Origin of the sequence: Burkholderia sp. WTPI3, assembly GCF_021483755.1 — a bacterium.
Lineage (GTDB): Bacteria > Pseudomonadota > Gammaproteobacteria > Burkholderiales > Burkholderiaceae > Burkholderia.
On sequence record NZ_JAGIXF010000017.1, the window covers coordinates 1 to 57,671 of the forward strand.

Genomic DNA, 57,671 nt, shown 5'->3' on the forward strand with positions numbered 1-57,671 from the left:
CGGCGGAAGCAGCTAGTCGAAATGCGCGAGCCCGGCAAGCAGCACCTCGTGCGTCGGCGTCGCCTCGAAGTCGACGCGCAGCAGTTGCTGCTGGCGTGCGAGCACGCGCAGCTTGATCGTCGTCGGCAGCGCGGCATCGCGTTCGAGATGGGGCGTCACGCCGCTACTGGCGAGCAGTTCGACGATCCGCTCCCCGGGCTCGTCGCAGCCCACGACGCACAGCAGCCCGGCCTGGGCTCCAAGCGTGACGGCGTTGCGCGCGACGTTGGCCGCACCGCCGAGCCGCTCCTCCTGACGCTGCACGTGCACGACCGGCACCGGCGCTTCCGGGGAAATACGGTCGACGTTGCCGAACCAGTAGCGGTCGAGCATCACGTCGCCCACGACGAGCACACGCGAACGCGCAAGTTGCTCGCGCGGTACCGGCACCACTTCGCGAAGAATAGTCATCGTGCGGTCATCCACGGGAGAGGGGCTGGGGATCGACATGCGGGCGTCCGATCGCGTAGTAATCGATGCCGAGTTCGGCCATCGCATCCGGCTCGTACAGGTTGCGCCCGTCGAAGATCACCGGTGCCTTCAATTCCGTCTTCAGGCGCGTGAAATCCGGGCTCCTGAATTCCTTCCACTCGGTGACGATCACGAGCGCGTCCGCTGCCGTCACGGCCGCATCTTGCGTATCGACGAAATGCAGGCGGGCGAGCGCATCGGACTTTTCGCCGAGATCGAGCGCGAACACACGGCGCGCCTCGTCGATCGCGACCGGGTCGTACGCACGGACGGTCGCGCCACGCCCGAGCAATGCGGCGATCAGGCGGCGGCTCGGCGCCTCGCGCATATCGTCCGTATTCGGCTTGAACGCAAGGCCCCAGACCGCGAATTCGCGGCCGGTCAGATCCGCGCCGAAGCGCTGCTCGATCTTGCCGATCAGCACGTCCTTCTGCGCGGAGTTGGCCGCTTCGACAGCCTCCAGGATGCGCAGCGGCTGGCCGTTCTCGCCGGCGGTGCGGATCAGCGCCTGCACGTCCTTCGGGAAGCACGAGCCGCCGTAACCGACGCCCGCGTACAGGAAGTGATAGCCGATACGCGGATCGGAACCGATCCCGCGGCGCACGGCTTCGATGTCGGCACCGACCTTGTCGGCAAGATTCGACATCTCGTTCATGAACGAGATACGCGTTGCCAGCATTGCGTTCGCCGCATATTTCGCAAATTCCGCCGAACGCACGTCCATATAGATCGTGCGCTCGTGATTGCGGTTGAACGGCGCGTAGAGCTTCTTCATCTTCTCGCGCGCGATCGTGCCCGTCTCGTCGTCGTCGACGCCGATGACGATCCGGTCCGGACGCATGAAGTCCTCGACTGCCGCGCCTTCCTTCAGGAACTCCGGATTCGACACGACCGAGAAGCGATGCGCGACGCTGCCAGCGAGCCCGCGTGCGCCGAGTGCCTCATCGACCACGGCGCGTACGCGTTGCGCGGTGCCGACCGGCACCGTCGACTTGTCGACGATCACCTTGAAGCCCGTCATGTGACGGCCGATGTTGCGCGCGGCCTCGAGCACATATTGCAGGTCGGCCGAGCCGTCCTCGTCGGGCGGCGTGCCGACCGCGATGAACTGGATCTCGCCGTGCGCGACGCTCGCTTCGATGTCGGTCGAGAACTGCAGGCGCCCCGCCGCGCGGTTGCGCGCGATGATGTCCTGCAGACCGGGTTCGTGAATCGGCATCCCGCCGTTGTTCAGGATGTCGATCTTGCGCGGATCGACGTCCAGACAGAAGACGTCGTGACCGATCTCGGCGAGACAGGAACCCGTGACGAGACCGACATAGCCGGTGCCGATGATGGTGATTTTCATAGATGTTCCGGTACTTCCCGGTAATTGACTAACTTGGCCGCCGGACCGAGCCCGGCGGCAACCGCTGCGCGTCGGCGCAGTACGCCGGAATCAGCCCGGCATCGCGGGTTCGACGCGGCGCGGCGCATAGGTTTCCCAACCGCTGCATCCCGGGCACTGCCAGTAGAAGAGCCGGGCACGGAACCCGCAATTCTGGCACGTATAGCGTGGCAGATTTTTGGTGCGCTGCCGGATCAGCGTGCGCATCATTTCGAGTTCCTTGCGGCGCGGCTCGTCGGCCGCCGCGATCTGCGCATCGAGCAGATGCAGCATGCCCGACAGGTTCGGCGCCTTTTCCATCTGCGCGCGCGCGAGCATATGCGCCGCTTCCTGGCCGCGCAGCCCTGCGATGTGCTGGTACGCAATATCAAGCAGGTCGTTCGACGGATAACGATCGACGTAGTCCATCAGCAGCTCGGCGCCCTCGACCGTCTTGCCGAGTGCGACGTAGGCCTTCATCAGTTTGTCGGTGACGAGCGGCAGATAAGCCGGATTCTGCTTTTCCACGCGCTTCCAGTGCTCGATCGCCGCCGCAGGGTCGCCCGCCGCTTCGGCCGCATCGCCCGACAGGATCGTCGCGCGGACGTTCTGGGAGTTCGCGACGAGCGCGAGCTTCAACTGCTCGGCCGCGGCCGCCGCGTTCTTGCGCTGCAGCGCGTCCTGCGCAAGCTCGCAATGGAACTGCGCGATTTCAGTGCCGAGCGACTTCTCGCTCATCGACTCGATGCGCTTCGCGGTATCGATCGACTTGTTCCAGTCCTTCTCGATCTCGTAGATCGTCAGCAGCGCCCGCTGCGCGCCCAGCGCGTAGTCGCCATCGGCGAGCCGATGGAACGCCTCCTCGGCGCGATCGAGCAGCCCTGCCTTCAGAAAATCCTGGCCGAGTTCGTACAGCGCGTGATCGCGCTCGTTGACCGGCAGATCGGTGCGGCTCAGCAGGTTCTGGTGCACGCGGATCGCGCGGTCCGTTTCACCGCGGCGGCGAAACAGGTTGCCGAGCGCGAAGTGCAGTTCGACCGTCTCGGGGTCGAGCTTCGCGACCTCGATGAACGCGTCGATCGCCTTGTCGGGTTGCTCGTTCAACAGAAAATTCAGGCCGCGAAAATACGATCGCGGCAGGTTGGCGCTCTCCGACAGGAGATTCTTCAGGTCATAGCGGGACGCCGCCCAGCCGAGCGCAAACGCCACCGGAATCGCGAGCAACCACCAGAAATCCAGATCCATGCGAAATATCGAAGCAGAGACGAAAACCGCGCGAGGCTCGCGCGGCGTCCGTGTTAAATGACGGGCGGCATCGGCGGCTGGTCGACGACGGTCGGGGTTTCGCGCGCCGCGCGCAGATCGCGCTTCAGGCGTCCGTTCTCGAGACGCAGACGGAAGATCGCGGGCAGCGCGGACAGCAGGCCAGCCAGCAGCCCGACGGCGAAGAACGCGAGACCGATCAGGATCAGCGGCGCCTGCCATGTGTAGCCGGCAAGGAAATTCAGCGTCGCGGTTTGCGTATTGGCCAGCGCGAGCACCAGCAGCAACACGAACACCAATACCCGGATCAGCCAGACGATAAACTTCATGTAGCCCTCTCTTTGTTGAGGTTTGCCGCGGCGCGCGACTCCCCTTCGCGGCGCCGAATCGCCCCGTATTGTAAAGGAAGCGTTTCCGCGTCACCGCACATCCTGCGCGCAGGCGCCTCCACGCGGTCGCCGGAAATGAAAAAAGCGCCCGCAGGGGGCGCTTTTTTCTTCAGCCTTCGCCGGATGGGTTCCGGGCACACCGAACGACGCTCAACGGTCGTCGTCCGGGTCATCAGCTTTCAGCGGCTCGCCGGCGCGGCCGTCGACGCGTTCACGCAATTCCTTGCCGGGCTTGAAGTGCGGCACGAACTTCTCGGGCACCTGCACTTTTTCCCCCGATTTCGGGTTGCGTCCGACGCGCGCCGGGCGACGGTTGAGGCCGAAGCTGCCGAAACCCCGAATTTCAATGCGATGCCCTTTCGCCAGGGCGTCGGACATCGCATCGAGCATCGTTTTCACTGCGAAATCCGCATCCTTGAGGACAAGTTGCGGAAATCGCAATGCCAGCTGCGCGACCAACTCGGATTTGGTCATACTTCAGCAGACCTCGTAAGGCTTACTGGTTCTGGCCGTCGAGCTTCGCCTTCAGCAGCGCGCCGAGGTTGGTCGTACCGGTCGCAGCCGAGCTGGTGTCCGACTGCAGGCCGCGGATCGCTTCCTGTTGTTCAGCCGAATCCTTCGCCTTGATCGACAGGTTGATGCCACGCGACTTGCGATCGATGTTGATCACCATCGCGTTGACCTTGTCGCCTTCCTTCAGCACGTTGCGTGCGTCTTCGACGCGATCCTGCGAGATTTCGGATGCACGCAGGTAGCCTTCGATGTCGCCCGTCAGCGTGATAACCGCGCCCTTCGCATCGACCGACTTCACAACGCCGTCGACGATCGAGCCCTTGTCGTTCATTGCAACGTAGTTGCTGAACGGGTCGCCTTCGAGTTGCTTGATGCCGAGCGAAATGCGCTCCTTCTCGACGTCGATACCGAGCACGATTGCTTCGACTTCGTCGCCCTTCTTGTACTTGCGAACAGCTTCTTCGCCGGCTTCGCTCCACGACAGGTCCGACAGGTGGACCAGGCCGTCGATGCCGCCCGGCAGACCGATGAACACGCCGAAGTCGGTGATCGACTTGATTGCGCCCGTGATCTTGTCGCCCTTCTTGAAGTTGCGGCTGAAGTCATCCCACGGATTCGGCTTGCATTGCTTCATGCCGAGGCTGATACGACGACGGTCTTCGTCGATCTCGAGGACCATGACTTCGACTTCGTCGCCCAGCTGGACAACCTTCGACGGAGCAACGTTCTTGTTGGTCCAGTCCATTTCCGACACGTGGACCAAGCCTTCGATGCCCGATTCCACTTCGACGAATGCGCCGTAGTCGGTAATGTTCGTGACCTTGCCGAACAGGCGCGTGCCCGACGGGTAACGGCGCGAGATGCCTTCCCACGGATCGTCGCCCAGTTGCTTGATGCCCAGCGAGACGCGGTTCTTCTCCTGGTCGAACTTGAGGATCTTCGCGGTGACTTCCTGGCCAACCGACAGGACTTCGCTCGGGTGACGCACACGACGCCATGCGATATCGGTGATGTGCAGCAGGCCGTCGATGCCGCCGAGGTCGACGAACGCGCCGTAGTCGGTGATGTTCTTGACCACGCCGTTGACGATCGCGCCTTCCTTCAGCGTTTCGAGCAGCTTCGCGCGCTCTTCGCCTTGCGTTGCTTCGATCACTGCACGACGCGACAGCACGACGTTGTTACGCTTGCGATCGAGCTTGATCACGCGGAACTCGAGCGTCTTGCCTTCGTACGGGGTCGTGTCCTTGACCGGACGCGTGTCGACCAGCGAACCCGGCAGGAACGCGCGGATGCCGTTGACCATCACGGTCATGCCGCCCTTCACCTTGCCGGTGATCGTGCCGGTGACGAGTTCGTTGTTGTCGAGGGCCTTTTCCAGCGACAGCCACGATGCAAGGCGCTTCGCCTTGTCGCGCGACAGGATCGTGTCGCCGTAGCCGTTTTCGAGCGCGTCGATTGCGACGGACACGAAATCGCCCGACTGCACCTCAACCTCGCCCTGATCGTTCAGGAATTCCTCGATCGGAATGTAAGCCTCGGACTTCAGGCCTGCATTGACGACCACGAAGTTGTGGTCGACGCGCACGACTTCGGCGGAAATCACTTCGCCGGCGCGCATGTCTTGACGGGTCAGCGACTCTTCGAACAGAGCCGCAAAGGATTCGGTATTCGGGGTGGAGGTTTGCAGGTCGGACATAAAAATCTGATTGTGCATGGATCGCTGTGCCACGCCGGCCGGAATGGCAGGCTGAAAGGGCCAGATCGAGGCCATACGGGGTTAAGGGTTTGAAACACGCTCCACGCTTGCGGCGCGGAGCACCTACCGCTGCCTGCCTTCTCAGGCCGGCTGACCGAGCGCCCGGTACCACTGCAGCACATGGTCGACGGCTTCATCGACCGACAGCGCTGACGTATCGAGCAGCTTGGCATCTGCCGCGGGCTTCAGCGGCGCGGCCGCGCGATTGCTATCGCGCGCGTCACGTTCACGCAGATCCCGGAGCAAGTTATCTATATTAGCAGAAAAACCTTTTTGCATCAATTGCTTATGCCGTCTGGCCGCGCGTGCCTCGGCGCTGGCCGTCAGGAACACCTTCAGCACCGCATCCGGGAAGATCACGGTGCCCATGTCGCGCCCGTCGGCAACGAGGCCCGGCGTCTTGCGGAACGCGCGCTGGCGCGCGACGAGCGCGGTACGCACCGGCCCGTGCACGGCAATGGCGGACGCGCGGTTGCCCACCGCTTCGGCGCGGATGTCGTTCGACACGTCGACGCCGTCGAGCTGCGCGCAGCCTTCGCGAAACGTGATGTGTAGATCGTCGATCAGTTTTACAAGCGCGTCGATGTCCTCCGCCGCGATGCCGTAGCGTACGCTCGCGAGCGCCGCGAGACGGTACAGCGCGCCGCTGTCGAGCAAGTGGAAGCCCAGATGGGCAGCGACGAGCGCCGCGACGGTGCCCTTGCCGGAAGCAGTCGGGCCGTCGATCGTGATGACGGGAGTCGGGTGAAAGGGTCGGGTCGATTTCATCGGGTCAGTCGGGTCAGGCTTTGGCGAGCGCGGCGAAGCGGTCGAAATAGTCGGGGAACGTCTTGCCGACGCACTTCGGGTCGTTGATCCGGACCGGCACACCGCCCAGGCTGACGAGCGAGAAGCACATCGCCATCCGGTGATCGTCGTACGTGTCGATCGCTGCGTTCGGCGTGAGCTGTTGCGGCGGCGTGACGACGAGATAGTCGGCGCCCTCCTCGACGATCGCACCGACCTTGCGCAGTTCGGTCGCCATCGCGGCGATGCGGTCGGTCTCCTTCACGCGCCAGCTCGCGATGTTGCGCAGCGTGCTCGTGCCGCTCGCGAACAGCGCCGCGACCGCGATGGTCATCGCCGCGTCGGGAATCAGGTTGAAGTCCATGTCGATCGGCTCGAGCTTGCCGTGGTCGTGGCCGATGCCGCGCACCTCGATCCAGTCGTCGCCCATCGACACGTTCGCGCCCATCTGCATCAGCGCGTTAGCGAAGCCGACGTCGCCCTGGATGCTCGCGCGCCCTACGCCCTCGACGCGCAGCGGGCCGCCGCCGAGCGCGCCGGCCGCGAGGAAGTACGAGGCCGACGACGCATCGCCCTCGACCATGATCCGGCCCGGCGAACGATAGCGCACGCCAGCCGGCACGATGAAGCGTTGCCAGCCGTCGCGCTCGACGCTCACGCCGAAGCGCTCCATCAGCCGGATCGTGATGTCGATGTACGGCTTCGAGATCAGCTCGCCGTCGACTTCGACGACGGTCTTTCCGTCCTTCGCCTTCACGAGCGGCAGCGTCATCAACAGCGCGGTGAGGAACTGGCTTGACACGTCGCCGCGCACGCTGATCGGCGCGTCGACCGTAACGGTCGCGGGCTTGATCCGCAGCGGCGGATAGCCTTCGTTCAGTTCGTAGTCGATCTGCGCGCCGATCTGCCGCAGGCCGTCGACGAGATCGCCGATCGGCCGCTCGTGCATGCGCGGCACGCCGTGCACGCGATAGTCGCCGCCGTTGACCGCGAGCGCGGCCGTCAGCGGCCGCACGGCCGTGCCCGCGTTGCCGAGGAACAGATCGGCCGTCTTCGCGGTGAATGCGCCGCGCGTGCCGGCGACGACACAGGTGTCGCCTTCGCGATCGAGCTTCACGCCGAGCTTGCCGAGCGCATCGAGCATCACGCGCGTGTCGTCTGAATCCAGCAGGTTGGTGATCGTCGTGTCGCCTTCGGCGAGCGCCGCGAGCAGCAGCACGCGGTTCGAGATGCTCTTCGAGCCGGGCAGGCGCACGGTGCCCGCTGCGCTGGAATACGGGCCGAGATCGAGATAGTCCATGGGAATCGTCCTGTTATTTCTTGACCGGTTCGGCAGCGGGCTGCGCACCGCGCTCCTGCCATGCCTTGCGTGCGGCGCGCGAGCGCGCGAACACGGCTTCGAGCGCCGCGCCGTCGCCGGCGTCGATCGCATCGCGCAGCCGTGCGAGCACGCGCGTATACCCGTCGAGTTCGTCGAGCAGCGCCGCACGATTCGCGACGCACACGTCGCGCCACATTTCGGGGCTCGACGCCGCGATCCGCGTGAAATCGCGGAAACCGCCGGCCGCGTACGAGAATTTCAGTTCGGCGTCCGCCTCGCCGAGAATCTGCTCGACGAGCGCGAACGACAACACGTGCGGCAGATGGCTGATCGACGCAAACACGCGATCGTGCTGCGCCGTGCTCATCATGCGCACATCGGCGCCGGTCGCCCGCCACATCGCGTCGATCCGCGCGACCGATTCGCGAGCATTCTCCGGCAGCGGACACAGCACGACGTTGCGGCCGACGTACAGATCCGGCAGTGCGGCTTCGACGCCGCTCGACTCGCGCCCGGCGATCGGATGCCCCGGCACGAACTGCGCGATCCGCTCGCCGAGCGCTGCGCGCGCGGCCGCGACGACGTCGGACTTGGTGCTGCCCGCATCGGTCACGATCGTCGCATCGCCGAGCCACGGCGCGATACGTGCGAGCAGCGGGCCCGTTTGCGCGACCGGCGCGGCCAGCAGCACGAGATCCGCACCAGCCAGCGCGTCGCGCAATTGCGCGTCGTCGTCGAGCGCGGCCGCGCGATCGATCACACCGAGCGCCAGCGCGCGTTCGACCGAGGCACGCGAGCGGCCGACGCCGAAGATGACCAATTTGTTGAATGCAAAGCCTGACACGACAAGAGCCAAGTGACGCACGCGGAACAACGCCCCGCGCACGGAAGTCCAGATTCCGGGCAACGGGCCCGCATCCGACTCGATCTGCGCCGGATACCACCCGAACCCGCCTTCGGCAGCGCCGTCCGGCCTGCCTTGCCCGCTTCGCCGCGCCGCCTGCGCGTGGCAGGTGACGGGCCGCTGCGCGTCAGCGCGCGCGCGGATACGAACCGAGTATCTTCAGGAACGCGGCCTTCTGGCCGAGCTCCGCGAGCGCGGCGGCCACGGCCGCCTCGTCCCGGTGCCCTTCGATGTCGATGTAGAAGTAATACTCCCACGTGCCGACGCGCGCAGGACGCGATTCGAAGCGCGTCATCGACACGCCGTGCCGCGCGAGCGGTTCGAGCAGCTTGAATACGGCGCCCGGCTCGTTCTTCACCGAGACGATCAGCGACGTCTGGTCGTGACCGCTCTGCCCCGCCGGCTGCTTGCCGATGATCACGAAGCGCGTGCGATTGTGCGGATCATCCTGAATCAGCGAGAACGCGATCTGCAGCCCGTAGTGCGCGGCCGCGCGATCGCCGGCGATCGCCGCGACGCTCGGGTCGGCCGCGGCGAGACGCGCGGCCTCGGCGTTGCTCGACACGGCCTGCCGCTCGAGTTGTGGCGCGTTCGCGGCCAGCCACTGCTGGCATTGCGCGAGCGCCTGCGCATGCGCGCATACGCGCGTCACGCCTTCGAGCGTGCCGTTCTGCGTGAGCAGGTTGTGATGGATCGGCAATGCGAGCTCGCCACTGATCAGCAACTGCGTCTGCAGCAGCAGGTCGAGCGTGCGCGATACGGCGCCTTCGGTCGAATTCTCGACCGGTGCGATGCCGAATGCGGACGCGCCGGCTTCGACCGAGCGGAAGACCTCGTCGATCGACGGACACGGGAGCCCTTCGATCGATTGGCCGAAATACTCGAACATCGCCTGCTCGCTGTATGTGCCGACGGGCCCGAGAAACGCGACGTGGATCGTCTGCTCGAGCGCGCGACTCGCGGCCATGATCTCGCGCCAGATGGCGCTGATGTGCTCGCTCGCGAGCGGCCCCGCGCTCATGTCCTGCAGGCGCGCGATCACCTGCAGCTCGCGCTCCGGCCGGAACACCGGCGCGTTGAAATGCTTCTTGACCTCGCCCACCTCCAGCGCCACCGCGGCGCGCTGGTTCAGGAGCGCGATCAGCTGCGCGTCGATCGCGTCGATACGATCACGCAGCGGTTTCAGGCGGGAATTCAGTTCGTCGTCCATGCGTAGTTGCCGTGCTGTTTGAGCCGCGTCGCCGTCAGGCGCCGCGCTGCTCGAAGTCCTTCATGTACTCGACGAGCGCTTTCACGCCCTCGAGCGGCACCGCGTTGTAGATCGACGCCCGCATGCCGCCGACGGACTTGTGGCCCTTCAGCTGCAGCAGCCCGCGCGCCTTTGCGCCGGCAAGGAAGTCTTCGTTGCGCGTTTCGTCGGCCAGGAAAAAGGGCACGTTCATCCGCGAACGTACCGCCGGCTCGACCTTGTTCAGATAGAAGCTGCTCCCATCGATCGTGTCGTAGAGCAGCTTGGCCTTCTCAATATTTCGTGCCTCCATCGCCTCGAGGCCACCCTGCCGCTTCAGCCACTGGAACACGAGGCCCGCGATATAGATCGCATAGGTGGGCGGCGTGTTGTACAGCGAGTTGTTCGCGGCGACGGTCTTCCATTCGAATGCGGACGGACAGATCGGCTGCGCGCGATCGAGCAGATCCTCGCGCACGATCAGCACCGTCACGCCGGCCATCCCGATGTTCTTCTGCGCGCCGCCGAACAGCACGCCGTATTTCGCGACGTCCATCGGGCGCGACAGGATGTGCGACGACACATCCGCGACGAGCGGCACGTCGCCGAGATCCGGAATCTCGAACGTCTCGACGCCGTCGATCGTTTCGTTCGTACACAGATGCACGTAGGCGGGATCGTCCGACAGCTGCCACTCGGCGCGGCCCGGCGCGCGCGTGAACCCGTCGGCCGTCTTGCCCGACGCGGCCAGATGCGGCGTGCCGTATTTCTTCGCCTCGTTGAACGACTTCTGCGACCACGAGCCCGTCACGACGAAGTCGGCCGTCTTGCGCGAGCCGAGCAGGTTCATCGGCACGATCGCGTTCTCGGCAATACCGCCGCCCTGCAGGAACAGGATCCGGTGGCTCGCCGGCACGCCGAGCAACTCGCGCAGGTCGGCGAGCGCCGCCTCGTGGATCGACATGAACTCCTTGCCGCGGTGGCTCATCTCCATCACGCTCATGCCGCTGCCATGCCAGTCGAGCATTTCGTCGGCAGCCTGCCGCAACACTTCCTCTGGCAGCGCCGCAGGGCCGGCGGAGAAATTAAAGACGCGCATCGTGAAAACCTCGGGAGGGACGCGACCGGCGGCTTGCCGCCGCATGTCAGTTGCAATTGAGCCGCGCCAAAAAAGGAATGGCCGTTTGCGCTCGCGCGCAAACGGCCATTATCGCACTGTCATCAGGCTCCCGCCAAACCCGGCCGAACGGCCGGGCGCGTGCCCGGACGGCTTACTTGCCCGGCTTGACTGCCGCGACTTCCTTGTCAGCCTGTGCACGCGTTGCCTGGATCGCTTGCGGCATGTACTTCTGCATCAGGCCGTTGACCACGTCGCGGCCAACCTGATCCTGAACCTGGATGAACTTGCGGCCCGTCGGGCTCTTGTAGAACGTCGTCAGATCCTTGATCTCCGACGTGCTGTAGTACTTCGCGTATGCGTCGTACTGGGCCGACATCGCGTCGTTCTGGAACTGCTGCGTACCGAACACCTTGCCTGCGCCGTCAACCAGCTTCGGCACCGCGTTCTTCTGCAGCGTCGGCACGGCAGCCTGCTTCTGCTTATCGTTCAGCGTCTTGTTTTCCGACAGCGCGTCCGACAGGATCGCCGGAACGAGTTGCTTTGCCTGCATTTCGGCGCTATTGCCGATAGCCGACACGAGCTTCGGCGCGTCGATCGCGTCGAGCAGATCCTTGATCGCCGCCTTCTTGTCGGCATCGATCGGCGCAGCTGCTGCGGTTGCAGCCGGTGCTGAATTCGACAGCGCTTGCGCCATCGCAAACGTCGGCACCAGTGCAGCCAGCAGAACCAGTTGCTTGAATTGCTTTTGCATCATCACTCCCTCTTGGAAATATGAATGGTTGCTCGCCGACCGCGGCGTCTTACGCCTGCGGCGGCTCGAGTCTCATCCGTTCTCAGGCTTCGCCGTCCGACGCCTCGTCGGCCTCGCCATCGCCCTCTTCGGCTTCCGCGATCTGCTGCAGGCCGGAGAGCTTGGTACCCTCATCGAGACTGATGAGTGTAACACCTTGCGTAGCGCGCCCCATCTCGCGAACCTCGGACACACGGGTACGAATCAAAACGCCCGCGGTCGTGATCAGCATGATCTGATCCTCGGCGTCGACGAGCGTCGCGGCGACGACCTTGCCGTTGCGCTCGGACGTCTGGATCGCGATCATCCCCTTCGTGCCGCGGCCGTGACGCGTGTACTCCGTAATCGGCGTGCGCTTGCCGTAGCCGTTCTCGGTCGCGGTGAGCACGGTCTGCTCTTCGCTGCCGGCGACCAGCAGCGCGATGACCTGCTGCCCGTCCTCGAGCTGCATGCCGCGTACGCCGCGCGCTTCGCGACCCATCGGGCGCACGTCGTTCTCGTCGAAGCGCACGGCCTTGCCGGCGTCGGAGAACAGCATCACGTCGTGCGCGCCATCGGTGATCGATGCGCCGATCAGGTAGTCGCCCTCGTCGAGGCCGACCGCGATGATGCCCTTCTTCATCGGGCGGCTGAATGCTTCGAGCGGCGTCTTCTTCACGGTGCCGAGCGACGTCGCCATGAAGATGAACTTGTCGGCCGAGAACTCCTTGACCGGCAGCACGACGTTGATCTTCTCACCGTCCTGCAGCGGGAACATGTTGACGATCGGGCGACCGCGCGAGTTGCGCGAGCCCTGCGGCACTTCATAGACCTTGACCCAGTACACGCGACCGCGGTTCGAGAAGCACAGGATGTAATCGTGCGTGTTCGCAATGAACAGCGTTTCGATCCAGTCGTCTTCCTTCATCTGCGTCGCTTGCTTGCCGCGACCGCCGCGCTTCTGCGCGCGATACTCGGACAGCGGCTGCGACTTCACGTAACCAGCGTGCGACATGGTGACGACCATGTCCTGCGGCGTGATCAGGTCTTCCGTATTCAGTTCGGTTGCGTTCAGCTCGATCTTCGAGCGGCGCGCGTCGCCGAATTCGGCCTTCACCGTCGTCAGCTCTTCGCCGATCATCGTCGTGATCCGCTCGGGGCGCGCGAGGATGTCCAGCAGGTCGGCGATCTGCGCCATCACTTCGCGATACTCGCCGATGATCTTGTCCTGCTCGAGACCGGTCAGGCGTTGCAGACGCATCTGCAGGATTTCCTGCGCCTGCGTGTCGGAAAGGCGATACAGCCCGTCGGCCTGCATCCCGAACGCCGGGTTCAGGCCTTCCGGACGATATGCGGAGCGGCCGCCTGCCGCGGCGTTGTCCGTCTCGGCACGCGTGAGCATCTCGCGCACGAGCGACGAATCCCACGGCTTCGCCATCAACTCCTGCTTCGCGATCGGCGGCGTCGGCGCGGCCTTGATGATCGCGATGAATTCGTCGATGTTCGCAAGCGCGACCGCGAGACCTTCGAGCACGTGGCCGCGTTCGCGGGCCTTGCGCAGCTCGTAGATCGTGCGGCGCGTCAGCACTTCGCGTCGATGCGACAGGAAGCACTGCAGGATTTCCTTCAGATTCAGCAGCTTCGGCTGGCCGTCGACGAGCGCGACCATGTTCATGCCGAACGTGTCCTGCAGCTGCGTCGCCTTGTACAGGTTGTTCAGCACCACTTCAGGCACTTCGCCGCGCTTCAGCTCGATCACGACGCGCATGCCGCTCTTGTCGGACTCGTCGCGAATGTCGGAGATGCCTTCGAGCTTCTTCTCGTTGACGAGTTCGGCGATACGCTCGAGCAGCGAGCGCTTGTTGACCTGGTACGGCAGTTCGTCGACGATGATCGCCATCCGCTGGCCGCGGTCGATCTCCTCGAAGTGCGTGGCCGCGCGCATCACGACGCGACCGCGCCCGGTGCGGTAGCCATCGCGCACGCCGGCGACGCCATAGATGATGCCGGCCGTCGGAAAGTCCGGCGCCGGGATGATCTCGATCAGCTCGTCGATCGTCGCGTCGGGGTTGCCCAGCAGATGCTGGCACGCGTCGACGACTTCGTTCAGGTTGTGCGGCGGAATGTTGGTCGCCATGCCGACCGCGATGCCCGACGAGCCGTTGATCAGCAGGTTCGGAATGCGCGACGGCAGAACCGACGGCTGCGTCTCGTTGCCGTCGTAGTTCGGCTCGAAGTCGACCGTTTCCTTATCGATGTCGGCAAGCAGCTCATGACCGATCTTCGCCATGCGAATTTCGGTGTAGCGCATCGCCGCGGCATTGTCGCCGTCGATCGAGCCGAAGTTGCCCTGCCCGTCGATCAGCATGTAGCGCAGCGAGAAGTCCTGCGCCATCCGCACGATCGTGTCGTATACCGCGGTATCGCCGTGAGGGTGATACTTACCGATCACGTCACCGACGATACGCGCCGATTTCTTGTACGCGCGGTTCCAGTCGTTGTTCAGTTCGTGCATCGCGAACAGTACGCGCCGGTGCACGGGCTTCAGGCCATCGCGGACATCCGGAAGGGCACGTCCGACGATCACGCTCATCGCGTAATCGAGATACGAACGGCGCATTTCCTCCTCTAGGGAGGTGGGCAGGGTCTCTTTGGCGAATTGATCCATGTATCCGTATCGTTTCGGAGCGAAGACGGCGAACGCCTTTCGCGTGGGCGCTGCATGCGCAACGCAACGCGAGATTCTAACATGCGCCCATCAGCCGCCAATTCGCCGGCCACACACTATATGTAAACAGCAAAAATCGTGGCCACGGCGACACGGGCCGGATCGACCGCGATCGTACCCTTCAAGACGGACCAGGGTTGCACCGGATCCGCGCCAAGCCCGCGAGTAAACCACTTGCCGGCCTTCCCGCAATTTCGCGCGCCCGCTCTTGACAATCTCTAAAAGTTACGGCAGGCCGGTGTTGCGCATGCACCACAAACGTTGAGGCGATCTTGGGGTGGGGAGGATTTTTTTTCGTAGGAAGGGAACGATATGGCAAAATGCCAACGCACTGAAAGTTAGACGCTGCTCGAAGTCTACACAGAGCGGTGCCGCGTTTTTTGTGCCGCACCAATGTTATACTTCGAGCAATGTATGACTTGTCACCGTCAACAGGCTCGCAGTAAACCTGCGGTAATCTCAATTTCGAGAGGAGAAATATGAATAAACTTTCAAAGCTCGCGTTCATTGCAGCTACCGCAGTTATGGCTGCATCCGCTTCGGCACAGTCGGTGCCGGCGTCGCGTCAAGCCGTCAACGACAACTGGGTGAACGGCACGGGCGAATGGGTGTGGATGAACGGCACGAACGAGCTCTGCTGGCGTGACGCATTCTGGACGCCGGCCACCGCCAACGCGAAGTGCGATGGCGCACTGGTCGCCCAGGCACCGCAGCCGCCGGTCGCTCCGGTCGCTCCGGCCATCACGAGCCAGAAGATCACGTACCAAGCCGACGCACTGTTCGACTTCGACAAGGCAACGCTGAAGCCGGCCGGCAAGCAAAAGCTGGACGAACTGGCTTCGAAGATCGAAGGCATGAACACGGAAGTGGTCGTCGCAACGGGCTACACGGACCGCATCGGTTCGGACAAGTACAACGATCGTCTGTCGCTGCGCCGTGCGCAAGCTGTCAAGTCGTACCTGGTCAGCAAGGGCGTTCCGTCGAACAAGATCTACACGGAAGGCAAGGGCAAGCGCAACCCGGTTACGACTGGCTGCAACCAGAAGAACCGCAAGCAGCTGATCGCCTGCCTCGCACCGGACCGCCGCGTGGAAGTCGAAGTGGTCGGTACGCAAGAAGTCCAGAAGACGACCGTTCCGGCAAACTAAGCCGCGGTTTTCGACTGCTTCAAAGCCCCGCTCCGGCGGGGCTTTTTCTTTGACGCCCGCTCAGGCGCTCGCTGGCCTCGTCGTCCGCCCGCTTATATACTCGGGGCTGACGTACCGACGCACCGCCCTCCTTCCGTAGCCCGTTTGCCGACATGACCAACGCCGATCCGCACGAACTCCAGAAATTCAGCGACCTCGCCCATCGGTGGTGGGATCCGAATGCCGAATTCAAGCCTCTGCATGACCTGAACCCGGTCCGGCTCGGCTGGATCGACGCACATGCCCACCTGGCCGGCAAGCGCGCACTCGATATCGGCTGTGGCGGCGGCATCCTGTCCGAATCGATGGCCGGACTCGGCGCGCAGGTGAAAGGCATCGACCTGTCGACCGAAGCGCTCGGCGTCGCCGACCTGCACAGCCTCGAAAGCGGCATCGCGGTCGACTACGAGGCGATCGCCGCCGAGGCGATCGCCGAACGTGAGCCGGGCAGCTACGACGTGGTCACCTGCATGGAGATGCTCGAGCACGTGCCGTCGCCCGCCGGCGTGGTTTCCGCGTGCGCGACGCTCGTGAAGCCGGGCGGCTGGGTGTTCTTCTCGACGCTGAACCGCAACCTGAAGTCGTACCTGTTCGCCGTGATCGGCGCGGAATACATCGCACAAATGCTGCCCAAGGGCACCCACGACTACGCGCGCTTCATCCGCCCGTCGGAACTGGCCGGCTTCGTGCGCGCGACGGATCTGCACATCGTCGACATCAAGGGCATCACCTATCATCCGATCGGCAAGCGCTTCGCGCTGTCGAACGACACCGACATCAACTACCTCGTCGCGTGCCGCCGCGGCGCGTGACCTTCCGACCGGCATGACGACTCCTCTTTCGACCGCGCAGGCCGCACTCGATGAGCCGCGCCTGCTGCACTGCGATGCGGTGCTGTTCGACCTCGACGGCACGCTCGCCGACACCGCCCCCGATCTCGCGGCGGCCGTACACAAGATGCAGCGGGTGCGTGACCTGCCGGAAACACCGCTCGACGTGCTGCGGCCGCTGGCATCCGCCGGTGCGCGCGGCCTGCTCGGCGGTGCATTCGGCATCAACCCGCAAACGCCCGGCTACGAAGCGATGCGCGACGAGTTCCTGGCCAATTACGCAACGGACATCTGCGTGCACACGTCGCTGTTCCCCGGCATCGGCGATGTGCTCGACGAACTCGATGCGCGCGGCGTGCGCTGGGGCATCGTCACGAACAAGGTGATGCGCCTCACCACTCCGCTCGTCGAGCTGCTCGGCCTCGCGCAGCGCGCGGGCTGCGTCGTCGGCGGAGACACGACGCCACACCCGAAGCCGCATCCGGCCCCGCTGCTGCATGCGGCCAAGCGCTTGTCGCTCGCGCCGGAGCGCATTGCCTATGTCGGCGACGATCTTCGCGACATCCAGGCCGGCAGCGCGGCAGGCATGGCGACGGTCGCGGCCGCGTACGGCTATTGCGGCGACGGCGCCGCGCCAGCCGACTGGCAAGCACAGCATCTCGTCGGCACGACGCAGCAACTGCGCGAACTGCTGCGCCATGTTGGGATATAATGATTGATCTTATCCGCGGGGGCGACCTGGTTTCGACAGGGGTTGTGAAGCGGCTAGGGCATGTCGAGGACCCGTCACCTCGTTAATCAATGGGAAAATCGTAACTGCAAACGACGATACGTTCGCACTGGCAGCCTAACGGCCGCCGTCCTCTGCCTAGTTCACTGACGGGCTAGTGTCGCAAGACCGGTAGCAATACCGACAGAGGTCATTTACGTCAGTTAAGCCCTGTCGGCGTCGCGACGCCAGGGTCGAAAACCTAGCGAATCGCCGTAGTGCAGCGTGTTCGTCCGCGTCGCTGCGGTTAAATCAAATGACTGAACTAAACATGTAGAACTAGTCGTGGAGCGCTTCTGGACGCGGGTTCGATTCCCGCCGCCTCCACCAAATTCCGCGCTTGACGCACGAACCCCGCACGACGCAAGTCTGCGGGGTTTTTTGTTGCCGGTGAAACCACACGTCCCGCTCCTTCCGAAAAAGCGCCCAGCCACGGACGGGCCGGGCGGAATGCCGCCGGTATTCCGGCGACAGGAGGTGACGGGTGTTCGGTGCCGCCCGCGCGGTCATCGACCGCCGAACGGCGTGCTGCCCGGCACCGCAACCGGGGCGCGACGCGTCGTCGCAACCGGCACGCGGCCCACCGGGCGATGCACGACTTAGCTGCCGCGATACAGCGACTTCATTTCTTCAGCACTGGCCGGGCGCACGCCCATTGCGCGCGAACCCGATGCCGATGCGCCTTGCGCTTGCGCGCCGTACCCGCTGGCGTCGACGCCTTGTGCCTGGGCGAGGCGCTGCTGCTCTGCGACACGAGCGGTGGCAGCCTGGATGGCTTCCGGATAGTGCGGATCTTCGCCGCGGGCAGTGTTGTAACCCGCTTGCTGCAGTTGAACCAGTTCGGCGCGAACCTGTGCACGGGTGAGTGCCGAGCCGGACTGCGCGAACGACACGACCGGGGCAACGAGAGCGGCAGCAACGACAACGGCTTGAACGAGCGACTTCATGATGACCTACCTCCACATTTGTCTGTTTTCGCGGTGGACACCTCGTTCACCGCTGACAGACCAAAGTTTATGTAGGTGAGTGCTTAAGAATAAGGCAGGTTTGTGGAAGACATTCTTCCTGAATCAAGGGTTAACCCTAGATTCCACCCTCCTCGTTTGCCGCATTGCATGTCGATGCACCATAAAGCACGAGCCCCGCGAAGCAGCAAGCTTCGCGGGGCTCGAAGAGAACCGCACGGACCCCGTGTGGCCATCGGTCAGGCGCGTGCCCGCAACCTTGCAGCGCGCCTGCGCCGATCTTTACTGGCTATCCATCGGGCACTTCAAGTTGCAGCCGTCCGGGTCACCCATGTCACCCTTGCGACGCAGCGCCGACTTCTTGCCGGACTGATATTTCTGCGACGGCGCCGACGCAGCGAACGGCATCTGCGGATGCTCGTTCAGGCGAAACTGGTCGCTCAGGATGCCGCCGGGTACGCCCGGCGAATTCTGCGCAAATGCAAACGGCGATACGGCGACCAGAAGCCCCGCGGTCAACGCTGCCGCGGAGAGGTGAACGGAAAGTTTCATGGCGGGATGACGCCTGAACGGCGTGCTTGTTGGAACGTTGATCAAGCGGCAAGCGTAGCGCAAATCCCCCGCTGCTGCAGCGCGATCCAATCCGGGCCTCGTTACCGTGCATTGCCGTCCGGCGCAGCCGCGCCGTCGCTGCCGGCCAGCCCCGTCGCGATGCCGGTCAGCGTTCCGCATGCCGCCGGATCGTAACCGTCGAGATGTGCGACGCGCTCGACGAAACGCGCATCGCGCAGCAATGCCAGCACCCCGGCGAGCGGCCGCGAGCCAAGCCGCGCGCGCTCGCACGCGAAGTAATAGTCCTCGTCGACGACCGGGATAAAGTCGAGCCCGAAGTGATGCGCGGCCGGCTCGACGCCGAAGCCGAGATCGGCCATCCCGCTTGCGACGAACGCCGCGATTGCCGAGTGCGTGAGCTCGGCCGACGCATAGCCGTCGATGCGCTCGGGATCGATGCCGATCGCGCGCAGCGCAAGATCCAGCAGCATCCGGGTGCCCGACCCTGGCTGCCGATTGACGAAACGAATGTCGCTGCGGGCGAGATCGGCAAGCCCGCAGACCTGCTTGGGATTGCCCCGCGGCACGAACAACCCTTGCTGGCGACGCGTCAGATGAATGAGCACGTGACGCGTATCGTCGAGCCATGGCCGGTAGATCTGCGCACACTGCTCACGGAACGCGCCGCGTGGCAGATGGAAGCCGGCCAACTCGCATTCGCCGCGCGCGAGCGCCTGGACGGCCTCGACGCTCTCCCGATACTTGATGTCGACGGCTGCCTGCGCGTCGACGAGCGCGGAAACGAGTGTCGCGACCGCGTAGCCGTGCGACGCATGGATGCGCACGGCGCCGTCGCGCTGCGCGAGCCGCCGGTTCAGGTCGCTCGCCACTTCGGCCGCCAGCGCGCGCAAGTTGCCGTCGAGACGACTGCGCGCGAGGCGCTGCGCGTCGACGATCGCCTGCCCGAGTTCCGACAGCGTCGATCCCTTGCCGCGCGCGGTTTCGATCAACGCCGCGCCGACGCACGCCTCCAGCGCGCGCAGCATGCCCCAAGCGTGCCGATACGACAACCCTTTCGCCTGCGCGGCCTGCGCGATGCTGCCTGTGTCGGCCACCAGTTCCAGCAACGGCGCGACGTCCGACAGACTGGCCGTGCGGCCCTCGGTGTCGCGTACGGTCAGATACGCGTCGCATTCGATTTGAATCAATTATGCACTCCAATCTCCTATTGCGACTGCGAAATCTTCCGCTTATCGTTGGTGTAAATCAATCAGAACGAAGTCCCGATGCGTACTATATGAATTTCGAGCGCATATGAGACTTTGGAGGAGCATAACCGATGTCCCCGAATTCCCATGCGCCCGACGCGCTCGTCGAGCGCCATGCGCGCGCCGGCCGCTCGCTCGTCGCGATCCTGCACGCGATCCAGGACGACGCGGGTTACGTGCCGGCGGGCTGCGTCGCACCGCTCGCGAAGACGCTGAACCTGTCGCGCGCGGAAGTCCACGGTGTGCTCACCTACTACCATCACTTCCGCACCTCGCCGCCCGCACGCGTGACGATCCAGATGTGCCGCGCCGAAGCATGCCGCAGCATGGGCTGTGAAGCGCTGGCCGCGCATGCGGAAGCACGCACGGGTTGCCGGTTCGACGCGGCACACGGCAACGGCGCCAATGCGCACGCACCCGATGCAGTCGCGCTCGAATCGGTCTACTGCCTCGGACTGTGCGCTCAATCGCCGTCGATGACGGTCAACGGCGTGCTGCACGCAAAGGTCACGCCGGAGAAATTCGACGCACTGCTCGCCGACGCGGCCGCTCACACCCCGGAGGCCGCATGACGACCCGCATCTACGTTCCGCGCGATTCGTCCGCGCTGGCGCTCGGCGCCGACGCGCTGGCCGGCGCAATCGTCGCGGAAGCCGAACGGCGCGGCATCGAGATCGAGCTGATCCGCAACGGCTCGCGCGGTCTGCTCTGGCTCGAACCGCTCGTCGAGGTCGGCACGGCCGCTGGACGCGTCGGCTATGCGAACCTGTCGGCCGCCGACGTACCGAGCCTGTTCGACGCGAACTGGATCGACGGCGGCGCGCATCCGAGCGGCATCGGCCTCGTCGACGCCTTGCCGTATCTCGCCCGCCAGCAGCGCCTGACCTTCGCGCGCATCGGCCTGACCGACCCGCTGTCGATCGACGACTACCTGAAGCACGACGGCCTCGCCGGCCTGAAGAACGCCCTCGCGCTCGACGGCGCTGCCGCATGCGAGACGCTGATCGAATCGGGGCTGCGCGGCCGCGGCGGCGCGGCCTTTCCGGCAGGCATCAAGTGGCGTACCGTCCGGCACGCGAGCGCCGCGCAAAAGTACATCGTCTGCAACGCGGACGAAGGCGATTCGGGCACGTTTTCCGACCGCCTGATCATGGAAAGCGACCCGTACTGCCTGATCGAAGGGATGATCATCGCGGGTATCGCGACGGGCGCGACGCTCGGCTACATCTACGTGCGCAGCGAATACCCGCACGCGATCGCGGCGCTCGAAACCGCGATCGAGCGCGCCCGCGCAGCCGGCTGGCTCGGCGAACACGTGCTCGGCTCCGCGCATGCGTTCGACCTGCACGTCGCGAAAGGCGCGGGCTCGTACGTGTGCGGCGAGGAAACGGCACTGCTCGAATCGCTCGAAGGCAAGCGCGGCGTCGTGCGCGCGAAGCCGCCGCTGCCCGCGCTCGCCGGCCTGTTCGGCCAGCCGACCGTGATCAACAACGTGATCACGCTCGCAACGGCGCCGGTGATCTTCGCGCGTGGTGCCGCGTTCTATCGCGACTACGGGATGGGCCGCTCGCGCGGCACGCTGCCGTTCCAGCTCGCGGGCAACATCCGTCACGGCGGGCTCGTCGAACTCGCATTCGGCGTCACGCTGCGCGAGTTGCTGTTCGACTACGGCGGCGGCACGGCAAGCGGCCGCCCCGCGCGTGCCGCTCAAGTGGGCGGCCCGCTCGGCACCTACCTGCCCGAACACCAGTGGGACGTGCCGCTCGACTACGAGGCCTACACGGCGATCGGTGCAGTCGTCGGTCACGGCGGCATCGTGCTGCACGACGACACGTCGAATCTCGCCGAACTCGCCGAATACGCGATGAAGTTCTGCGCGATCGAATCGTGCGGCAAGTGCACGCCGTGCCGGATCGGATCGACGCGCGGCGTCGAGACGATCGCCCGCATCCGCCAGGGCGACACGTCGGAGCGTCAGGTCACGCTGCTGCGCGATCTGTGCGACACGATGCTCGCCGGCTCGCTGTGCGCGATGGGCGGGATGACGCCGTACCCGGTGCTGTCCGCGCTCGACCATTTCCCCGAAGATTTCGGGCTCGCCGCCGGCAAGCAAGCCGCGTCGGGTCCGGTCAAGGCTGCGGCCTGACCCAGAAGGAGCCCTGCATGTCACTCGACACGAACAACGTCCGCCAAGGCAGCTGCGGCTCGGGCCAATGCGCGTGCAAGAGCGCCGCACAGGCGCGCGCGCTCGATCCGTTGGACGATACCGACTACGGCACGCCGCAACGCCATGCCGACACCGACGTCACGCTCGAAATCGACGGCCAGCCGGTCACGGTGCCGGCCGGCACGTCGGTAATGCGCGCCGCGATCGAAGCAGGCGTCAACGTCCCCAAGCTCTGCGCGACCGACTCGCTCGAACCGTTCGGTTCTTGCCGTCTGTGCCTCGTCGAAATCGAAGGCCGGCGCGGCTATCCGGCGTCGTGCACGACGCCGGCCGAAGCCGGCATGAAGGTGCGCACGCAGTCCGATCGGCTGCAGTCGCTACGCCGCAACGTGATGGAGCTGTACATTTCCGATCACCCACTCGACTGCCTCACCTGCCCGGCCAACGGCGACTGCGAGCTGCAGGACATGGCGGGCGTCGTCGGGCTGCGCGAAGTGCGCTACGGCTTCGACGGCGCGAATCACCTTCGCGACGCCAAGGACGAATCGAATCCGTACTTCACATACGATCCGTCGAAGTGCATCGTGTGCAACCGCTGCGTACGCGCGTGCGAGGAAACGCAAGGCACGTTCGCACTGACGATCGCCGCGCGCGGTTTCGAATCGCGCGTCGCCGCCGGCGAAAGCGAATCGTTCATGGCCTCGGAATGCGTATCGTGCGGCGCCTGCGTCGCCGCCTGCCCGACCGCCACGCTGCAGGAAAAGTCCGTCGTCCAGCTCGGCCAGGCCGAGCATTCGGTCATCACCACCTGCGCGTACTGCGGCGTCGGCTGCTCGTTCAAGGCGGAGATGAAGGGCACGCAGGTCGTGCGCATGACGCCGCACAAGAACGGCCTCGCGAACGAAGGCCACGCATGCGTAAAGGGACGCTTCGCGTGGGGCTATGCAACGCACAAGGACCGCATCACGCAGCCGATGATCCGCGAGAAGATCACCGATCCGTGGCGCGAAGTCAGCTGGGAAGAAGCGCTCACCTACGCGGCAACGCAGTTCCGCAAGCTGCAGCAGAAGTACGGCCGCGATTCGATCGGCGGCATCACGTCGTCGCGCTGCACGAACGAGGAAACCTACCTCGTGCAGAAGCTCGTGCGCGCCGCGTTCGGCAACAACAACGTCGATACCTGCGCCCGCGTGTGCCATTCGCCGACCGGCTATGGCCTGAAGACGACGCTCGGCGAATCGGCCGGCACGCAGACTTTCGCGTCTGTCGGCCACGCCGACGTGATCGTCGTGATGGGCGCGAACCCGACCGACGGCCACCCGGTGTTCGGCTCGCGCCTGAAGCGGCGCATCCGCGAAGGCGCGAAGCTGATCGTGATCGATCCGCGCCGCATCGATGTGGTCGACGGCCCGCACGTGAAGGCCACGCATCACCTGCAACTGCGGCCCGGCACCAACGTCGCGATGGTCAATGCGCTCGCGCACGTGATCGTCACCGAAGGGCTCGTCGCCGACGCATTCGTTGCCGAGCGCTGCGAGACGCGTGCGTTCGAGCAATGGCGCGAGTTCGTGTCGCGTGCCGAGAACTCGCCGGAAGCGACCGCGGACGTGACGGGCGTGCCGGCTGCTCTGGTGCGCGAAGCCGCGCGCCTCTATGCAACCGGCGGCAACGCCGCGATCTACTACGGTCTCGGCGTGACCGAACACGCGCAAGGTTCGACGACGGTGATGGGCATCGCGAACCTCGCAATGGCGACCGGCAACATCGGCCGCGAAGGCGTCGGCGTCAATCCGCTGCGCGGCCAGAACAACGTGCAGGGTTCGTGCGACATGGGTTCGTTCCCGCACGAATTGCCCGGCTACCGGCACATCGGCGACGAAGTCGTACGCACGCAGTTCGAGCAGGCATGGTCGGCCACGCTGCAACCGGAACCGGGGCTGCGCATTCCGAACATGTTCGACGCAGCGCTTGACGGCAGCTTCAAGGGGCTCTACTGCCAGGGCGAGGACATCGTCCAGTCGGACCCGAACACGCAGCATGTCGCCGCCGCGCTGTCCTCGATGGAATGCATCGTCGTGCAGGACATCTTCCTGAACGAAACCGCGAAATACGCACACGTGCTGCTGCCGGGTTCGACGTTCCTCGAGAAGGACGGCACGTTCACGAACGCGGAGCGCCGCATCTCGCGCGTGCGCAAGGTGATGCCGCCACTCGCCGGCTACGCGGACTGGGAAGTGACGCTGCTGCTGTCGCAGGCGCTCGGCTACGACATGCATTACACGCATCCGTCGGAAATCATGGACGAGATAGCGCGGCTCACGCCGACCTTCTCGGGCGTGTCGTACGAGAAGCTCGACGCGATGGGCAGCATTCAGTGGCCGTGCAACGAACAGGCGCCGGAAGGCACGCCGACGATGCACGTCGACGAGTTCGTGCGCGGCAAGGGCCGGTTCGTGATCACGCAGTTCATTCCGACGCCGGAAAAGGTCACGCAGCGCTATCCGCTGATCCTGACGACGGGCCGCATCCTGTCGCAATACAACGTCGGCGCGCAGACCCGTCGCACCGAAAACGTCCAGTGGCACGAAGAGGACCGCCTCGAGATCCATCCGCACGACGCGGAGGATCGCGGGATCCGGACCGGCGACTGGGTCGGCATCGAGTCGCGTGCCGGTCATACGGTGTTGCGCGCGCTCGTGGCCGAGCGCATGCAGCCGGGGGTCGTGTACACGACGTTCCACTTCCCCGAATCGGGCGCGAACGTGATCACGACGGACAGTTCCGACTGGGCGACGAATTGCCCGGAATACAAGGTGACGGCCGTGCAGGTGATGCCGGTTGCGCAACCGTCCGACTGGCAGCGTGCGTATGCGCGCTTCAACTCGGAGCAGCTCGACCTGCTCGAGCGCCGCGCCGGCGCGCAGGCTGCCGTGACGACAGGCAAGTGAGGACGCGATGGACACCGGACACCTGATCGACATGGCCAACCAGATCGGCGCTTTCTTCGAATCGATGCCCGATCGCGAAGAAGCGCTGACCGGGATCGCCGAGCATATCCGGCGCTTCTGGGAGCCGCGGATGCGCCGCGCGTTTCTCGCCGCACTCGACGATCCGTCGGGCGCAGCCGCGCAACGCGCGGCACCGATCGTGCTCGCCGCGATCGCCGCGCATCGCGCTTCGCTCGTGCCGGCCGCTGCACCTGCCTGAACGTCTCCCGCTACGCGGGCAGCGACATGCCCGCGAACCAGCTTTCGCAATGGCGCAGCAGCGCGTTCGCATCGGTTGCGGTGCGGCCGCGCGCCGCGATGTAACCATCGGGCCGCAGCAGGTAGAACGACGGCCTCGAGCGACCGTATGCCTGTGCGAGCCCGTCCGCTCCGTCGCTTTCGGCATCAGCGACGCGCCACGCACGCACGGCGCCCGGCATGATCCGCTCCAGCCCCTGCACGAGCGCCTGCGCATCCGCGGACATCGGAGGCACATCGGCTGTCTCGCCTGCTTCTCCGCTCACGGGCTCCTCGAGCAGCAGCAGCGTAAAGCTCGCCGGATCGTGCAGGTCGTATAGCCGCGCGGTTCCGGGTGCCTGACCGAGCGGCCCGTCGACGACGTGTACGAGCGCATCGGGCGCACGCTCGCCGGCCCGCGGGCCGCCATCGAGCACGCGCTCGAGCGTGAGCGCACTTTTGCGATATTGCACGCCGAGTTCGCTGACGGTGCGACGCACAGCATCGCGCACCGGCCCGAACGACGCCAGCAGCGGCACGACATGATCGCGCAGCAGCTTCATCGCACCGTGGTCGGCTTCGACGATCTGCGTGACGAGGCCAGTCTGCCGCAACACGTCGCGCTCGATCGGATGACGCTCCGCGTGATACGTGTCGAGCAGCCGCTCCGGCGAGCCCGCGCCGAGCACGCGCGCGAGCTTCCAGCCCAGATTGAACGCTTCCTGAATGCCCGTGTTCATGCCCTGCGCGCCCGCCGGGCTGTGGACGTGCGCGGCATCGCCCGCGAAAAATACGCGCCCTTGACGCAGCCGATCGACCATCCGGCTGTGCAGGTGGAAATACGACGACCATGCGAGATCGCTCGGCGAGATCGACGCGCCCACACGAGCGCGGACGATCGCCTCGCATTCCGCGAGCGACGGCGTCGACGTCTCCGGCGATGCATCGCTGCCGGGCGGCCGGTCGGCGACGAGCCGAAAGCGACCGCCGCCCATCGGGAACAGCGCCGCGATGCCGGCGGACGTGGTGAACAGGTGGATCTCCTCTTCCGGCCAGTCGGGTATCGCCGCGAAATCGGCGAGCAGGAAAGTCTGTTCGAACGCATGCCCGGCGAAGCCGAGGCCAAGCAGATGGCGTACCGTGCTGTGCGCGCCGTCGGCGGCGATCAGGTATGACGGCGCGAACGCTTGTTCGAGGCCGTCGACGCCGCGGATCTTCACGTCGAGCGACGTGCCGCCCGCGTCGCACGCTGTGAGCGTGACGCCACGCTCGATTGTCACGCCGAGCCCTGCGAGATGCTCGGCGAGCAGTCGCTCGGTGATGCTCTGGTCGAGGAACAGCAGATATGGATAGCGCGTTTGCAGCGGGTCGAAATCGAGCCGCGCGATCACGCGGCCGTCCGCGTGCAGCGCGGCCGCATGCGCGCGATGGCCCAGCGCGAGGAACGGTTCGACCGCGCGATGCTGCTCCAGCAATTCGAGCGTGCGCGCCTGGATGCCGATCGCTCGTGAATACGGCGCGGGCATGGCGAGCCGGTCGATGATGCGCACCGGCACGCGAGCCCGCGCGAGGCTCATTGCGGCGGCAAGGCCGGTCGGCCCGGCGCCGACGATCAGCACGGGCGGAATGTCGAGCAGTGTGTCAGCCATGAGAACCTCGATGACACGCGATCCTGCAAGTCTACGCCGCTCCGCGTGACGGGGCCATATGCCGACCTGCCAATCTGGGGCGGCCCCGCGCAGTGTGGGAAAATACGCGCTTTCCGTCAGTTTTCGCGTCATGGATTCCGCATTCGACCGAGCGTACGCCGCGCACCGCGCGGGCCACCTCGCCGAGGCCGAGCACGGCTACCGTGCCGCGCTCGCCACCAACCCCGCCGACGCCGACGCACTCCATCTGTTCGGCGTGCTGCGGCATCAGCAGGGGCAACATGCCGAGGCGGCCGATCTCGTCGGGCGCGCGGTCGCGCTGCGCCCGGGCGACGCCGCACTGCAGCTCAACCTCGGCAACGCGCTGAAGGCCCTCGGCCGGCTCGACGAAGCGATCGACCGCTTTCGCAACGCGCTGACGCTCGCGCCCGAATTTCCGCTCGCGCACTACAACCTCGGTAACGCGTATGCGGCGCTGCAACGCCACGAGGATGCCGTCGACGCATTCAGCCGCGCGCTTCGGCTTACGCCCGACGATGCATCGATCCACAACAATCTCGGCAACGCGCTGAACGCGCTCGGCCGTCACGACGACGCGCTCGCCGCATTCCACCGCGCACTCGAGCTGCGGCCAGGACACGCCGGCGCGCACAACAATCTCGCGATGGCGCTGAACGCAATGGGCCGGGCCGACGACGCGATCGCGCACTTCCAGGCCGCGATTGCCGCGCAACCGCGTTTCGTCGCCGCGCATTTCAATCTCGGCAATACGTTCGAGGCGATCGGCCGTCACGCTGAAGCCGCCGCCGCATTCGAAACCGCGCTTGCACTGCATCCGCCGTTTCCGCTCGCACTCTTCGGGCTCGCGAACGCACTGAGCGCGCAGGCGCGCCAGCGCGACGCGCTGCCCTACTACGAACGCGCGGTCGGACTCGATCCGTCATTCGGTCTCGCGTGGCTGAACCTCGGCAACGCGCATCACGCGCTCGGTGCGCACGAAATGGCACTGCGCGCATTCGACCAGGCGCTGCGCGTCGCGCCCGACCTGAAGCTCGCGCAACTGCACCGCGCAGTCACGCTGCTGACGCTGGGCGACTTCACCCGCGGCCTGCCCGCTTACGAATCGCGTCACGACACGCCAGGCGCACCGACGCTCGGCACGCTGCCGCGCTGGCAAGGCGAGCCGATCGCGTCGCACACGCTGCTGATCCGTGCGGAACAGGGGTTCGGCGACACGCTGCAGTTCGTCCGCTTCGTGCCGCTGGCGCGCGCGCGTAGCGCCCGCGTGGTGCTCGAGGTGCAACCGGAACTCGTCGCGCTGCTCGCGCCGGCCGCCGCGCGCTGGCGCGTGGCGCTCGTCGCACAGGGCGCCGCGAAACTGCCGGCCGCAGACGTCGCATGCACGCTGATGAGCCTGCCGTTCCTGCTCGGGCTGCAGCCGGCCGAGATCGTCGCGGACACGCGCTACCTCGGCGCGCCGGACAGCGCACGCCGGCGCTTTCGCGGCTCGCTTGGCGGGCGGTCGAAGCGCAAGTTCGGCCTCGCGTGGTCGGGGCGCCGGCAGGCGCAGGAAAACCGCTCGATGCCGTTCGACGCACTCGCGCCGCTGCTCGCGCTGCCCGACATCGACTGGGTCGTGCTGCAGCCGGCGCTCGACGACGACGAACGGGCACGCGTCGATGCGCACCCGCGCGTGCATCGTCTCGACGGCCGCCTGAACGATTTCGCCGACACGGCCGCGCTGATCGAGCGGCTCGACGGCGTCGTCACGATCGATACGGCCGTCGCGCACCTCGCAGGCGCGCTCGGCAAGCCACTGTGGATCATGCTGCCGTTCGCTGCCGACTGGCGTTGGTTCACTGGCCACGACTGCCCGTGGTACCCGCAGGCCACGCTCGTCCGTCAGCCCGCGCCGGGACAATGGTTCGACGTGGCGACGGCGGTCGCCGCCGCGCTGCGCGACGGCTGAATGCCCGAGCGCCCGATCGCATACGAAAAAAGGGAGCGCACAATGAACTGCGCTCCCTTTTTCATTCACCACGATGCGCCGATGCGTCGCCTGCGATGTCAGGCCGCCTTGTACTGGTTGCGCGACTCGGGCGTGCGATACAGCACGAGCGTCGCGATCAGCCCGCAAATCGCAGCGACGCTCAGCCACAGCCCCGGCGCGGCCTTGTTCCCGGTCTGGTGAATCAGCAGCGTCGAGATCGCAGGCGTGAAGCCGCCGATCGTCGTCGCAAGACTGTATGCGAGCGAGAAACCGGCGGTGCGCACGTCGACCGGCATCACTTCGGTCAGCGCGACGACCATCGCGCCGTTGTAAGAGCCGTACAGGAACGACAGCCACAGCTCGACCGCGAGCAGCCGCAGGAACGACGGATCCGCGACGAGCCACTGCACCGCCGGATAAGCCGACAGCAGCGTGAGCACCGTGAACGTGATCAGCACCGGGCGGCGACCGATACGGTCCGAGAGTCCGCCGGACAGCGGCAGCCAGACGAGATTGGACAGGCCGACGCAGACGGTCACGACGAGCGCATCGAGCGACGACAGGTGCAGCACTTCCTTGCCGAACGTCGGCGTGTACGCGGTGATCATGTAGAACGACACCGTCGTCATGATCACCATCCCCATACCGGCGATCACGACGCCCCAGTTCTCGAGCATCGAACGCATGATCTCACCCATCGTCGGACGGTGGCGCTTGGCGAGGAACTCGTCGGTCTCCTTCAGCGAACGCCGGATGAGGAACAGGAACGGCACGATCAGGCAGCCGATCAGGAACGGAATGCGCCAGCCCCACGCGCTCATGTCCTCGGCCGGCAATGCGCGGTTCAGCAGCACGCCGACGAACGCGGCGAACACGACGGCGACCTGCTGGCTGCCCGATTGCCACGACGTATAGAACCCCTTGTGGCCCTTCGTCGCGATCTCGGACAGGTAAACCGACACGCCGCCGAGCTCGACACCCGCCGAAAAGCCCTGCAGCAGCCGGCCGAGCAGCACGAACACCGGTGCGAGCACGCCGATCGTCGCATAGCCGGGCACCGCGGCGACGGCGAGCGTGCCGAGCGCCATCAGCCCGAGTGTCAGGATCAGCCCCTTGCGGCGGCCGTGATGGTCGATGTACGCACCGAGCACGATCGCGCCGACCGGCCGCATCAGGAAGCCCGCGCCGAATACCGACAGCGACAGCATCAGCGACGCGAACGCATTGCCGCTCGGAAAGTATGTCTTCGCGATGGCCGACGCGTAATACCCATAGACCATGAAGTCGTACATTTCCAGGAAGTTGCCGCTGACGACCCGGAACACGGTACGGACTTTCGATTCCTGCTCGACGGCGTGTGAGGTGGTGGTCATGTTTTTCTCTCAGCTCGGATGGCGCAAGCTCCGCGCCGCGTGAATCCGACGATGCGTGTCGCGCCGATCGGGGGCACGGACATCGCTGTCAGCCGGCAGCACGTCGCGCATCGGTGCGTGCCGGCATCGTTCGCAAATGATGCCACGCGAAGCCGACAATTGCCTTGTACCCAGCCTGCAGTTGCCGTGGTTTCCTTCAGCTCGTATGCGTCGCCCCGACAGCCGGCACGCCGTCCGCAGATTTCGACCGGACATCGCGGCTGCCCTGCCACCCGACCGCTGGCAACCGCCCGTTAAAAAACCCGGCGAAGCATGCATCGCCGGGTTTCGCCCCTCCGCCGCTCCGTCGGACCGGCGTATCGTCACTTGCTCGCAGGCAATCCCGTTTCGGCCTGCCGCTCGAGTTTTCGCACCTGCTCCTGCAGATCGCGCAACTGGATCTGCGCCGCCCGCTTCTCGACCTGCAGCGCCTGGGTCTGTTCCTGCGCCGACTTCTGCCGCTGCGCGACCTGGGCCTGCTGGCTGCGCGCGACGCTCAGATCGGCCTGCAGTTGCTGCGCGCGCGTCGCCTGCAGCGCAATCACGCGCTCGAGAAACGCTTTCTGCGCCTGCAATTCGGTGCGCCGGATCTCGACGTCCGCGAGCTGGACCGTCTGCTGGACGAAGTTCGCATACACCATCTCCGCGCGATTCCTTTCCTGCGACTTGATCACGCGCCACAGATGCTTGTCCTGGAACAGCGCGACGTAATACGTCATCTCGTCTGGATCGAACATCAGGCTCGCGCCATAGCTGCCGTTGTACGTGGTGCGCATCTCGACGAGGCGCCCGCCGTGCAGCATCTGCGCGAGTTCGGCGACGTTGCCTTGCGTGCTGGCGTCCGTCGCGGACGACGCCGAAGCCGGTGCCGCATCGCCGCTCAGGCTCGTGACCGCAGGGCGCGTGCCTGCCGCGGGCGCGGACGCGTCGGCGGACCACGCGGCGCTCGCGTATGCGCAGGCAGCCATCGCCACGATCCACGTTGCGCATCGTGCGGGAGGGAAATTTCGGAAGGCCAACGTCAGACTCCGGCGAACGAATCGGAACTCGCGATTATCGTTCAAAACCAGACGGCGCATCCCGAACATGACGGGATGCGGCCGGCCTTCCGGCGATGCAACGCCAGCACCTGCTACAGACGGGTTTCGCGTGCCGCGCGCAGGAATGCATCGAGCAGCGGCGTGCAGTCGAGCAGTTCGGCGCCGCCCGCGCGATGGAACTCCGGGTGCCATTGCACGCCGACCACGAACGGCGCGCGCCGGTAGCGGATGCCCTCGATGATCCCGTCGCCGGCCGACACGGCCTCGATGTTCAGATCGCGGCCGAGATCGCGGATCGCCTGGTGGTGGATCGAGTTGACGATCGCCTCGCTGCGCCCGGGGAACATGCTCGCGAGCGACGACGTGTCGGGGAAGCGGATCGCGTGGCGATGCTGGTCGTAATGCTCGCTCACGTGCGGATTCGCGGTCGGCACGTCGGTCGCGATGTCCTGGTACAGCGAGCCGCCGAACGCGACGTTGATCAACTGGCAGCCGCGGCACACGCCGAGCACTGGCTTGCCGGACTCGACGAATTCGTGAAACAGCTCGAGCTCGTACATGTCGCGGACACGGTCGCCCGGCCATTCGGGACGCGCATCCGACGCCGCATAGGTTTGCGGCGACACGTCCGCGCCGCCTTGCAGCAACAGGCCGTCGAGATGTTTCGCGTAGTCGCGCAGGCGGATGTTGCTCGGATGCAGCATGCCCTGATGCCCGACCGTCGGAATCATGAACACGAGCACGTCGCGCGACATCACCCAGTGTGCGATCGATTCCTCGAGATACTGCAGCGTCTTGCCGCGCAGCCCCTTCGCGCCGGGTTCCGGGTGGAAGATCCGCGCCGACACGCCGATGCGCAACGTGCGCTGCGTGATGCGCTGCCCGGCACGGTCGAACAGCCGGCGCGCACGCGCCGCGACGATCCGGCCGAATACCGACCATGGCGTGTCGCTGTGCTTCAGATAGGCCGGCGGCGCATTCTGCGCGCTCGCAGGCGGCGGCCGCGGCGTATCGAAATCGGGCGGCGCGCCGAAGCCGGGCGGCGGCGCACCGGGTTTCGGCGTTGCCGCATTGCCTTCAGCGGTGGCGCCCGTCGCACCGGGTGCGCCCGGCTCCGACGCCGCCGTGACCGGCGATGCGCCGTCCTCGGCCACGTTCTGCGCAGCAGCAGCCTGCGCGGCGGGCATTTTCGCCGGATCGGAGCGGGGGGAATCGGAAGAAGCGGAAGAGGTGCCGGGCAGACCGGCCGGGGGAGGCGTGTTTTCGCTCATGACGATGGTCTGGTACGTCGCTCGCGCGTATTGGATTGACGAGGATTCATTATGCTTCAGTGCACGATCGCGCGGCAAACCTGCAACATCCTGTCGATATTGTTGCAAGTCGTCGCATGCGGCAGCACAACCATCCCGGCCCTTATAGGGCGGCGGCCTGATCCCTCCGAGGCACACACTGGACACCAGTGATATATCACAATAATATTCACGGATCGTCCACGCTCCCGATTCCCGCGCCATGATCGCGCCCCGCCCGGCCGCCGCGCCGCCGTCCGCATGAACGCCCTGACCGACGCGCTCCGCGACCGCCCCTCCGCCTCGGCGGCCAGCCTCGCCGATCGCGCCTACGCGCTGATCCAGCGCGACATCATCACAATGCGGCTGAAGCCGGGCGCCGCGCTCAACGAAGCCGACCTCGTCGCGCGCACCGGCATCGGACGCACGCCCGTGCACCAGGCCGTGCACCGGCTGGTGCTCGAAGGACTGCTGTCAGTGATGCCGCGCAAGGGACTGATGGTCCAGCCGCTGTCGCTCGACGACATCGTGTCGGTGATCGACGTGCGGCGCATCAACGAAGCGCACTGCGTCGAACTCGCGGCGCGCCACGCGACGCCCGACGATCTCGCGCGCATGGCCGCGCTGCTCGACGACGGACAGGCGTGCGTCGACACGCACGACGTCGAAGGCATGATGGAGCTCGACCGCGCGTTTCACCAGGCGATCGCCGCGGCGGCCCGCAACACGGTCCTCGCGGAAGTCCTGCGCGCGCTGCACGAACGCTCGCTGCGCTTCTGGTTCGTCACGCTGTCCGAGCCGCACCATTTATCCGATGTCCAGCGCGAACACCGGGAACTGTTCGAGCGGCTGTCGGCGCGCGACGCCGCCGGTGCGCGTACGGCCGTCGAACGCCATATCGCTTCGTTTCGCGCCGCCCTTGTCCAACATCTTCGCCCCTGAGCCGCTCATGACCACTTTCACGCCCTTCCCTCCGCTCGCCCAGCTCGCCGCCGACCTCGCCGCCGGCCGGACCACGAGCCGCGAGCTCGTCGACGTTGCCCTCGACCGGATCGCCGCCCCGTCCGGCCAGGGCGCCGCCGTCTTCACCGAAGTCGACGCCGACAACGCACGCGCGGCCGCCGATGCGCACGATCGCCTGCGCGCCGCCGGCACCGTGCTGTCGCCGCTCGCGGGGATCCCCGTGTCGGTCAAGGACCTGTTCGACGTCGCGGGCCAGGTGACCCGCGCCGGTTCGCGCGTGCTCGACGGAGCGCCGCCCGCAAAGGCCGATGCGGTCGCCGTCGCGCGGCTCAAGCGCGCGGGCGCGGTGCTGGTCGGCCGCACCAACATGAGCGAATTCGCGTTCTCGGGGCTCGGGCTGAATCCGCACTTCGGCACCCCGCGCTCGCCGTACCATCGCGACGTGCCGGGCGATGCGCGCATTTCGGGCGGCTCGTCGTCCGGCGCGGCCGCATCGGTCGCCGACGGGATGGCCGCCGTCGCGCTCGGCACCGATACGGGCGGCTCGATCCGCATTCCGGCCGCGCTATGCGGGCTCACCGGCTTCAAGCCGACCGCGAGCCGGATTCCGACGCAAGGCGGCGTGCCGCTGTCGACCACGCTCGACTCGTTCGGACCGATCGGCCTGACCGTTGCATGCTGCGCGCTCGTCGACCGGATGCTCGCCGGCCTCGAGCCGCATGTGCCGGCCGCGCGGCCGCTCGAAGGCGTCCGCCTCGGCGTGCTGACGAACTATGTGACGGATGGCGTCGATGCCGACGTCGCCGCCGCGCTCGACGCGTCGCTCAAGCACCTCGAAGCCGCCGGCGCGATCGTCACGGAAGTGCGCTTTTCGGCGCTCGACCGCTTGCCGGAAATCAACCGCTTCGGCTTCTCGCCGATCGAGGCATACGCGTGGCATCGTCCGCTGCTCGCGCAGCATCGCGACCAATACGACCCGCGCGTACTGTCGCGCATCCTGAAGGGCGAACCCTCTAGCGCGGCCGACTATCTCGACCTGCTCGCCGCGCGCGCGGCCATGCTCGACGAAGCGGCGCACACGGTCTGGGCGCGTTTCGACGCGCTCGTCACGCCGACGGTGCCAGTCGTGCCGCCCCGCATCGCCGATCTCGAAGCCGACGATACCGAATTCACGCGCACCAACGCGCTGATACTGCGCAACCCGAGCGCATTCAACTTCCTCGACGCGTGCGCGCTGTCGCTGCCATGCCATCCGCGCGATACGGCGCCGGTCGGCCTGATGCTCGCCGCCGCGCCGCATCGCGACGACGCACTGCTCGCGATCGGCCAGTCGGTCGAGGCCGTGCTGAACACGATCCGGTAACCTCGCAAGCGCAATGACGGCGGCCCGGGCGGCGCATGCAACACGTGCGGCGGGGTGCCGCAGGTGCGCCGTCAGTTTCGTGCCAGATCGTTCGCGCTAAAATCGCGCGATTGATCATCGGACCGACCAACGACAGGAATCCCGCCGACATGAACGACTACACGCTCGCCCTCCGCCGTGAACGCCGCTTGCTGATGCTGCTCGGATGGGTGTGCATCGCCCTGCTGGCCGGTGCGCTGTACCTGCAATACGTGAAGAACGAAGACCCGTGCCCGCTGTGCATCATCCAGCGTTACTTCTTCGCGGCGATCGGGATCTTCGCGTTCCTGGCCGCCGGGATGCGCAACTGGCGCGGCATCTGGGTGCTCGAGCTGCTGGTCGCGATCGCCGCGGCCGCCGGCGTCGGCACGGCCGCACGACATCTGTCGATCCAGATGAATCCGGGCTTCAGCTGCGGCTTCGACACGCTGCAGCCGATCGTCGACAGCCTGCCGCCCGCACATTGGTTCCCCGGGATGTTCAAGGTCGCCGGCCTGTGCGAGACGGTCTACCCGCCGATTTTCGGCATCCTGCTGCCCGGTTGGGCGCTGATCGGCTTCGCAGTGATCCTGATCGCCGTCGTGTCGAGCCTCTGGCGCCATCGCCGCAAGCTCGCAGGCTGACCGTCCGCGATGCGCGGCCCCGTCCAACCGGTCGGCGGCGCGCAGCCGGCTCCCGCTCGCCCGGCAGTGCCGGCAGCGTCCCGGGCGGCGCGCATTCTGCGCGCCGCGCGTAAACACCTCCCCCCGCCGCCGCCCGGATGTCCGGGCGAACGCGCATCGCACGACATCGCGCTCGCGCCCCGCCACACGTACGTTTCCGCCCGATGTACGCGCATCGGCACCCCGATCCCGCGCGGCGGGCCTATGATCGACATGATCGCCGTCTGATAGCCCGGATCACCGTCCGGCGATGTTCCCGTCGCTTTGCGGTGCTATCTTGGTGGCTGGATGGCGATCTACGTGCGCGAGGCCAGGCGGTCTCACCCCCTGCGTAACGCGCGCCCGATCCGCAATGTCGACTGGATTCATCATGACAACGCAAACCATCCGCATCCGTCACCCTCATGGCGTCCGCACGTCCCGCGGCGGCGTTCGCGCGCGCCCTCGGCGCATTGCCACCGCTCCGCATCAACCGTGTGGCCGGCCCGGCCCGCTCCCGTCCATCCTCGTTGCCGCCGCGTCCGCCAGCCCGCGCCGCGTGTCGGGCCGCGTCGTCCCGAACGGAGCGTGCTGATGGAAGCGTGGCTCGGCGATCTGCAGCAACTGCTCGCGCACGGCGAAGCGGCCGTGCTCGTGACGGTCGCGCACACCGACGGCTCCGCGCCACGCGAGGCCGGCACCAAGATGCTCGTCACGCGCGACACGGCCCGCCATACGATCGGCGGCGGTCATCTGGAATGGAAGGCGATCGAGATCGCGCGGCATCTGCTGAAGGACGGCGCACACGTCCCCCACGCACGCCGGCTCGAACGGCTCGCACTCGGCCCGAGCCTCGGCCAGTGCTGCGGCGGCGCGGTCGTGCTCGCGTTCGAGCGGCTCGACGTCGGCGATCTCGGCTGGATCATGTCGCTCGCGAAGCGTGTCACGGCGGGCGCCGCGACCGTGCGTAGCGTATCATTCGGCCCCTCGCCGGGCGCGCCGCTGCTGAGCGAACCCGAATCGCAGTCGGCGCGTGCCGACTGCCTGCTGTGGGAAACCGGCGGCGTGTCGCTGATGACCGAAACGATCGCGCCGTATGCGTTCCCCGTCGTGCTGTTCGGCGCCGGGCACATCGGCACCGCGCTCGTGAAAGTGCTGGCGACGCTGCCGTGCCACGTGCGCTGGATCGACGGGCCCGATGCGGCGTTCCCGCCGGCCGACGCACTCGCCGGCATCGGCAATCTCGCGATCGACGCGCTCGCCGCCCCGGCCGATGCCGTCGACGCAGCGCCGCCGCACGCGTACTTCGTCGTGATGACGCACGACCACGCACTCGATTTCGTGCTGGCCGAGCGCATCCTGCGACGCGGCGACTATGCGTACTTCGGGATGACCGGCTCGCACGCCAAGCGCGTGCAGTTCGATCATCGTCTCGCCGCGATCGGCATCGACCCGGCCCAGGTCGCGCGAATGCGCTGCCCGATCGGCGTCGAAGGCATCATCGACAAGGCGCCAGAAGTGATCGCGATCTCGGTGGCCGCGCAATTGCTGCAGGCCGTCGAAGCGAATGCGCCCGCGCAAGCTTCCCCTACATTCTGACCGACCAAGAACAACGCCATGACCCCGACATTCAAGGACAAGATTGCCCGTGCACCGAAGGCGGAGCTGCACATCCATATCGAAGGCTCGCTCGAGCCCGAACTGATTTTCGCGCTCGCGCAGCGCAACGGCGTGAAGCTCGCATACGACTCGATCGACGCGCTGCGCGCCGCGTACGCGTTCACCGACCTGCAGTCGTTCCTCGACATCTACTACGCCGGCGCGAGCGTGCTGCTGACCGAGCAGGATTTCTACGACATGACGGCCGCGTACTGCGAACGCGCGCTCGCCGACAACGTCGTCCACACCGAATTGTTCTTCGATCCGCAGACGCACACCGAACGCGGCGTGCCGATCGAAACGGTCGTCGCGGGCATCGACCGCGCGCTCGCCGATGCCGAGCAGCGCGGGCTGTCGAGCAAGCTGATCCTGTGTTTCCTGCGCCACCTGTCCGAAGACGACGCGCTCGCGACGTTCGAATCCGCATTGCCGCTGTTCGAGCGCTATCGCCATCGTCTGATCGGCGTCGGCCTCGACTCGTCCGAACTCGGCCATCCGCCGTCGAAGTTCGCGCGCGTGTTCGAGAAGGCGCGCGCGCTCGGCTTGAAGCTCGTCGCGCATGCGGGCGAGGAAGGCCCGCCCGCCTACATCTACGAAGCGCTCGACGTGCTGAAGGTCGACCGGATCGACCACGGCGTGCGCAGCATCGAGGACGCGGCACTCGTCGAACGCCTCGCGCGCACCCGCACGGCGCTCACCGTGTGTCCGCTGTCGAACCTGAAGCTATGCGTGTTCGACGACATGGCGAAGCACACGCTGAAGGCACTGCTCGATCGCGGCGTCGCGGTGACGATCAATTCCGACGATCCGGCCTATTTCGGCGGCTACGTCAACGACAACTACTTCGCCACCGTCGACGGGCTGCAACTGACGGACGCCGAAGTGCACGCAGTGATCCGCAACGGCTTCGAGGCGTCGTTCGTCGACGCCTCGCAGCGCGACGCGCTGATCGCGCGTCTCGATACGTACTGGCAGGCCGCGTAACGCGCCGGCATCGAGGTTCACCAGACAGATGAAACCCCGCAACGACATCCGCTTCGCGACGACCGGCCCGGCACTTCGCCGCGCCGCCCGGGCACCGCGCGTGCTGACGGGCATGGCGACGGGGCTGTCCGCCGTCGCTCGCGGACGCCTGCCGTTGCGGCGCGTCGTGCCGTCCGTTGCCGCGCCGGTCACGATTGCCACTGCAATCGCGGCGCAGCCGGCCGGCCGTCATGTGCCGGCTGTCCTGGCCGCTGCGCTCGTGGGTGCAATCGCGGCTCGCAACACGTCAGGCTTCGCGCCAGTGCCAGTCGAGCATCGTCGCCGTGTTCGGGCGCCAGCCGCGCCATCCATCCTGTCGCGCGCCCGGCGCCGACCGTTTTCTTCTGTTCGCCTTACCTTGATGCAGGACCATTCGTCATGACGCAAACCGCTTTCCGTTCCCAGTTGCTGACCTTCAACGACGACCCGGCGCAGTCGAGCCAGGCCGCGAACTACGAGACCGACGGCCTCCTGATCGTCGACGACGGCAAGGTCGTCGCGACCGGCCCGTATACGAAGCTCGCCGCGACGCTCGCGCGCGACGCGATCGTCCACGACCTGCGCGGCAAGCTGATCGTGCCCGGCTTCATCGACACGCACATCCACTATCCGCAGACGGACATGATCGCGTCGCCGGCGCCCGGCCTGCTGCCGTGGCTCGACAAGTACACGTTCCCGACCGAGCGCCAGTTCGGCGATCCGGAACATGCGCGCGAAGTCGCCGATTTCTTCGTCGACGAACTGCTCGCGTGCGGCACGACGAGCGCGCTCGTCTATTGCACCGTGCACAAGCAGTCGGCCGACGCGCTGTTCGCCGCGAGCGACGCGCGCGATCTGCGGATGATCGCGGGCAAGGTGCTGATGGACCGCAACTGCCCCGAGTTCCTGCGCGACACCGCGCAATCGGGCTATGACGACAGCGCCGAGCTGATCGACCGCTGGCATGGCAACGGCCGCCAGATGTACGCGCTTACGCCGCGCTTCGCGCCGACTTCCACCGAAGCGCAGCTCGAGGCGTGCAGCGAACTCGCGCGCCGCCACCCGGACGTGTTCGTGCAGAGTCACGTCGCGGAAAACGTCGATGAAGTGAAATGGGTCGCCGAGCTGTTCCCGGGCCATCGCAGCTATCTCGACATCTACGATCGCTACGGGCTGCTGCGTCCGCGCGCGGTGTACGGCCACTGCATCCACCTCGACGACGAGGACCGCCGCCGGATGGCCGAGACGCGCACCGTCGTCGCACACTGCCCGACGTCGAACTTCTTCCTCGGCAGCGGGCTGTTCGACTTCGACAAGGCTGGCGAATACGACGTGCCGGTCACGCTCGCGACCGACGTCGGCGGCGGCACGTCGTTCTCGATGCTGCAGACGATGAACGAAGCGCACAAGGTCGCGCGACTGTCGGGCCACCACCTGACCGCGACGCGGATGTTCTGGCTCGCGACGGCCGGCGCCGCGCAGGCACTCGATCTCGCCGACACCGTCGGCACGCTCGCACCGCGCACGGAAGCCGACTTCGTCGTGCTCGACCCGCAGGCGACGCCGTTGCTCGCGCGCCGCACCAAGCGCGCGGATTCGCTCGAGGAACTGCTGTTCGCGTTCGCGCTGCTCGGCGACGACCGCGCCGTGTACCGCACGTACGCGGCCGGCCGGCTCGTGCACGAGCGCGGCGCGGCACGCGGCGCCTCCGCGTAACGTCCGTTTGCCCACCCGGCTCCGGCGTACGCTGTCGCGCATGCCGGAGCCGCCGGATTCGCAAGGTGCGGCGCGCACCGTGCTAGAATTCGCCGCTCATTGGGGAGTAGCCGCTCCGCTCGATGTCCCGCGCCCCCGGCGCGCATCGTGACGGAGGCGCCCGTCAACAGACTTGGCCGTTCGGCCATGGCGGACGCAGCCACCGAGGCCTGGCGAGACCGATGGTTCACTGCGCGCCGCTTCAGGGCCCGGCGCGCGGCGGATCGTCGCTCGCACGCACAACATCGGCCCGTGGAACCCCATACGTGTCCCAAGCCTTCCTGATCTCCACCGGCGCCGTCGCCCTCGCTGAAATCGGCGACAAGACCCAACTACTGTCCCTCGTGCTGGCCGCGCGCTATCGCAAGCCCGTGCCGATCATTCTCGGCGTGCTCGTCGCGACGCTCGTCAACCACGGTTTCGCCGGTGCGCTCGGCGAATGGCTCGGCGTCCTCGTCACGCCGTCGATCATGCGCTGGGCACTCGCGTTCTCGTTCATCGCGATGGGGTTGTGGATCCTCGTGCCGGACAAGCTCGATGCAGACGAAGCCAATGCGACACGCTCGCGGCTCGGCGTGTTCGGCGCGACGCTCGTGGCGTTCTTCCTCGCGGAAATGGGCGACAAGACACAGATCGCGACCGTCGCGCTTGCCGCGCGCTTCCAGGATTACATCGGCGTCGTGGCCGGCACGACTTTCGGGATGATGCTCGCGAACGTGCCCGCGATCCTGCTGGGCGACCGTTTTGCGCACCGCCTGCCGACGAAGCTCGTGCACGGCATCGCGGCCGTGCTGTTCGTCGTGCTCGGCGCGCTGGCCTTGTTCGGCGTCGGGATCTGACGCACGCGGGAGCGGCGCGGCCGGGCGGCCGCGCCAATGTCGATATCGAGGTCGCGCGTTACTTCGCGACCGCCGCGCCCGATGCCGGCACGGCCGGCACCGCACGCTCGTTCGCGGCCGGCGGCACCGCCGGCCCGCCGCGCTTGTCGACCGGCAGCCGCACCGTGCGGACCGCGCCGTTCGCCAGCGGGAAATCGGCAAGCGCACTGCGCGCGAGGAACGGCATCGCATACATCAGCGCGCCGTTGTCGCCGGTGGTGCGCGCGGTCACGTTATAGACCTCCTTGCCGGTCGCGCGCTCGGTGATCCGGATGCCGAGCGTGTAGTCGAAGACCTGGTACGTCTGCGCGACGTAGCCGGCCGGCATCGGCCCCCAAGGCCCCCACGGGCCCCACGGCCCGCCTCGCCAGTACGGTCCCGGCCCCACGAACCACGGATCGTAGTAGACCGGTTGCGGCACCGTCACGAGATCGCTGCCGACCCCGTACGTGAGCCCGACCAGATAGCGCGCCTGCGCCGTCGGCACCTGCCGGAACGCATACGCGGACAACTCGTTCGCGACGATCGTCTCGTAGGTCGCCTGCTCGATGCTGTGCTTCTGCGCATCGGTACGCGAGAAGGCATAAGTGCGTGTCGCGTCGCTGCCGCTCCAGTCGGAGAAGGCCGTGACCTGCGTCGTCACGTAGCTCGTGCAGCCCGTCAGCAGCGCCACGCACAGCACCGCCGCCCAGCCCGCACCGCGTTGAATCCATTCGCGTTTCATGTCGATCCTCGTCGATCCGTCACCCGTTCGTCGCACCGTGCGAAGCGCACGGGATGCCGATAATACGCGGACAGCCGGAACCGGTAAAAAGTTCGCCCGGCACGCGGCCGCAAGCCTTTGTACAATGGGCCGACTCGCCCGGCCCGCGTTGCGGGCCCGATCCCCACTCCACCGATCTCGACGACCATGTCCGACAACGCCTCCTCCACCGTGATCCGCCGCGCCGACTACACGCCGCCGGCGTTCCTCATCGATTCCGTCGCACTCGAATTCGATCTCGCACCGGCCCGTACGATCGTCAGGAATACGATGCGCGTGCGCCGCAATCCGGACGCGGCGCCCGCCCCGCATCTGGAACTGCTGGGAGAAGCGCTCGAATTCCTCGGCGCACATCTCGACGGCGCGCCGTACGGCGCGGTGCGTGCGCACGAACACGGGCTGACGGTCGAAAACGTGCCCGATGCGTTCGAGCTGACGCTCGACAGCGCATGCGCGCCGGACCAGAACACGACGCTGTCCGGTCTCTACGTGTCGAGCGGCAACTTCTTCACGCAGTGCGAGGCCGAGGGCTTTCGCCGCATCACCTATTTCCTCGACCGCCCCGACGTGATGGCGTCGTACACCGTCACGCTGCGCGCCGACAAGACCGCGTATCCGGTACTGCTGTCGAACGGCAACCTCGTCGATTCGGGCGAGCTGCCCGACGGCCGCCACTTCGCGAAATGGGAAGACCCGTTCAGGAAGCCGAGCTACCTGTTCGCGCTCGTCGCAGGCAAGCTCGTCGCGATCGAGGAGAGGATCACGACCGGCTCCGGCAAGGAAAAGCTGCTGCAGGTCTGGGTCGAACCGGCCGATCTCGACAAGACCCGTCACGCGATGGATTCGCTGATCCACTCGATCCGCTGGGACGAAAAGCGCTTCGGCCTCGAGCTCGATCTCGACCGCTTCATGATCGTCGCGGTCGGCGACTTCAACATGGGCGCGATGGAGAACAAGGGGCTCAACATCTTCAACACGAAATACGTGCTGGCGAACCCCGAGACCGCGACCGACACCGACTTCGCGAACATCGAATCGGTGGTCGGCCACGAGTACTTCCACAACTGGACCGGCAATCGCGTGACCTGCCGCGACTGGTTCCAGCTGAGCCTGAAGGAAGGCCTGACGGTATTCCGCGACCAGGAATTCTCGGCCGACATGGCCGCGGGCGACGCCGTCGAATCGGCGGCCCGCGCGGTCAAGCGCATCGAGGACGTGCGCGTGCTGCGCCAACTGCAGTTCGCCGAGGACGCGGGCCCGATGGCGCACCCGGTGCGCCCGGAAAGCTACGTCGAGATCAACAACTTCTACACGATGACCGTCTATGAGAAAGGCTCGGAAGTCGTGCGGATGTACCAGACGCTGTTCGGCCGCGACGGGTTCCGCAAGGGAATGGACCTGTACTTCCAGCGCCATGACGGCCATGCGGTGACCTGCGACGACTTCCGCCACGCGATGGCCGACGCGAACGGGCGCGACCTCGCGCAGTTCGAGCGCTGGTACAGCCAGGCCGGCACGCCGCGCGTGTCGGTACGCACCGCGTACGACGCAGCCGCGCGCCGCTACACGGTCACGCTCGCGCAAGGCTACGGCGATGCGTCGGCCGCCGCGCGCGAGACCCAGCAGGGGCCGCTCCTGATTCCGTTCGCGATCGGCCTGATCGGTCGCGACGGCCGCGACCTGCCGTTGCAGCTCGACGGCGAAGCGGCCGCGACGGGCACGACACGCGTGCTCGACTTCACCGATGCCGAGCAGACATTCACGTTCGTCGATGTGCCGGAGCAGCCGCTGCCGTCGCTGCTGCGCAATTTCTCCGCGCCGGTGATCGTCGAGTACGACTACAGCGACGACGACCTCGCGTTCCTGCTCGCGCACGACAGCGACCCGTTCAACCGCTGGGAGGCAGGCCAGCGGCTCGCGACGCGCGCGCTGCTGACGCTCGCCGCGCGCGCCGCCGCGAACGAACCGCTCAGGCTCGGCGAGAACTTCGTCGCAGCGTTCCGCCGCGTGCTGACCGACGCGAGCCTGTCGCCCGCGTTCCGCGAACTCGCGCTGACGCTGCCGTCGGAAACCTACCTGGCCGACCAGATGGCCGAGGCCGATCCGGCCGCCGTGCACCGCGCACGCCAGTTCGTGCGCCGTCAGCTCGCGACCGCGCTGCGCGCCGAGTGGCTCGCCGCGTACGAGAATCACCAGACGCCGGGAGCCTACGAGCCGACCCCCGAAGCATCCGGCCGCCGCGGGCTGAAGAACCTCGCGCTGGCGTATCTCGCCGAACTCGAGGATCCGGCCGACGCCGTGCGCACCGCGACCGCTCAGTACGACGACGCAAACAACATGACCGATCGCGCAGCCGCGCTCGGCGCGCTGCTGTCGGCTGCGGCCTCGGGGGCGAACGATGCGGCCGAACGTGCGCTGGACGACTTCTACCGCCGCTTCGAGAAGGAAGCGCTCGTGATCGACAAGTGGTTCGCGATGCAGGCCGCCCAGCGCGGCACGCCCGCCCGGCCGACGCTCGCGAAGGTCCGCAAGCTGATGGCGCATCCCGCGTTCAACCTGAAGAACCCGAACCGCGCACGCTCGCTGATCTTCAGCTTCTGCGCGGCGAACCCCGCGCAATTCCACGCGGCAGACGGCTCCGGTTACGCATTCTGGGCCGAACAGGTGCTCGCGCTCGACGCGATCAACCCGCAGGTCGCCGCGCGCCTCGCACGCTCGCTCGAACTGTGGCGCCGCTTCACGCCGGCGCTGCGCGACCGGATGCGCGCAGCGCTCGAGCAGGTCGCCGCCGGTGCGAAATCGCGCGACGTGCGCGAGATCGTCGAGAAAGCACTCGCGTAACGCGCACTGTCGGATCGCGCTTGTGCGCGACGAAGCCGGCGCCGCCCCGTTGCGGCGCCGGTTTTTTTATTGCTTGAATGATTGCGTGAGCGCGGGCGGGGTCGGAGCCGTACACCGCTTCAGCCCCCCGGATTTCCCGCCGCCGCAGCGCGCATCCGCCGCGTCATCCCCGCCGAATCCCGACAGATTCGGCCGCCCGGCCGTGTAACGGGACGAAAAAAGCCGGCGAGTCGGGAAGCACGACAGGTAAAATTGCGGCAATTCAAGGATTTTTGGCCTTTCGGAGTCAGTCATGTCCATTGCCCGCCGCACCACGCTGTCCAAGTTCCTGATCGAACAGCAACGTGAGACCAACAACCTCCCCGCCGACCTGCGCCTCTTGATCGAAGTCGTCGCCCGCGCGTGCAAGGCAATCAGCTACAACGTGTCGAAGGGCGCGCTCGGCGATGCGCTGGGCACCGCCGGCAGCGAAAACGTCCAGGGCGAAGTGCAGAAGAAGCTCGACATCCTGTCAAACGAGATCCTGCTCGACGCGAACGAATGGGGCGGCAACCTCGCCGCGATGGCCTCGGAGGAAATGGAAACGTTCTTCCCAATCCCGGCGAACTACCCGCGCGGCGAATACCTGCTCGTGTTCGATCCGCTCGACGGCTCGTCGAACATCGACGTGAACGTGTCGATCGGCACGATCTTCTCGGTGCTGCGCTGCCCGGACGGCAAGCAGGCTACCGAGGAATCGTTCCTGCAGCCCGGCACGGAGCAGGTCGCGGCCGGCTACGCGGTGTACGGCCCGCAAACCGTGTTCGTGCTGACGACCGGCAACGGCGTGAACTGCTTCACGCTCGACCGCGAAGTCGGCTCGTGGGTGCTCACCCAGAGCAACATGCAGATCCCGGCCGATACGCGCGAATACGCGATCAACGCCTCGAACGCACGCCACTGGTACGAGCCGGTCCAGCGCTACGTCGACGAACTGAATGCCGGCAAGGACGGTCCGCGCGGCGACAACTTCAACATGCGTTGGATCGCATCGATGGTTGCCGACGTGCACCGGATCCTGAACCGCGGCGGCATCTTCATGTACCCGGCCGACAAGCGCACGCCCGATCGTCCGGGCAAGCTGCGCCTGATGTACGAAGCGAATCCGATGTCGTTCATCGTCGAACAGGCTGGCGGCGCCGCGACAACGGGCTCGCAGCGGATCATGGAAGTGCAGCCGACCGGCCTGCATCAGCGCGTGCCGGTATTCCTCGGTTCGAAGAACGAAGTCGAGCGTGTGACCGGCTATCACACCGACAGCAAATAAATTTGCACTGCAGCACTAGACGAAGGTGCGAGACATCAGTAGAATCGCGCCTTCGCGATGTGGCCCTGACCGGTTGCATCGCAGTGAAGTGAAAGCGGGAAGTCTGCCGGATCGATGGTTTCGCGAAGCAGTGGCAGCAAGCTGAAAAAATTTCGCAAAACCTATTGCCTAGATCTCGGATTTGACCATATAATTTCATTTCTCTGCTGCCGGTGTAGCTCAGTTGGTAGAGCAGCGCATTCGTAATGCGAAGGTCGGGGGTTCGATTCCTCTTTCCGGCACCAAGCAATACCGCTGGAAGCCTTACCCAGTAAGGCTTCCAGCCCAAACCCCCCATAACGGGACATAACGCAGAATAACGCGATAACGCTCCCGGTTTTCCCAAGATTTTCCCAGCCTTCCCCGCCATGTCTTCCTCGATCGACGTGTTGACGGCCTTGTTCCCCGGTACCGCTGTACTGAACGTGGATCAGGTCGCCGTCGCGTTGGGAAAAAACGGGAAAGCCGGCGCGCAGTCGGTACGCAATCAACTGGCGAGCGGTACGTTCCCCATCCCCGGCCGCAAGGTCGGTAGTTCCTGGGTATGGAGCATCGCCAGGGTCGCCGATTGGCTGGACGGTGTGGAGCCGGACGCCAAACCGGCACCGTCCGCCGTCACCGCGCCCGCCGTTTCCCGTTCCCGCTCTGCCCCTCCCCCGCCGCCGCCGAAACGTCGTGGTCGTCCGACGAACGCCGAACGCTTGCGCCGGCAACAAGGCTTGGCGTTCAGCGCGATGGTGTCCGACGCGCTGGACCGCTGGCTCGTCGCGGAGCAGCAACGCCAGGCCGGCGTGCTCGGCGTTGCGGCGGACGAGGCCGCGCCCGACCTGCCACCGTACCAGCGCAAGCGGAGCACGCCGTGAAAACGACGGAAGAGCGGCTTGAGGCACTCGCCGGCCCGGGCGTGGTGGTGCTCACGATCCCGCAAGTGGCCCATGCGCTCGGCCAAAACGGGCCGGGCGCTGTGCAGTCGATCCGCAACCAACTGGCCCGTGGCGACTACCCGATCCGCGGCCGCAAGCGGGGAAAAGAGTGGGTGTTTTCGATCCGACTGGTGGCCGAATGGATCGACGTGATCGAGGGGAACGCCAAGCCGCCCGCGGTTCGGCAGTACAAGGACGGCGCGCTGGTGTCGGCGAACGGTCGAGCCGTCCGCCGGAAGCGGATGGCGTACGTCGGCGCGGCGTACGCCCGGCTGCTCACCGCCGCGCTCGACGACTGGCTGCGCGAGCACCAGGCGCGCGAGGCCGCCACGCTGGGCGGTGCGATCGACGAAGCGATGCCCGACCTGCCGCCGCACCGGCGCGGGCCGCGCACGCCGTAAAACAAACGGGGCCGATCGGCCCCGTTGTCGTTTTACATGCTGATGCCTCGGCCGCGACGCTGCTGTTGCTGCGCCGCGTGCTCGATTTCGTGCACCCGGCCCCGCTGCTGCGCCTGCTGTTTCTCGCGTTCGACGGCCTGGCGCTTCTCCGCGACGGCCTCGGCCACGGCTTTCAGGTCGGCCTCGCGCCTCGCGGTCGCTTGAGCCTCGGCTTGTACCTTCTGCGCGTGCTCGGCCGCCCGGGCCTGCTCGATCGCGTGCTGCTTCTGCTGCTCGGCCTGCTGGAGCCGTTGATCGCGCTCGAGCCCTTCGCGGTTCTGCAACGACGCGGCCCGATCCAGCGCCTGCGCGGCCACGCGCTGCGCGCCGTCGATCTTACCGGTGAAGGTTTGCACGTTGCTCGTGGTGCCGTACACCGCGCCGTGCGCCGGGTTCGTGAGCACGTTGCTCACCGCTTGCGGCTTGTCCTTCTCGGTGACGTACGCCAGCACCTCGGTACGGTTCAGGGCGGCGGCTTTGTCGTGCGTCGTCGCGTAGGCGTGGGTCATGTACGCCAGCGCCCGGTCGTTGACCGTGAACATGCGCCCGTCGTCCTTCGCGTTCGTGCTCTCGACCTCCAGCACCGCCGACACGCCCTTGTCGCGGTCGGTTTCGAGTCCGCGAACGCGGTACGTCGCTTGCGCGGGCTCTTCCAGGCGCTCGTTCAGGTTGAACGACGACGCGCCCTTCTCGCTTCGCAGTACCAGGCGCTCGCCGTCGGCGAGGGCCAGCGGACTCTTGCTGGTCGGGTTCGCCACCACGTCCTGCGCGCCCAGCAGGTTCGCCTCGCGCAGCGCGTCGCGCACGGCGTTGTTGACCTGGCGCACGTCGGCGACGTTCCCGGCGGTGGCGATCTTGTTCCGGTCGTGCTGCTGGCTCTCGACGTAGGCTTGGCCCAGCGCTTTCAACGCCTCGGGCTTGCGCTCCGCGTGAACCACCGCGACCGGCGCCCGATCGCCGCGGTCCGTGACGGAATGCAGGGCCGCTTGCGCGCGCTCGGTGGTGTCCGTCCGGTTGTGCAAAGTCTGGCCGATCGTCGCACCCGTGGCGCTGAACGCCTGGCCGGTGCCACGCAGCACCACGGCGTCGGCTGCAGCCTGCACCTTGCGCAGGTCGTCCAGTTTGATGCGACCATCTTCGGCGGCCATGACCTGCACGGTTTTACCGGCGGCCAGTTGCTCGGCCTTGAAGAGCGGCATGGCGTGCGCGTGCTCGACGCCCGCGCCGTTCGTGAGCACGATGTCCTTGCCGTGGTCCGGGTGCTTCTCGTTCGCGCCGATCACGCGGGCGTGGATTTCCGGCTGCTCGCCGCCTTTGACGTTGAGGACCGCCAGGCGCACGCTCGCCGGATCGGTCAAGCCGTGCGTCACCGCGGCGGCCTTCGGGCTGTTGAACGCCAGCACGTCGCCCTCGGCGACGTCCAGCGACAAGGTTTTGGTCTTGGCGTTCAGCGCCTCGGCTCGCTGCGCGGCGTCGCGGTCGAACGCTTCGCGTTGCACGGCGTCGTGCTTTGCGAAGTCGTGCGCCGTGGCCGTCCAGCCGTTGCGCGTCGTGAGCATCGTCTGGCCCGGATGCTCCGGGTCGGGCACTTGTACCGCTTCCCCGCCGCCCTTGCGCAGTTCGACCGTGGCGCCGATCGCCAAGCCCGCGCGCTCGATCGCGCTCGGTACGTCCACGCCGTGAACGTAGTGGGCCTGGCCGTCGCGCCCGCGGATGAGCGCGTAGGGCGACATGCTTTTCGGATCGGCGGGGTCGTACAGGCGGCGCCCGGTTTCCTCCAGCGTGCCACGGTAGTACCGCTCGGCCCCGCGGCTCTGCACGTCCGCCTCCGGCGTGAACGTTGAGCCGTCGATCATGGCGCCACGCGTCACGGTCAAGGTCACGTCCGCGCCCCGAATGCGGCCGTCCTGCCTCAACCGCTCGCGGATCGCGGCGTTGAGCGCCTGGGAGTCGCCCGCGCTCGCCACGGCGCTCAACGTGTTGGAGTCGCCGGCCCGCTTGGCGTGCTCGTCGGCCATCGCCGCGATCACGTCGCGGCGGGCGTCGTGTGCCGTCGCCCGCACGGGCAGGTTGAACGTCGCCAGCGTCGCCTCGGCGTGCGCCGCCACCTCGTCGCGCTTGGCCTGCGCGGCGGCGGCTTGATCGGCGAGCCGCTGCTGGGTGCCGGCGTTCAGCACGGTCTTGTCGCGCAGCACGTCCTCCGCCAAGAGTTTCAGGTTGTCCTTCTCGATTGCCGTCACAAGGCCCCCGATGTCCTCCTCGTTGCCCACGATGGTCATGCGGTCCTTGTGACGCGTGAGCGCGGGCACAAGTTTCTGGTGATCCGCCATCCCGGCGGCGTACACAAACGCGGCCTCTTTCGACTGGCCTTGGGCGCTGAAGTTGGTGCCCGCGTAGCCCAGTTGGAAATGCTGGTAATCGCGCGTGTGCACCTTGACCGTCCGCGCTTCGCCGCGGGCGTTGGTGTCGTCGGGCAGGTCGGACAGGATTTTGAGCGTGAGGATTTTGTCGCCCGCGTGCTTCGGATCGTCGCTCGCAGCGACGATTTCAGCCTTGGTGCCGTTTTGTACGGCCAGTTCGCTCACCCGGAACTTCAACGCATCGGCGTCGCGCTCGGCGATCAGTTGCGCCAGGGTCTTCGTCTCGCCCGTCTTGACGCCCTTTCTCGTGACCTCGATCGTTTGGTTGGGGCTCTTGCGCGCCTCGGCGATCTGCTTGTCGAAATACTGCTGCTGTCGCCGGTGTTTTTCGATTTCCTCCGACGTGTGACGAAACTGCTGCTCGTGGAGCCGCACGTCCCGATCTTGGAACGCCTTCTCGGCCGCCAAGCGCTTGGCCTCGAGCGCCGCGGCCTTCTCGGGATTCCCCGCCGTCGCCGCCGCCTTGATCTTGCGTTTAAACGCCGCGTTGGCGGTTTCGTAGGCGTCCCGGTCTGCCGCGCGCTGGTCCTTGATCGCCTTACGTGCCGGGTCGTCCTTGATGTACTCCTTCGTCACCGCGCCCAAGCGCAGCAGGTCGCCCTCGCCCAGCACCTGTTGCTGCCGGCCCATCTTGTTGTTGTGCCTGTAGGCAAACACGGTGAAGTCCGCGCCGACCTCGCCGCGTTGCTGGCGCAGGTCGCGCACGGCCTGGTTCAACGCATCGGCGTCGGCGTTCTCACCGGCCAGCATCACCTTCTGGCGCAACGACAACGGTACCGGCTTGCCGTCCCGGATGACGGTTTCTCCGGTTTTCCAGTCGATCTTGTTCGCCTCGACGTACCGCTTCGCGAGCGTTTCGATTTCGGCCCGGTAGCCGTCGTTGACGATCTCGATCATGCCCTCGGCCTTCAAGGCGTCCACGGCCGCCTGGCCCTTCTTGGCGTACAGCAAGTCGGAAATGATCTTGTGACTGCGGATTTCAACGATTTTGTCGCCTTTGACAACCTCGCCCACGACGTGGCCGGCGCGCTGCCGGTTGATGTTGGTCATCTCCATGACCGGCGCTCCAGCGCGGACCGCGGCGCTCTGCGCACCGCCCACGCCGATCGCTTGCTGCTGGTGCTCGTCGTCGCCCATCAGCACGAACTTGCCGCCAACGGCGTCCACGGCCGCCTGAAGTTTGCGGCCGGTGAGTACGTCCAGCGTACCGCCTTCGTCCACGAGCACGACCGCCCCCTCGCCGAGTTTGATCTTCCCCATTTCGAGTTCCGCCAGGAACGAAGCGACCGACATGCCTTTGACGCCGGACTCGCTTTCGAGCATCGTGGCGGCGGTCCACGCCTGGCCCAGGCCGTACACCTCGCGTCCTTCGGACTTCCAGGCGTCGGTCATCGCGCCGATCGAAAAACTCTTGCCGGTGCCCGCCCAGCCCCGCAGCACCACCGTGCCGCCGGGGCCGGCGAGCATACGGGCGGCGGCTTTTTGTTCGTTCATCAGCGTGATCGCCTCGGCGTCCGGGCCGTTCTTGCGATGCTCGAGCGTGGTCTTCTTGGCTTCGTAGGCGGCGATGTACGCCTCGATGTCGCCCGCGAGCGCGGTGCGGGTGTCGGTCGCTCGGTCGTGCACGCTCTGCATGTACGCCTGCTCTTGTTCGACGTACCAGCCGGACGAGTAGGTGAGCAGGCCGGCCCGCTCGATGGCGGCGTAACGCGCCAGGTCGTTGCGCTGGATGAACTGGTCGATCAACGCCTCTTGGGCCTGCGCGGTCGCCGGGAACAACGGGCCGTGTTCTTTGGCGAGTTCGCCCAGCATGTCCACGCGCGAGAAGTTGATGCCGAACCTGCCGTGCAGGTTTTTCAGGATCGTCGTGTCGTCGCGCGGCCCGAGCCCGATGTGCGCCGATTGCGTCAACAACTCCTCGGGCTTGACCATGTGGCCGCCGGCCACGAGCCCGCCGATCTGGCGCTCCCACAAGCCGCCCGGGGCGATCAGTTCCTCGTACGCCGGCTCGTTGTCCTTGCTCGCGCGGGTCTGGTAGAACGCATCGCTCACCTTCATGCCTTTGTCGGCCGCGCGCTTCAGCGCCTCGGCCTGGCGGTCCGACGAGAGGTCGAGCGCCATTTGGGAGAAACCGACGATGCGGTAGTCGATCTGGCCGGTTTCGTTGCCCAGCGCGTCGCGCTCGATCACCTTCTCGTACCGGAAGAGGTCCATCAGTTCGCGGGCCGTGGTCGCTTTGTAGACCATGTCCGCCGCGTATTGCAGGTTCCGGTTGTACAGGTCGCGGTCGTTCAGCGCCGTCACCTTGCCTTGCGGCGTGCCGTCGTCGGCCAGCGCGGCGTTCAGCAGCATGATGTGCACGTGCAGGTTGGCCTGGTGCTCGCCGTACACGTTGTTCATGCCGGCGATGGGCGTTTCCGGCGCGTTCGCGTCGGGCGTCTTCGCGGTCTTGCCCAACACCGGACGCGCGGTCCAGTGCTGGTGCGTCGTGTAGAGCAGGCCGCGCGTCTCGACCGGCTGGTTGCCGATGCGGCTTTCGGTGTAACGGCGGATCAGGTCCATCGCCTCGCTCACGCCCTTGTCGCTCGCGTTGAGCATCCGGGCGCGCACGTGCTCGGACGAGGCGGCGTAGGCCAGGCTGAAGTCCTTGCCGTTGGAGAGGACCATCGCGTGGCCGACCTTGTGCGCGGGCGTCGTCACCTTGCCGTCCGGCCCGGTCACGTCGTCGAGCACCCCAGCGTTCGGTACGTCGTTCAGGCCGTTGCCCATGTAGCCCTGCGCGTGCTTCCACAACGTGGTGCGATCGACCGGCTGCCCCTCGATGCCGAGCGCCTTCGCGAGGTCGCCGCGCCAGGCGCTGGTGTTCTGCTCCGTGCCATCGAGCAGGTAGCCCGGCTGCTGCTCCTGCCCTTCGTACAGGTAGTCGAGCATGTTGACGCCGGGCTTCCCGCGCTTGCCCTTCGTTGCGCCTCGGCTATCGAGCGGTTCGATCACGACCATGTGGGTCTCCGTTAACGAAAACGGCCCGTGGGGTCACGGGCCGGATGGGTGGTGATGCAGTTGGCACCAACGTTGATCCATCCTCGCTCCAGATCCGCACGATGTCCAGCAAACGCCCCCTCTATATAGAAGGGGCGTTTGCGGATCACCGACCGCGCACGGTGATGGTGGTCTGCTTCTTGGTCGGGCCGGTCGGCGTCTTGCTCTCGTGGTACATGTCCACGATCTTCACGGCGTCGAGCAGGCCGCCGAGTCCGACCACGCCGATCGCTTCGCCGACCGCATCGGCCGCGTAGGACCGTGCGACCTCGCCAGCCACCTCGTCCAGGTCGTCGCCCACGGTTTCCGTCGGTGCCTTGCTGGCGAGTTTCGCCGCGGCCACGGGATCGCGCACGTCGCGCGTGATGATGCTCACAACCTGCTCCGGCCCGTCGTCGATGGTTTCCCCGCTCGCCGCGATGCTCGCCTCGGCGACGGGTGCGGGCGCGGGCGCCTCGGCCGGTTCGAGCGCCTGCACGGGGCCGCCGTCGTCGTCCATCGGGTCGGCCACGTCGTCAAGCAGGCCCATCAGGTCGTCGGGATCGCCCGCATCGTCGGACTCGAGACCGCCTTCGGTGCTGGCCGCGGTTTCGGGGGCCGAAGGCTCCGTTTCGGGGTTGGTGTTGGTGTTGGTGTCGGCGGCTTCGGTGTCCGGCGCGGGCTCGTTCGGCTCCGGCGGCTCCGGCGGTTGCGGCGTCGGCGACAGCGGCGCGGTGACGGCCGCCGCCCACGAGGCCGGATCGTTCACCGGCCGCACGATGCGAGCGTCGGTGTCGTGGCCCGGCCAGGACAACCGCAACGCGTCCTTGCCCATCGACAAGATCGCGCGCACCCGGAACCCGGCCGGTTCCCGCCACGTCGGTACGTCGTACGGGCCGATCACCTCGGGGTCGGACAGTTCATGCGTCGCGACGGTCAAGCGGGTTTCTTCGTTCCGGCTACTGGTTTGACTGGCTTTTTCCCCGGGCGTCGCGCTGGTGCTGGTGTTCGTGACCAGTACCCGCATCCGCCCGATCGCTTCGGACAGTTCGGTGGCCGTGTCGCCGGCCGCGATCTGGCAGATGATCTTGGAACCGATCATCGACAGGATCGTTTTCTTCGTGTCCGTCGAGTAGGTTTCGGCGATCTGGCTCGGGTCTTGGTACCCCAAGATGACGCAGCAGCCCTTGGACCGGCCTTTGTCGATCAACGGCTCGATCTTCAGTTTGCCGGGCGCGGTGAACTCGTCGCAGACGATGAACAGGTGGCGCTTCTTGCTATCCTCCAGGTCCATGATCTGCGGCGTGAGCATGTTGAACAGGGCGGAAATGAACGCCACGGTCAACGGGTTGCCGCTCTTGCCGCGCAGCAGGATGTGGCGCGGGCCTTTCCAGTCGTCGGACGACCATTCCTTGCACGAGAAGCGTGGGCGCTTGTCGTTGGGAACCGTGGTCGGCCAGGCCATCGCGAGGTCGGTCAACAGGGCGGCCCCGTTGGACAGCGTGGACAGCACGCTATCGACCGTCGGCCCCGGGTTCTTCACGTCGTTGTAGGCCAACTCGATGTGCGGGTCGATGGCGACGTACGGTGCGAACAGGTCGGCCAAGCCCTGCTGGCCCAGCCGGCACCGCTGCGACAGTTCGGTGAATCCGTAGCCCTCTCCGCCGTGGGTGTGGTGGAACGTGCGGATCACGCCGACCATGATCTTCTGGCTGGCGACATCGAAAAACTTCCCGTTGCCGTCGCTGGCCGGGAGCAGGCATTGCGCGAACATCTTGGCCGCCGATACGTCGGCCAGGTCTTTCGCGATGTCCCAAATGCCCGAACGGTTGTCCCACGGGTTGAGGATCATCGCGGTCTTGTAAAACGACGTGAAGTCGCCTTTGGCGTCGAGGATGATGCTCTTGGCCCGGTTCTTCACCGCGCCCAGCATCGGGGCGAGCACGATCTGGTCGAGGATGTGCAGCAGAATCATCGTTTTGCCCGAGCCGGGCTTGCCGACGATGATCAGGTGCTTGGTCCACCACGTCCGGCTGAACTTGCCGAGCGACGGGCAAACCGACATGTACGGTTTCTTCTTCGGCGGGTGGAGCAGTCGATGGACCGCCGCGACGATCCCTTGGTCGGTGAGCGTGTCCGAGAACGACGGCCCGCTCGTTTCGCGGATCGCTTCGCTCACCGCCGCCTTCCCGTCGAGCAGTCGTGGCCCGCTGATGTACACCATGTTGTGCCACCGCGGGATGATCTGGTCGCGGTAGATGTACGTTGCCATCCCGAGCGGCAGGATCGAGGCAAGCCCGAGCCGGGCCAGCGTCGCCGGGAGGTAGTACGTCCAGAGGTTCGCGAAGTTGTACGCTTCGGCGGCGAAGAAACGACCGTGCGTCACGGCGTGGAACAGCGCGCCGAACGTATCGCCGATCCCGGCGAGCAGGCCGATCCCGCCCACGTCACCGGGACCAGCGAGCCACGCGATGGGCAGCGTGATGAAATAAAACAGCAGACCGGCCAGCGCTTCCTTCAAGGCAACGAAGCGCACCGCGTATTTTTGCGAGGGCGCGATGTTGGGCGGCGGGCCGAACCAATAGACCATACCGTCGTGGGCTTTTTTGCTCATGATTGCGCCTCCTTGGTGAGGGGCGTTTGGCCGTCCTGCGTCCAACTGAAGAGCCGGCAGGACTCGTTGGAGCAGCGGTAGACCGTCTTGCCCTCGTGCTCGCCCTTGGTGAACCGCTTGGGTTCCATGTGCCCGACTCCGCATTTCGGGCAGACCGGCTTGGCGGCCTCCACCGGCTTCGCACCGGTCGATTTCTCCGCGGCGGCGGCCATCAGGTTCACGAGTACCTGGTGACGTTGCTGGTCCACCGCGGCGATGTCGCGCTGAAAGTTGCGCAGCGCTTCGGCGAACCCGCGCTGAATGCTGGTGACGGCGGACGCGCCCGCGATGCGGTCGCGGATGGTCTCTCGGTACCACTCGGCGACGGTCATGTTGCTGGCCTCGGCGAGGGCCTTCGCCTGGGCGATCTCCTCGGCGACGAGGCGCACGGTTTGCTTTTCCACGGTGCACTCCTGAACGGACGCCGCGCACGGCGGCTACCCCTTCAGCAATAACTCCAGGCAGTCCTAAAGGCAAACGTCCACGAGCGGCGCCACGACATGACAAACGAATAAAAATGAGCGGCTGCGGCAAACCATTTCCAGGCATGGCGTTCAACGGATTTCCCGATGTTGTCGAGCGGCTTTGGCGTTGAAAAACGTGTACTCAAAGCCGCTCCCCGCAAAGCCTTGCTGCACATAGCGCGCCGCAGGCGCATGGCCGCGTCGCAGACGCGGAACGGGTACCGCGCGGAGCGCTGTATGTGCTGTGGGAGTCTTCGCAGTTGCTTCAACCGACCCGCCTCACGCATCAACCCACGATTGTCGCTGGTGACGGTGTTGCTTTGTCGCTGGTGACGGGATCGCCTTTGACCGTCGCCAGTCCTGGTTGTCGCTGGTGACGCCGTTGGTTTGTTGCTGGTGACGGTGTTGCAGTCGGGGTTGCTTGTCGCTGGTGACGGTGTGGTGCTGGTCGCCCGCTGGTGGTCCGCTTCCCGTCGTCGTCGTGCCTCGCTTGATCGCCGTTCATCACCTGTTGCAACCCGCCGATCGTCATCACCTGTTGCCCTCTCAATCACCTGTTGCAATGCTCGCCCTCTACCGCCGATCGACGCACAACGCCACCTGTTGCAATCCCCGCGTTGATGCTGGATCGCCACCTGTTGCACACGAGGTCGAACGCGAGCGCATCACCGCAACGCCACCTGTTGCAATGCTTCGCTGGCCGCTCGTCGCCACCTGTTGCTCAACGGACTCGAGCGGTGGATGAACCGATCGGCACGCGAGCCCGCGACCAGGTTTCGGGCACTCTGTGAGCGTGCGGCGTCGCAAGCAACAAAACGGCGAAAAGCGGGTTTTCAGCGGGTCGTCATGTGCCCGCGTCGGCCCTGTGAAAACCAGACGTTGTTATGGACTATTTATCAATAAGTCGGGGTGCGTGCTGGCCGGACGGTCGAGCATCGCCGCGACGAAAAAAGTTAGTGTCACCTGTTGCTATCCGTGATTGCTGGAGGTAGTACATGGTCATCAGCGCTTTTTCTGCGCTCAACGTTCGAGCCCGTGATCCACGGGCTCTTTGCATTTCTGGGGATGAACATGGCAACGACTTCGCGTGAACGCATGGCTGCCTGCCGGAGCAAGTGGAAAGGCGTGCGGGCATACCTTGGGCAATCGGTCCTGAAGTCGGTGTACGTCGATGCGGCGAAGAACCTCGACCCGACGGAACCGGACGGCGTGGTGGCGTTCAGTCGCCTGGAGAAAGCCAACGCGCAGCATTCGGCGGCGTTCCGTGCGTCGGCCGGTGCGGCCGAGGCCGCGACGCTGAACGTGTACATCGGCGCGGCCCTCGATCACTTCAACAAAGCGCCGGTGAAGGATCGCGTGAGAGCCATCGCCGCCTACATGCGTGCGTTCCACGCCGAGCAAAGCCAGCGCGACGCGGTGGCGGGAACCGCCACCGCGTCGATCGAGGCGCACAAAGAACCGCAGGCGCCCGATGCGGCGCGCGACGGCTCGCCGTTCGACTTCAATAGC

43 protein-coding genes, 1 tRNA gene, 1 other RNA gene, 1 pseudogene and 1 riboswitch (1 of these 47 running past the window's edge) are annotated in these 57,671 nt (G+C 66.3%); of the genes and pseudogenes, 22 read left to right on the top strand and 24 right to left on the bottom strand.

All coding sequences use genetic code 11. The annotated features are described in order from the left end of the window. Window positions 1-15 precede the first annotated feature (15 nt). The 13 genes and pseudogenes from J7024_RS11535 to gyrA form a co-directional block, all read right to left on the bottom strand. Window positions 16-450, bottom strand: a pseudogene (locus tag J7024_RS11535) (bifunctional heptose 7-phosphate kinase/heptose 1-phosphate adenyltransferase); the annotation flags it as partial. 7 nt (window positions 451-457) lie between these two features. Continuing rightward, window positions 458-1,858, bottom strand: a complete 1,401-nt coding sequence (locus tag J7024_RS11540) for a UDP-glucose dehydrogenase family protein (protein WP_124827924.1) — start codon at window positions 1,856-1,858, stop codon at window positions 458-460. Window positions 1,859-1,948: 90 nt separating this feature from the next. Continuing rightward, entirely contained in the window at window positions 1,949-3,121 is a 1,173-nt protein-coding gene (gene lapB / locus J7024_RS11545) for a lipopolysaccharide assembly protein LapB (protein WP_124827925.1), read from the bottom strand. Window positions 3,122-3,174: 53 nt separating this feature from the next. After that, window positions 3,175-3,468: a lipopolysaccharide assembly protein LapA domain-containing protein gene (locus J7024_RS11550; RefSeq protein ID WP_124827926.1), complete on the bottom strand. Its 294-nt coding sequence runs from the start codon at window positions 3,466-3,468 to the stop codon at window positions 3,175-3,177. Between the two features lie 210 nt (window positions 3,469-3,678). Then, a complete protein-coding gene (locus J7024_RS11555; RefSeq protein ID WP_124827927.1) occupies window positions 3,679-4,002 on the bottom strand; it encodes an integration host factor subunit beta in 324 nt (107 codons plus the stop codon). Window positions 4,003-4,024: 22 nt separating this feature from the next. Continuing rightward, entirely contained in the window at window positions 4,025-5,737 is a 1,713-nt protein-coding gene (gene rpsA / locus J7024_RS11560; RefSeq protein ID WP_096503780.1) for a 30S ribosomal protein S1, read from the bottom strand. Between the two features lie 141 nt (window positions 5,738-5,878). Further along, window positions 5,879-6,565: a (d)CMP kinase gene (gene cmk / locus J7024_RS11565; protein WP_124827928.1), complete on the bottom strand. Its 687-nt coding sequence runs from the start codon at window positions 6,563-6,565 to the stop codon at window positions 5,879-5,881. Between the two features lie 13 nt (window positions 6,566-6,578). Beyond that, window positions 6,579-7,883, bottom strand: coding sequence for a 3-phosphoshikimate 1-carboxyvinyltransferase (gene aroA / locus J7024_RS11570; protein ID WP_124827929.1), 1,305 nt, complete (start codon window positions 7,881-7,883; stop codon window positions 6,579-6,581). A gap of 13 nt (window positions 7,884-7,896) precedes the next feature. Next, the gene (locus J7024_RS11575) at window positions 7,897-8,748 is read right to left on the bottom strand and encodes a prephenate dehydrogenase/arogenate dehydrogenase family protein (RefSeq protein ID WP_442861902.1); all 852 of its coding nucleotides are present in this window, start codon (window positions 8,746-8,748) and stop codon (window positions 7,897-7,899) included. Window positions 8,749-8,935: 187 nt separating this feature from the next. Continuing rightward, complete coding sequence (pheA, locus tag J7024_RS11580) at window positions 8,936-10,018, bottom strand: prephenate dehydratase (protein ID WP_175751492.1); 1,083 nt, start codon at window positions 10,016-10,018, stop codon at window positions 8,936-8,938. Window positions 10,019-10,052: 34 nt separating this feature from the next. Further along, entirely contained in the window at window positions 10,053-11,135 is a 1,083-nt protein-coding gene (serC, locus tag J7024_RS11585; RefSeq protein ID WP_124827932.1) for a 3-phosphoserine/phosphohydroxythreonine transaminase, read from the bottom strand. A gap of 172 nt (window positions 11,136-11,307) precedes the next feature. Next, window positions 11,308-11,907: a DUF2059 domain-containing protein gene (locus J7024_RS11590; RefSeq protein ID WP_040144902.1), complete on the bottom strand. Its 600-nt coding sequence runs from the start codon at window positions 11,905-11,907 to the stop codon at window positions 11,308-11,310. Window positions 11,908-11,989: 82 nt separating this feature from the next. After that, on the bottom strand, window positions 11,990-14,593 hold the full coding sequence (gene gyrA / locus J7024_RS11595; RefSeq protein WP_124827933.1) for a DNA gyrase subunit A: 2,604 nt from the start codon (window positions 14,591-14,593) through the stop codon (window positions 11,990-11,992). Window positions 14,594-15,132: 539 nt separating this feature from the next. On the opposite strand from gyrA, the gene ompA reads away from it, so the two are divergent. The 4 genes from ompA to ssrA all read left to right on the top strand — a co-directional run bounded on the left by ompA (window position 15,133) and on the right by ssrA (window position 17,769). Beyond that, window positions 15,133-15,801, top strand: coding sequence for an outer membrane protein OmpA (ompA, locus tag J7024_RS11600; protein ID WP_096503732.1), 669 nt, complete (start codon window positions 15,133-15,135; stop codon window positions 15,799-15,801). 152 nt (window positions 15,802-15,953) lie between these two features. Next, complete coding sequence (gene ubiG, locus J7024_RS11605; protein WP_175751490.1) at window positions 15,954-16,652, top strand: bifunctional 2-polyprenyl-6-hydroxyphenol methylase/3-demethylubiquinol 3-O-methyltransferase UbiG; 699 nt, start codon at window positions 15,954-15,956, stop codon at window positions 16,650-16,652. A gap of 13 nt (window positions 16,653-16,665) precedes the next feature. After that, window positions 16,666-17,382: a phosphoglycolate phosphatase gene (gene gph / locus J7024_RS11610; protein ID WP_175751488.1), complete on the top strand. Its 717-nt coding sequence runs from the start codon at window positions 16,666-16,668 to the stop codon at window positions 17,380-17,382. Between the two features lie 17 nt (window positions 17,383-17,399). Further along, window positions 17,400-17,769: a transfer-messenger RNA gene (ssrA, locus tag J7024_RS11615) on the top strand. Window positions 17,770-18,038: 269 nt separating this feature from the next. Here ssrA and J7024_RS11620 read toward each other — a convergent pair. The 3 genes from J7024_RS11620 to J7024_RS11630 all read right to left on the bottom strand — a co-directional run bounded on the left by J7024_RS11620 (window position 18,039) and on the right by J7024_RS11630 (window position 20,164). After that, window positions 18,039-18,386: a DUF4148 domain-containing protein gene (locus tag J7024_RS11620; protein ID WP_124827935.1), complete on the bottom strand. Its 348-nt coding sequence runs from the start codon at window positions 18,384-18,386 to the stop codon at window positions 18,039-18,041. Between the two features lie 300 nt (window positions 18,387-18,686). After that, window positions 18,687-18,956: a hypothetical protein gene (locus tag J7024_RS11625; protein ID WP_124828086.1), complete on the bottom strand. Its 270-nt coding sequence runs from the start codon at window positions 18,954-18,956 to the stop codon at window positions 18,687-18,689. 101 nt (window positions 18,957-19,057) lie between these two features. Beyond that, window positions 19,058-20,164, bottom strand: coding sequence for a substrate-binding domain-containing protein (locus J7024_RS11630; RefSeq protein WP_175751480.1), 1,107 nt, complete (start codon window positions 20,162-20,164; stop codon window positions 19,058-19,060). Window positions 20,165-20,295: 131 nt separating this feature from the next. Between J7024_RS11630 and J7024_RS11635 the strand changes: the two genes are divergently transcribed. From J7024_RS11635 to J7024_RS11650, 4 genes are read left to right on the top strand one after another with little or no spacing between them, the layout of a single operon-like run. Then, window positions 20,296-20,796, top strand: a complete 501-nt coding sequence (locus J7024_RS11635) for an NAD(P)H-dependent oxidoreductase subunit E (protein WP_124827937.1) — start codon at window positions 20,296-20,298, stop codon at window positions 20,794-20,796. After that, window positions 20,793-22,370: a formate dehydrogenase beta subunit gene (locus J7024_RS11640; protein WP_124827938.1), complete on the top strand. Its 1,578-nt coding sequence runs from the start codon at window positions 20,793-20,795 to the stop codon at window positions 22,368-22,370. The genes J7024_RS11635 and J7024_RS11640 overlap by 4 nt, the downstream gene beginning before the upstream one ends. A gap of 17 nt (window positions 22,371-22,387) precedes the next feature. Continuing rightward, window positions 22,388-25,339, top strand: coding sequence for a formate dehydrogenase subunit alpha (gene fdhF, locus J7024_RS11645; protein WP_124827939.1), 2,952 nt, complete (start codon window positions 22,388-22,390; stop codon window positions 25,337-25,339). A gap of 7 nt (window positions 25,340-25,346) precedes the next feature. Next, entirely contained in the window at window positions 25,347-25,598 is a 252-nt protein-coding gene (locus tag J7024_RS11650; RefSeq protein WP_124827940.1) for a formate dehydrogenase subunit delta, read from the top strand. Window positions 25,599-25,608: 10 nt separating this feature from the next. Here the strand turns inward: J7024_RS11650 and J7024_RS11655 are convergent, their stop codons facing one another. Then, a complete protein-coding gene (locus tag J7024_RS11655) occupies window positions 25,609-27,264 on the bottom strand; it encodes an FAD-dependent monooxygenase (protein ID WP_124827941.1) in 1,656 nt (551 codons plus the stop codon). A gap of 130 nt (window positions 27,265-27,394) precedes the next feature. Here J7024_RS11655 and J7024_RS11660 point away from each other — a divergent pair, with 130 nt between their 5' ends. After that, window positions 27,395-29,233 carry a tetratricopeptide repeat protein gene (locus J7024_RS11660; protein WP_175796307.1) on the top strand — a complete coding sequence of 613 codons (1,839 nt, stop codon included), beginning with the start codon at window positions 27,395-27,397 and terminating at the stop codon, window positions 29,231-29,233. Between the two features lie 98 nt (window positions 29,234-29,331). On the opposite strand, the gene J7024_RS11665 is transcribed toward J7024_RS11660, so the two are convergent. From J7024_RS11665 to J7024_RS11675, 3 genes are all read right to left on the bottom strand, one after another. Further along, window positions 29,332-30,627: an MFS transporter gene (locus J7024_RS11665; RefSeq protein WP_124827943.1), complete on the bottom strand. Its 1,296-nt coding sequence runs from the start codon at window positions 30,625-30,627 to the stop codon at window positions 29,332-29,334. A gap of 362 nt (window positions 30,628-30,989) precedes the next feature. Continuing rightward, on the bottom strand, window positions 30,990-31,634 hold the full coding sequence (locus J7024_RS11670) for a DUF2968 domain-containing protein (protein ID WP_124827944.1): 645 nt from the start codon (window positions 31,632-31,634) through the stop codon (window positions 30,990-30,992). A 164-nt stretch (window positions 31,635-31,798) separates the two neighbouring features. Then, window positions 31,799-32,977, bottom strand: a complete 1,179-nt coding sequence (locus J7024_RS11675; RefSeq protein ID WP_124827945.1) for a gamma-glutamyl-gamma-aminobutyrate hydrolase family protein — start codon at window positions 32,975-32,977, stop codon at window positions 31,799-31,801. A 279-nt stretch (window positions 32,978-33,256) separates the two neighbouring features. Between J7024_RS11675 and J7024_RS11680 the strand changes: the two genes are divergently transcribed. From J7024_RS11680 to J7024_RS11710, 7 genes are all read left to right on the top strand, one after another. Then, a complete protein-coding gene (locus tag J7024_RS11680) occupies window positions 33,257-33,937 on the top strand; it encodes a GntR family transcriptional regulator (protein WP_124827946.1) in 681 nt (226 codons plus the stop codon). A 7-nt stretch (window positions 33,938-33,944) separates the two neighbouring features. Continuing rightward, window positions 33,945-35,321 carry an amidase gene (locus J7024_RS11685; protein ID WP_234745050.1) on the top strand — a complete coding sequence of 459 codons (1,377 nt, stop codon included), beginning with the start codon at window positions 33,945-33,947 and terminating at the stop codon, window positions 35,319-35,321. A 149-nt stretch (window positions 35,322-35,470) separates the two neighbouring features. After that, the gene (locus J7024_RS11690; RefSeq protein ID WP_124827948.1) at window positions 35,471-35,983 is read left to right on the top strand and encodes a disulfide bond formation protein B; all 513 of its coding nucleotides are present in this window, start codon (window positions 35,471-35,473) and stop codon (window positions 35,981-35,983) included. Between the two features lie 612 nt (window positions 35,984-36,595). After that, window positions 36,596-37,600 carry a xanthine dehydrogenase accessory protein XdhC gene (gene xdhC, locus J7024_RS11695; protein ID WP_124827949.1) on the top strand — a complete coding sequence of 335 codons (1,005 nt, stop codon included), beginning with the start codon at window positions 36,596-36,598 and terminating at the stop codon, window positions 37,598-37,600. Window positions 37,601-37,618: 18 nt separating this feature from the next. Further along, window positions 37,619-38,644, top strand: coding sequence for an adenosine deaminase (locus tag J7024_RS11700; RefSeq protein ID WP_124827950.1), 1,026 nt, complete (start codon window positions 37,619-37,621; stop codon window positions 38,642-38,644). 417 nt (window positions 38,645-39,061) lie between these two features. Then, window positions 39,062-40,378 carry a guanine deaminase gene (guaD, locus tag J7024_RS11705; protein WP_124827952.1) on the top strand — a complete coding sequence of 439 codons (1,317 nt, stop codon included), beginning with the start codon at window positions 39,062-39,064 and terminating at the stop codon, window positions 40,376-40,378. 89 nt (window positions 40,379-40,467) lie between these two features. Then, a riboswitch (yybP-ykoY riboswitch) is annotated at window positions 40,468-40,605 on the top strand. A 78-nt stretch (window positions 40,606-40,683) separates the two neighbouring features. Beyond that, on the top strand, window positions 40,684-41,256 hold the full coding sequence (locus J7024_RS11710) for a TMEM165/GDT1 family protein (protein WP_098549432.1): 573 nt from the start codon (window positions 40,684-40,686) through the stop codon (window positions 41,254-41,256). A 58-nt stretch (window positions 41,257-41,314) separates the two neighbouring features. On the opposite strand, the gene J7024_RS11715 is transcribed toward J7024_RS11710, so the two are convergent. Continuing rightward, window positions 41,315-42,019: a DUF4136 domain-containing protein gene (locus J7024_RS11715; RefSeq protein WP_124827953.1), complete on the bottom strand. Its 705-nt coding sequence runs from the start codon at window positions 42,017-42,019 to the stop codon at window positions 41,315-41,317. 186 nt (window positions 42,020-42,205) lie between these two features. Between J7024_RS11715 and pepN the strand changes: the two genes are divergently transcribed. The 5 genes from pepN (at window position 42,206) to J7024_RS11740 (ending at window position 47,568) form a co-directional block, all read left to right on the top strand. Next, window positions 42,206-44,899, top strand: a complete 2,694-nt coding sequence (gene pepN / locus J7024_RS11720) for an aminopeptidase N (protein ID WP_124827955.1) — start codon at window positions 42,206-42,208, stop codon at window positions 44,897-44,899. A 292-nt stretch (window positions 44,900-45,191) separates the two neighbouring features. Further along, window positions 45,192-46,205 carry a class 1 fructose-bisphosphatase gene (locus tag J7024_RS11725; RefSeq protein WP_124827956.1) on the top strand — a complete coding sequence of 338 codons (1,014 nt, stop codon included), beginning with the start codon at window positions 45,192-45,194 and terminating at the stop codon, window positions 46,203-46,205. A gap of 208 nt (window positions 46,206-46,413) precedes the next feature. Beyond that, window positions 46,414-46,489 (top strand) — tRNA-Thr (locus tag J7024_RS11730). Window positions 46,490-46,612: 123 nt separating this feature from the next. Next, window positions 46,613-47,107, top strand: a complete 495-nt coding sequence (locus J7024_RS11735) for a hypothetical protein (protein ID WP_234745051.1) — start codon at window positions 46,613-46,615, stop codon at window positions 47,105-47,107. Beyond that, complete coding sequence (locus J7024_RS11740) at window positions 47,104-47,568, top strand: hypothetical protein (protein ID WP_234745052.1); 465 nt, start codon at window positions 47,104-47,106, stop codon at window positions 47,566-47,568. The genes J7024_RS11735 and J7024_RS11740 overlap by 4 nt, the downstream gene beginning before the upstream one ends. 32 nt (window positions 47,569-47,600) lie before the next feature. Here J7024_RS11740 and J7024_RS11745 read toward each other — a convergent pair whose 3' ends face one another. The 3 genes from J7024_RS11745 to J7024_RS37305 form a co-directional block, all read right to left on the bottom strand. Continuing rightward, window positions 47,601-53,027: an AAA family ATPase gene (locus J7024_RS11745; RefSeq protein WP_234745053.1), complete on the bottom strand. Its 5,427-nt coding sequence runs from the start codon at window positions 53,025-53,027 to the stop codon at window positions 47,601-47,603. A gap of 145 nt (window positions 53,028-53,172) precedes the next feature. Further along, window positions 53,173-55,659 (bottom strand): type IV secretion system DNA-binding domain-containing protein, encoded by a 2,487-nt coding sequence (locus J7024_RS11750; protein WP_234745054.1) that lies wholly within the window; start codon window positions 55,657-55,659, stop codon window positions 53,173-53,175. Beyond that, on the bottom strand, window positions 55,656-56,102 hold the full coding sequence (locus tag J7024_RS37305; protein ID WP_234745055.1) for a DUF1936 domain-containing protein: 447 nt from the start codon (window positions 56,100-56,102) through the stop codon (window positions 55,656-55,658). Before J7024_RS37305 ends, J7024_RS11750 begins: the two co-directional genes overlap by 4 nt. A gap of 1,095 nt (window positions 56,103-57,197) precedes the next feature. Here J7024_RS37305 and J7024_RS11760 point away from each other — a divergent pair. Next, on the top strand, window positions 57,198-57,671 hold the 5' portion of the coding sequence (locus J7024_RS11760; RefSeq protein WP_234745056.1) for a hypothetical protein. The gene runs 30 nt beyond the window's last position; 474 of the gene's 504 nt are visible here — the first part of the coding sequence; it begins with the start codon at window positions 57,198-57,200; its stop codon lies beyond the right edge, outside the window.

What these genes read in the sequence shown, in the direction of transcription:
- J7024_RS11540 (WP_124827924.1), bottom strand. Translation starts at nt 1,858, where the DNA reads ATGAAAATCACCATCATCGGCACCGGCTATGTCGGTCTCGTCACGGGT.
- lapB (WP_124827925.1), bottom strand. Translation starts at nt 3,121, where the DNA reads ATGGATCTGGATTTCTGGTGGTTGCTCGCGATTCCGGTGGCGTTTGCG.
- J7024_RS11550 (WP_124827926.1), bottom strand. Translation starts at nt 3,468, where the DNA reads ATGAAGTTTATCGTCTGGCTGATCCGGGTATTGGTGTTCGTGTTGCTG.
- J7024_RS11555 (WP_124827927.1), bottom strand. Translation starts at nt 4,002, where the DNA reads ATGACCAAATCCGAGTTGGTCGCGCAGCTGGCATTGCGATTTCCGCAA.
- rpsA (WP_096503780.1), bottom strand. Translation starts at nt 5,737, where the DNA reads ATGTCCGACCTGCAAACCTCCACCCCGAATACCGAATCCTTTGCGGCT.
- cmk (WP_124827928.1), bottom strand. Translation starts at nt 6,565, where the DNA reads ATGAAATCGACCCGACCCTTTCACCCGACTCCCGTCATCACGATCGAC.
- aroA (WP_124827929.1), bottom strand. Translation starts at nt 7,883, where the DNA reads ATGGACTATCTCGATCTCGGCCCGTATTCCAGCGCAGCGGGCACCGTG.
- pheA (WP_175751492.1), bottom strand. Translation starts at nt 10,018, where the DNA reads ATGGACGACGAACTGAATTCCCGCCTGAAACCGCTGCGTGATCGTATC.
- serC (WP_124827932.1), bottom strand. Translation starts at nt 11,135, where the DNA reads ATGCGCGTCTTTAATTTCTCCGCCGGCCCTGCGGCGCTGCCAGAGGAA.
- J7024_RS11590 (WP_040144902.1), bottom strand. Translation starts at nt 11,907, where the DNA reads ATGCAAAAGCAATTCAAGCAACTGGTTCTGCTGGCTGCACTGGTGCCG.
- gyrA (WP_124827933.1), bottom strand. Translation starts at nt 14,593, where the DNA reads ATGGATCAATTCGCCAAAGAGACCCTGCCCACCTCCCTAGAGGAGGAA.
- ompA (WP_096503732.1), top strand. Translation starts at nt 15,133, where the DNA reads ATGAATAAACTTTCAAAGCTCGCGTTCATTGCAGCTACCGCAGTTATG.
- ubiG (WP_175751490.1), top strand. Translation starts at nt 15,954, where the DNA reads ATGACCAACGCCGATCCGCACGAACTCCAGAAATTCAGCGACCTCGCC.
- gph (WP_175751488.1), top strand. Translation starts at nt 16,666, where the DNA reads ATGACGACTCCTCTTTCGACCGCGCAGGCCGCACTCGATGAGCCGCGC.
- J7024_RS11620 (WP_124827935.1), bottom strand. Translation starts at nt 18,386, where the DNA reads ATGAAGTCGCTCGTTCAAGCCGTTGTCGTTGCTGCCGCTCTCGTTGCC.
- J7024_RS11625 (WP_124828086.1), bottom strand. Translation starts at nt 18,956, where the DNA reads ATGAAACTTTCCGTTCACCTCTCCGCGGCAGCGTTGACCGCGGGGCTT.
- J7024_RS11635 (WP_124827937.1), top strand. Translation starts at nt 20,296, where the DNA reads ATGTCCCCGAATTCCCATGCGCCCGACGCGCTCGTCGAGCGCCATGCG.
- J7024_RS11640 (WP_124827938.1), top strand. Translation starts at nt 20,793, where the DNA reads ATGACGACCCGCATCTACGTTCCGCGCGATTCGTCCGCGCTGGCGCTC.
- fdhF (WP_124827939.1), top strand. Translation starts at nt 22,388, where the DNA reads ATGTCACTCGACACGAACAACGTCCGCCAAGGCAGCTGCGGCTCGGGC.
- J7024_RS11650 (WP_124827940.1), top strand. Translation starts at nt 25,347, where the DNA reads ATGGACACCGGACACCTGATCGACATGGCCAACCAGATCGGCGCTTTC.
- J7024_RS11655 (WP_124827941.1), bottom strand. Translation starts at nt 27,264, where the DNA reads ATGGCTGACACACTGCTCGACATTCCGCCCGTGCTGATCGTCGGCGCC.
- J7024_RS11660 (WP_175796307.1), top strand. Translation starts at nt 27,395, where the DNA reads ATGGATTCCGCATTCGACCGAGCGTACGCCGCGCACCGCGCGGGCCAC.
- J7024_RS11665 (WP_124827943.1), bottom strand. Translation starts at nt 30,627, where the DNA reads ATGACCACCACCTCACACGCCGTCGAGCAGGAATCGAAAGTCCGTACC.
- J7024_RS11670 (WP_124827944.1), bottom strand. Translation starts at nt 31,634, where the DNA reads ATGGCTGCCTGCGCATACGCGAGCGCCGCGTGGTCCGCCGACGCGTCC.
- J7024_RS11675 (WP_124827945.1), bottom strand. Translation starts at nt 32,977, where the DNA reads ATGAGCGAAAACACGCCTCCCCCGGCCGGTCTGCCCGGCACCTCTTCC.
- J7024_RS11680 (WP_124827946.1), top strand. Translation starts at nt 33,257, where the DNA reads ATGAACGCCCTGACCGACGCGCTCCGCGACCGCCCCTCCGCCTCGGCG.
- J7024_RS11685 (WP_234745050.1), top strand. Translation starts at nt 33,945, where the DNA reads ATGACCACTTTCACGCCCTTCCCTCCGCTCGCCCAGCTCGCCGCCGAC.
- J7024_RS11690 (WP_124827948.1), top strand. Translation starts at nt 35,471, where the DNA reads ATGAACGACTACACGCTCGCCCTCCGCCGTGAACGCCGCTTGCTGATG.
- xdhC (WP_124827949.1), top strand. Translation starts at nt 36,596, where the DNA reads ATGGAAGCGTGGCTCGGCGATCTGCAGCAACTGCTCGCGCACGGCGAA.
- J7024_RS11700 (WP_124827950.1), top strand. Translation starts at nt 37,619, where the DNA reads ATGACCCCGACATTCAAGGACAAGATTGCCCGTGCACCGAAGGCGGAG.
- guaD (WP_124827952.1), top strand. Translation starts at nt 39,062, where the DNA reads ATGACGCAAACCGCTTTCCGTTCCCAGTTGCTGACCTTCAACGACGAC.
- J7024_RS11715 (WP_124827953.1), bottom strand. Translation starts at nt 42,019, where the DNA reads ATGAAACGCGAATGGATTCAACGCGGTGCGGGCTGGGCGGCGGTGCTG.
- pepN (WP_124827955.1), top strand. Translation starts at nt 42,206, where the DNA reads ATGTCCGACAACGCCTCCTCCACCGTGATCCGCCGCGCCGACTACACG.
- J7024_RS11725 (WP_124827956.1), top strand. Translation starts at nt 45,192, where the DNA reads ATGTCCATTGCCCGCCGCACCACGCTGTCCAAGTTCCTGATCGAACAG.
- J7024_RS11735 (WP_234745051.1), top strand. Translation starts at nt 46,613, where the DNA reads ATGTCTTCCTCGATCGACGTGTTGACGGCCTTGTTCCCCGGTACCGCT.
- J7024_RS11745 (WP_234745053.1), bottom strand. Translation starts at nt 53,027, where the DNA reads ATGGTCGTGATCGAACCGCTCGATAGCCGAGGCGCAACGAAGGGCAAG.
- J7024_RS11750 (WP_234745054.1), bottom strand. Translation starts at nt 55,659, where the DNA reads ATGAGCAAAAAAGCCCACGACGGTATGGTCTATTGGTTCGGCCCGCCG.